The following is a 46,476-nucleotide window of genomic DNA, read 5'->3' on the forward strand; positions in this document are numbered from 1 at the left end:
GCGGTGCGCAGCATCTCCCAGCGGGTGGCCCCCAGGGCGAGGGCAGCCTCCTCGTTGGCGGTCGGCGTCTGCAGGAACACCTCGCGCGAGAGCGAGGTGATGATCGGCAGCACCATGATCGCCAGCACCAGGGCACCCAGCATGATGGACTTGCCGAACGGCCCGTCGCCGCCGAAGATCGGGAGCCAGCCGAAGTACTCGTTCAGCCAGACTGAGAAGTCCCGGACCGGGTTGCTGAAGACGTCCCGCCCCCAGAGCCCGAAGACCACGCTGGGCACGGCGGCGAGCAGGTCGATCAGGAAACCGAGCGCGGTGCCCAGCCGGCGCGGCGCGTAGTGCGAGAGATAGAGCGCGATCCCCAGCGCCACCGGCACCGCGATCAGCAGTGCGAGTGCCGAGCTGAGCACGGTGCCGAAGGCGAGCGTGCCGATACCGAACTTGGGCTGGGCCTCGTTCGGTGCCCAGCCCTCGTAGGACCAGAAGTTCGCGGTGTTGGCGCGCAGGGCCGGCACCGCCTTGGCGACCAGGAAGATCGCGATGGCGGCGATGACGACCAGGACGGTGGCGCCGGCGGCCAGGGTGAGACCGCGGAAGGCCCGCTCGGCGCCGAACTTCCGGTTGCGCGGCAGCGCGCCGCCGCCGCCCAGCGCGCCGCCGTCCGGGGTACGGGTGCTGACTGGTGCCTCGGCCACACGCGCCGAGGCACCGGCGGGCCACTCGTGACTCTGGGTCACGCGCGTCCCGCCGGTGCCGGCGTCGGCCGAGCGGTGAGGGGTTTCACCCATCTGCTCGCTCGATTCGGTTGCGGAGTGGTGTGTCGGGTCAGGAAAGGTTCGTGACCGCGGTCTCGACCTTGGTGCGGACCGTCTCCGGCAGCGGGGCGTAGCCCAGGTCGGTCAGCGAGTTCTGGCCCTCGGCACTGGCGGCGTAGCCCAGCAGACCCTTGACCAGCTTGAGCTTGTCGGCTGCGAGGCCCTTGCCGCAGACGATCTCGTACGTCGCCAGGACGATCGGGTAGGCCCCGGCCTCCTTGGTGTTGTAGTCGATCGACAGCTTGAGGTCGTCGCCCTGGCCCTCGATCTTCGCCCCGGCGATGGTCTTGCCGGCCGCCTCGGCGGTCAGGGCGGCGAACTCGCCCGCACCGTTACCGATCTTGGCGGTCTTCAGGCCGGCGTTCTCGGCGAACGACCACTCCATGTAGCCGATGGCGCCGTCGGCACCCTTCACCGAGCTGGCCACGCCGTCCGAGCCCTTGGCGCCGGTGCCGCCCGGGGCCTTCCAGGCCTTGGCGTTGCCCAGGGTCCAGTCCGCCTCGGAGGTCTTCGAGAGGAACTTGGTGAAGTTGTCGGTGGTGCCCGACTCGTCCGACCGGTGCACGGTCTGGATGGTGGTCGCCGGCAGCTTGGCGTCCGGGTTGTCGGCCTTGATCGCCGCGTCGTCCCACCTGGTCACCTTGCCGGCGAAGATCTTCGCCAGGGTGGCCGGCTTGAGCTGGAGGTTGTCCACGCCGCTGACGTTGTAGGCCACGGCCACCGGACCGATCACCATCGGCAGGTGGATGGCCTTGCCGCCGACGCACTTGGCGTCCGCCTGCGGCTGCTCCTCCGGCTTGAGCGCGGAGTCCGAGCCGGCGAAGTCGGCGGTGCCCGCGATGAACGCCTGGATGCCGGCGCCCGAGCCGGACGGCTCGTAGTTGATCGTGGTGCCCTCGCACTTCTGCTGGTACGCCTTGATCCACTCGGCCATGGCGTTCTTCTGCGCCGACGAACCCTGGGCGTTCACGGTGCCGGTGGCGCAGTCGACCGCGGCGGCCGAACCCGAAGCGCTGGCGCTGCTGGAGGGCTCGTTGTTGTCCGAGCCGCAAGCACTGAGACCGAGCGTCGCGGTAAGAGCGAGGCAGGCAATAGTGCCGTACCGCTGGAGCTTCACCTGAGGGGTTTCCCTTCGCGTCTGACCTGGCGCCCCGCTACCGGGGCCCGAGGACCGGCGTTCGACCGGCTGACACGAAAGTTAGAAGTGCCAGGTAGCCGGTTCGCCGGTCGCGAATGAACGCGAGGTGAACACGTACGGCCCCCGAGGTGACCGCTCGCTGAGGGTGGGTTGTCCGTTAAGTGAACTCGGGTACGCCTGTCAGAAGTATCAGCATATTTCCGGTCCGGCGTTATCCCGCCGACGCGTGGCCGTGATCGGCCGGTGACGTGCCGCCGGCCGCGCCGGATCGGTCAGCCGAGGTGGTAGTTGACGTGCGCCGCCCAGTGGGCGAAGCCGAGTCGCTGGTAGAGCGCAACCGCCCCGGTGTTCGAGTCGTCGACGTAGAGCATCACCCGGTCCAGCCCGCGCCTGTCCCGCAGGTACGCCAGCCCGGCGGTGGTCAGCGCCTTCCCGAGTCCGCCGCCGTGCGCGGACGGGTCCACCCCCAGCACGTACACCTCGCCGATCCGGGCGGCGCCGGGCCGCTCGTGCACCTTGGTCCAGTGGAAGCCGAGCAGCCGGCCGGTCGAGGACTCCTCGGCGAGCAGGAACCCGGCCGGGTCGAACCACGGCTCGGCGAGGCGGACCCGCAGGTCGTCGGCGCTCCACCGGCCTTGCTCGGGGTGCTCGGCGAAGGCCCGGGCGTTGAGGGTGAGCCAGGCCGCGTCGTCCGCGCCCGGTTGGAAGGCGCGCAGCACCACCCCGTCGGGCAGCCGCGGCTCGGCCAGCGGGGCGGCCAGCGGACGGCGCAGCTGCCAGAGCACCCGCGCCCGGTGGAAACCGAGGTCGACCGCGAGCGCGGCGGCCGAGGGGTGGTCGCCGTGTGCCCAGGCCCGCAGCGGCCCGGTGGCCGAGGCGAGCACTCCCCGGGCGAGCGCCCGCCCGGTGCCGCGCCGCCGGAAGCCGGGGTGCACCACCAGCTCGACCCCGATCCCGTCGACCGGGTCGGTGGTGTCCAGGTGCGCGTAGCCGGTGAGCGCGCCGTCGTCGGCCCGTGCGGTCAGGTGCACCGACGGGGCGTCGGGGTCGCGCAGCCGCAGCAGCACATGTTCGTCGAGCGGGTCCGCGCCGTCCACCTCGCCCGCGGAGCGGACCAGCGCCAGCACGTCGGTGATCTCGGCCGGGGTCAGTCGGTCGGTCCGGGTCACCTGGTCGCTGGTCGGCTCCGCGCTGCTCATCCCGTCACCGTATCCGCAGCCGTCGGCCCTCGAACGCCATCCCGGCCGCCTGTGACGGCTGTATCCGCCGCCGTCGGCCCTCGAACGCCATCCCGGGCCGCCTGTGACGGCTGCGGCTCAGGTGGGATCGCTCGGCAGTGCCTCCAGCTCGAATCGCGAGGTCAGGTCGGGCAGGATCCGGGCCAGCGCGTCCACGGTGCCCTGCCGGTCCCCGCCCGCGTCGTGCAGCAGCACCACCGAGCCCGGCTCGACCTGGGTGACCACCGCGGCGGCGACCCTGCCCGCACCGGGCGCCTGCCAGTCCGACGGGTCCACCGACCAGTGCACCGGGCTCATGCCGAGTTGCTGCGCCACCGACACCACCGGACGGGTCCAGGCGCCCCCGGGCTGGCGGTACCAGACGATCGGCGCGCCCGGCGCCGCCGCCCGGATCGCGTCGTTGGTGCGTACCAGGTCGGCGCGGATCGCCTCGGGAGAGCGTTTGCCCAGGGTGACGTCGTGGTTCCAGGAGTGGTTGCACAGGGTGTGCCCGTCGGCCACGATCGCCTCGATCAGGTCCGGGTGGGCCTGCGCGTTCTCGCCCACGACGCAGAACGTGGCCTTCACGTGGTGCTCGCGCAGTGCGGCCAGGACCTGTGGGGTGTACCGGGGGTCCGGCCCGTCGTCGAAGGTCAGGGCAACGCGCGAGGTGCCGGTGGTGGTATGGGCGCCGAACAGGTTGTCGGCCTCGGGCTCGGGCGACGACCCGCGCCGCGTGGACCCGTCCTGGCCGGCCTCGCTGGGGCCGGTACCGTCGTCGCTGTTCGGCTGCGGTCCCGGGCTCGTCTCCTCGCCGGAGGGCTGATCGGCGTAGCGGGGGTCGTCCACGCCCGTGGTGACGCCGGTGGCGTGGTGTCGCGGTTGGTCGGGGATGAGGCTGCGGCCCAGCGCGTACGCCGACCCGAGCAGTGCCGCCACCACCAGCGTCACGATTCCGGCGGCCCGCGGCGCCGAGTTGACCCGCGTCACGGCTTCCGCCCGGCTGGCCGGTCACGCCGGCCCGTCGCCCCCGTGGTCAGTGCGCGCACCGTCGCCCCCTTCTCCGACAAACCCGGCAGTCAGAATAGAACTGACGAGCTGCGCAAAAAGGGCGTACAAGGAACAGTCCCCGGACGGGGTGAGGTCAGACCGACAGCGGCGAGTGCTCCGCCTCGGGCAGCGACCGCGAGGGGGGTACGACGAACTTGTAGCCCACCTGCCGGACGGTGCCGATCATGGATTCGTACTCGGAGCCGAGCTTGGCCCGCAGCCGCCGCACGTGCACGTCCACCGTGCGGGTGCCGCCGAAGTAGTCGTACCCCCAGACCTCGCGGAGGAGCTGGTCACGGGTGAACACCCGGCCCGGGTGCTGGGCCAGGAACTTCAGCAGCTCGAACTCCTTGTAGGTGAGGTCGAGCGGGCGTCCCTTGAGCTTGGCCGCGTAGGTGTCCGGGTCGATGGTCAGCTCACCGGCCCGGATCGAGCCGCCGGCACCGGCGGTCGCGTTGCTCAGCCGACCGACCGCGAGCCGCAGCCGAGCCTCCACCTCGGCCGGACCGGCGGAGGCGAGGATGACGTCGTCGACGCCCCAGTCGGCGTTGAGGGCGATCAGGCCGGCCTCGGTGACCACCGCGACCAGCGGAACGCCGAGGCCGGTGGCGTGCAGCATCCGGCAGGTCGCGCGGGCCTCGCTCAGCTCGGAGCGGGCGTCCACCAGCACCGCGTCGGGGCTCGGCCCGGAGACCAGGGTGCGGACATCGCGCGGCGCGGTGCGGACCGAGTGCGGCAGCAGGTCGAGTGCCGGCAGCACAGCCGACGGTTCCCCTGCGCGTGCGGTCACCAGCAGCAGGATCTCCACGATCACCTCCGTCCCGGCGGCCGCCTGGCCGCGCGCGACCAGTCACACTCGCGGAGGAGTGCGCTGAGAACTTGCGTGGTCCCGGCGTCACTGACGGGCGGGTAGCGGGTCGAGCGTAACCGATCGCCTCCGCCGCACCGTCGGGCCGTTTCCTGTTTGTCTGCCTTGCCCCTGATCGTGGCCCGAGTTTTAACGTCGCGGAAACCGTGACCTCCGCGGGCGCCGGTCGGTCTGGCACGATCGGGGCGTGTTTCCCTCCACCTCGCCCGAGGCCGGCCGCGATCCGTGGCCCGGCGGGCCCCGTCCGGGTCCGGCCGATCCGACCCGTGGCCAACCGCCGGCACCGCGTACCGGCCCGGCCATCGACGACGTCGAACGCCGCGAGCGCGGCGGACCACGCCGGGCGCGCCGGTCCGGCGTGCCCGCCCGGCGCAGCGAGGACGACGTCGAGGTGGAGGAGGAGGAGGTCGTACCGCCGGTCGAGGTGCGCCGGCCCCTCTCGCTGACCGTGGCCGGCTTCGCCGCGCTGCTCGGCGTCGGTCTGGTGCTCGGCGCGCAGACCTCGGGCCCCGGGCACCGGCTGCCGTTCGCCCTCATCATCTTCGGCGTCCAACTGCTGTTCGTGCTGGCCTGGACGATGGCCATGCGGCCGCCCGCGCTGCTGCTGGTCGCTGGCGTCAGCGCCGCGGTCGCCGGGGCCGCCGACGTCGCCGCGGTGCAGACCGAGGTCGCCGGCCTGGCGCCGCTGGGCTACCTGGCCGCCGCCGCGTTCCTCGCCGCGGTGCTCGGCCAACTGGTCCGTCGGGTCGACCGGGTCCGGGTCACCGACTCGCTCGGCACCACGCTGCTGATCGTGGTCGGCGTGGTGGCCTTCGGCACCCTGATCGTGCTCAGCCGGATCCCGGCCGGCACCCAGGCGATCACGGTCTGCCTGACCGCCAGCGGGGTGGCGCTCACCGTCGCCCGACTGACCGACGCGGTGCTGGCGTGGCCGCGGCTCGCTCCCCAGGTGCCCCGGGGTGCCGCCGGTGTCGTAGCCGGCGCCATGGTCGGCACGCTGGTCAGCGCGGTCCTCGGCAGCTACCTGGTCGCACCGTTCACGCCGACCCGGGCCGCGATGATCGGCCTGGTCGCGGCGGTCACCGCCGTGCTCTCCGACCTCGCCGTCGGGTACGCGGAGGCGGGCCGGCTGATGGCGGGCGAGTTGCCCACCATGTGGGTCGCCCGGCACATGCAGGGTCCGCTCGGCGGTTTCGCCCTGGCCGCGCCGGCGGCGTACGCGATGTGCATGCTGTTCCTCTGAACCACGGTTGAGCCCGGGGCGGGTCGGGTACGAACGGTGCGCCGCCTGGCGGCACCGGTCATGGGCGGCGACCCGTCGCGGTGCGGCGGGCGGAGACAGGAGGCGGCGTGGCGCAGGACGGTTCGGCGTACGAGGCTCGGCCCCGACGGCGTGGGCGCAAGCTGCTCATCGGGCTCGTCGTCCTGCTCCTGCTGCTGATCGGGCTGCTGGTGATCGCCGATCGGGTGGCGGCCGGGGTGGCCGAGCGGGAGATCGGGAAACGGGTCAGCCAGGAAATCGCCAAGCAGAACGCGCAGTCGGCGGAGCCCCAGGTCGACGTCGGCGGCTTCCCGTTCCTCACCCAGGTGCTCGACGGCCGGTACGAGCGGATCTCCATCCAGCTCACCGACGTGCAGGCTCCGGTCGAGGGTGCCACGGTCAGCCTGCCGGTGCTGGACGTGGACGCCCGCGATGTGCGGGCCTCGCTGGACACGCTGCGCACCGGGCAGGGCGACGTGGTCGCCGACACCGTCAACGGCACCGGCACGATCAGCTACGACAGCCTCGCGGCGCTGCTGGACCGGCCCGGCCTGAAACTCGGCGAGCAGGGCGGCAAGCTCGCCGTCACGGCGCCGGTCGACATCCTCGGGCAGAAGTTGACCGTCAGCGGCACCGCCGACGTCACGGTCGGCAAGAACGGCGCGGTCGCCCTGCGCTTCAACAACCTGGACGCGGCCGGGCTGCCGAACCTGCCGCTGGCCCGCACCCTGCTGAACAACTACGCCAAGGGCATCTCCATCGACGTGCCCCTGCCCGACCTGCCGTTCCAGCTCGCCGTGCGGGAGGTCCGGCCGCTGCCCGAGGGGCTCGCGGTCACCGCCGACGCGAAGAACGTGCCGATCAACTCTGCCAGCTGAGTCCTCGCTCGACGGTGGACGCCGGACCGTCGATGGTTCGGGTGGGAGTCCCGGATGCTGGTCGGTCCAGTGGTGACCACCACTCGGACTGGTAGGCTCCGTGCTCATGGGGACGCTCCTCACCAAACGGCGCGCGGTCGACCTGTGCCGCGTGGCCACCTGCCTGTGTCGCCCCGTCATCTGACGGCGGGGCTGTCTTCGGCCGCCTGAGAGCGGCCACCGGCACGCAGGGTCCGCGTACCCTCCGGTGATCCCACCCAACGCCCGGCAGCGGCGCCGTCGCACGAACCCGTGATCCCGTCCTTTCCCAGGGTCCCGCGCGTGGTGCGACAGTCACACCTATCGATACTCTCGCGCGTTGGCTCACCATCCATCCTCACCAGGGAGTGATTCGATGAGTCGCGACACCGCACTCGTCTCGGCCGAGTGGGCCGAGAAGAACCTCGACGCCCCGGGCGTCGTCTTCGTCGAGGTCGACGAGGACACCTCCGCCTACGACACCGGCCACATCGCCGGCGCGATCAAGCTCGACTGGAAGACCGACCTGCAGGACCCGGTGCGCCGGGACTTCGTCAACAAGAGCCAGTTCGAGGCGCTGCTCTCCGAGCGCGGCATCAGCAACGACGACACCGTGATCCTCTACGGCGGCAACAACAACTGGTTCGCCGCGTACGCCTACTGGTACTTCAAGCTCTACGGCCACCGCGACGTGAAGCTGCTCGATGGCGGCCGCAAGAAGTGGGAGCTGGACGCCCGTCCGCTGGTCAAGGACGCGGTGACCCGCCCGGCGACGCGGTACGTCGCGCAGGAGCCGGACACCTCCATCCGCGCCTTCCGCGACGAGGTCGTCGACGCGATCGGCACCAGGAACCTGGTCGACGTGCGCAGCCCCGACGAGTTCGCCGGCCGGCTGCTCGCCCCCGCCCACCTGCCGCAGGAGCAGGCGCAGCGGGCCGGGCACATCCCCACGGCGATCAGCGTGCCGTGGTCCAAGGCGGCCAACGAGGACGGCACCTTCAAGTCCGACGACGAGCTGCGCCGGATCTACGCCGACGCCGGGCTCGACGACAGCAGGGAGACCATCGCCTACTGCCGGATCGGCGAGCGTTCCTCGCACACCTGGTTCGTGCTCCAGGAACTGCTGGGCCACCGCAACGTGAAGAACTACGACGGATCCTGGACCGAGTACGGCTCGCTGGTCGGCGTGCCGGTCGCACTCGGCGATGAGCCCGGGGAGGCCTGACCATGACCGCTCCCACCGCCGCGGGCTGCGCCGCGCCCGACCAGGCCGCGCCGCTGCCGGCCAGCCTGGACCTGGAGAAGGAAACCGTGATCACCGGCGTCGTGCACTCGGAGGCGGGCGAGGCGGTCCCGGGTGCCTACGTCCGGCTGCTCGACTCGACCGGTGAGTTCACCGCCGAGGTCGTCACCTCTCCCGCCGGCCAGTTCCGGTTCTTCGCCGCGCCGGGCACCTGGACCCTGCGGGCGCTCTCCCGGCACGGCAACGGCGACACCGCCGTCACCGCAGGCCGGGGCATCAACGAGGTCACCGTCACCGTCGCCTGACCCACCGCTCCGATCGACCGGGGCCGGTCACCCGAGAGGGTGACCGGCCCCGGTCGGCTTTGCCGCTCAGATCCCGCCGGCTCTGGTGCAGGACGAGACCGGGTCGAGCACGAAGTCGAGCGTGTTGACGAAGCCCGCCTCGATCCGGGTGCGCTGCACCTCCGGCACCCAGCCGTCCTTGGCCACGATCACCTCGTACCGGCCCTTCGGCAGCCACCAGGCGTACCTGCCCTGGGCGTTCGCGGTGAGGGTGTGGCCGGTGGTGGTGTCCACCAGGTTCACCCGGACCGTCGCCGGCACGCCGACGGTCAGCCCGCCGGGGCGCGGCGTCGGCTACCGGCTGGATCCGCCGACCCGTGCCGCCGGGCGGGCCGACCACGCGTGACACGATGGCCGGGTGAGCGGTGCTGTCCGGGCGGGGTGGGTCCCGTCGACCGGTCCCGACGCGCCGGCACCCAACCGGCGGTGGCTGCGCTGGCTGCTGGCCGCGACGGTGGCCTGGGCCGTGCTGCTGGCCGGGCTCACCTGGCTCTCGGTCCGCGACGACCCGCCCACCGTGCGCGAGCAGCGCTCCCTCGGCGAGGCCGGGCCGGTGGTCGACCGGGCGGTCGGTGAGCTGGCGGCGGCGGCCGGCGCCGGCAGTGTGCTGGAGCTGGTCCCGCCCCGGATCGACCGGGGCTGCCGGGTCACTCCCTTCGCCGACGGCGCGACGCTGCGGCGTGCGGTGACCGTGCTGGCGCCCACGGGCACCGAACAGGCCGTACTGGACCGGATCGCCGACCGGCTCCCGGCAGACTGGCGGGCGGGCGTCCGGAGGACCCCGGACGGTCCCCGGCTGAGCGCCGACGCCGGTGAGTTCGTGGCCGTCGAGGGCGGCCCGACCGGGGACGGCCGGGTGCGGTTGACCGCCGACACCGGCTGCCGGCCCGTGGGCTCCGGCTACACGCCGGCGCCGGTGGCGGCCGACGGTCCCGAGGTGGCCGCCCTGTCCGCCGCGGCACGGGCGCTCGGCCAGCCGGTGCCACCGACGCCGGAGCTGGTCCGCGCGCCCTGTCCGGGGGGCGCGGTGGCCCGGACCGCGTGGTCCGTCGCCGCCCCCGGCCCGGCCGCGCCGGCCGGCCCACTCGGGGCGCTGACCGACGGAACCCCGCTGCTGGACGCCCCCCCGGTGTACGCGTACCGCGCCGGCCCGGTCACCGTGCTGGCCGAGCTCACCCCGGACGCCGCCCGGCTGACCGCCACCGTCGCCTGCCCGAGCTGACCCGCGGCGGCACCGGACTCCGACGACCGCAGCTCAGCCGTCGCGCCGCTGCTGCTCCTCCTCGGGAGTACGGCTGCGGCCCAGCGCGTCGACTCGGCCCCACCGGCCGGGGATGTCCAGCAGCTCGATCCGGCCCATGCCCGGTGGCACGGCCGGATCGATGATCAGGTGCTCGCCCTGCGGCTCCAGACCGAGCATCACCCGCAGCAGCAGCAGCGGCGTGCCGGTGGACCAGGCCTGCGGGCTGCACGCGGTCGGATACTCCACCGGATAGTCGGTCAGGCCGCGCTCATAGCCGGCGAACGCCTCCGGCAGCCGCCCGTTGAAGTACCGGGACGCGGCCAGCATGGCGTCACAGATCTGTCCGGCCTCCTCCCGGAAGCCGTACCGCCACAGCCCCCAGGCGATGAGCGAGTTGTCGAACGGCCAGACGGTGCCCACGTGGTAGCCGATCGGGTTGTACCCGCCCTGGTCGTCGGCGAGGGTCCGTACCCCCCAGCCGGAGAAGAGCCGTGGACCGAGCAGGTGCTCCGCGATCCGGCCCGCCCGGGACTCGTCGACGATCCCGCTCCACAGCAGGTGCCCGATGTTCGACGACAGCGCGTCCACGTGCCGGCCGTCGGCGTCCAGGGCGAGCGCGTAGTACTCCCGGTCGGCGATCCAGAAGTCGCGGTTGAACCGCTGCTTGAGCTCGGCCGCCTCCCGCTCGAGCCGGTCGGCGTACGCCGGGTCGTTCCAGAACTCCCGCGCCATCCGGGCGGCCCGGATCTTGGCGTCGTACGCGTACCCCTGCAGTTCGCAGGTGGCCCGGGGAAAGCCGGGCATCCGGCCGTCGGCGTACGAGATGCCGTCCCAGGAGTCCTTCCAGCACTGGTTCGCCAGACCGGTGTCCGGGTTGCGGGTCTGGTACCAGAGGTAGCCGGTGCCGAGCAGGTCCCCGTACGTGTCGATCCACTCCAGAGCCGAGCGGACGGTGGGCTCCAGCCGCCGGACCAGTTCGACGTCACCGGTCCAGCGCTCGTACTCGTCGATCAGGATCACGAACAGCGGGGTGGAGTCCGCCGACCCGTAGTACGGCGAGTGTGGCTGCTCCTCGAAACCGGCGGTCTCGCCGTACCGCAGCTCGTGCAGGATCTTGCCAGGCTCCTCGTCTCGGAAGTCGTCCACCCGGTGGCCCTGCAACCCGGCCAGCATGAAGATCGTCGGCGGGATCAGCTCCGGCAGGAACGGCAGCACCTGCAACGAGGTGATGATGCTGTCCCGGCCGAAGAGGGTCATGAACCAGGGCAGCCCGGCAGCGAGCAGCCGGACGCCGAGCGCGATCGACTCGTAGCGCAGGGCGGCCAGGTCGTTGAGGCTGCGCCGGTACGCTCCGGCCAGCGGCTGGCAGTCGCAGCCGAGCTTCGGGGCCCGGTCGATGAGCTGCTGCTGCTCGGTGTGGATGGCCTCGGCGTTGCGGCTGCCGCCGTACGGCAGGGTGGCCCGGATGTCCTCGCCGCGCGCCCCGTAGACGACCGTGGCCACGTGCAGCCGGGTGGTCCACTCGCCGTGCCGGCCGATCCGGATCCGGAAGGTCATCCCGGCGACGTCGACCTGTGCCGGCATGCTGGTGCTCACCACGGTCTCCCGGTGGAACGCGTCCCGCCGGTACGTCAGCCGCAGCTCGTCGGTGGCGACGGTGGCCTTGGACCGGCCACGCTTCTGCCGGGCGTGCTTGATCTCGAACAGGTCGGCGAAGTCGGCGCCGATGTCGATCCGGAGGGTGAACTCGACCTCCTCCCCGCTGTGGTTCAGCACGGTCAGCTCCTCGTCGAAGCTGCCCCCGATGGCCCGGCTGCGGATCACCGAGGCCTTCGCGTCCAGGTAGTGCGTGGGCTCACCCGGGGCCAGGAAGAACCGGGTCCGGTAGGACTCTCCTTCGTCGATGGAGAGGGCGTGCAGCCGCTCGCCGTTGAGGGTGAGGATCCAGCTGGACAGAAAGCGGGTGTCGAAGGAGAACAGACCGGTGGGGAAGTCGAAGGACGGCTCGATGTCCCCCCGCCGGTCGCTGACCAGGAAGGTGTTGCCGTCCAGGATGCTGACCAGATCCTTCACGCCAGCCGCCTGACCTGCTCCCGGGCCACCTCGCGCGGGTCGCTGGTGCCGGGCGGGTCCGGGAAGAAGCGGCGGAAGGCCAGGAAGAGGATGACGTTCCCGCTGAACGTGCTCTCGTTGCGCAGCACCGCGGCGATCCCCTGAGCCCTGCCGGTGACCAGCCGGTCGAAGAGGTCCACGCTGCTGTACCAGATGGCGTCGGCCGGGCCGCGGGCCCGGCTGACCTGCACCTCCCCGGGCCGCATCCGGACCAGCCAGTGCTCGGTCCGGTCGCCGGTGCCGAGGTCGATCTGAAGGGTCCCGTCGGCCAGGCCGCGCAGGATCTCCGGAGCGCGTGCCGGCAGTGATTCGAAGAATCTCTCCGTCGCCTCGGTCACATGCGAATCGTAGGCATCTGTCCGAGATGCCGGGTCGGTATCCGCACTCCGCCCGTGCCGGCCGCGGCACCGGCGCCCGGGTCAGTAGACGAGTGCCTGCGCGCCCTCGGCGAGCGCCTCCTCGACGAAGACCGCTGCCCCGGCGATCCGTACGCCGGGCAGCACGTCGTCGGGGCCGATCTCCCGGCGGGCCGCGCACTGCGTGCAGGCGGTCACCCGGCCCGTGGCCAGGATGACGTGCAGCAGCTCGGCCAGCGGGGCCGAGTGCGGCAGCTCGAAGTCCTGGGCCCGGCCGGGCAGCGCGAACCAGGTCGACTCCCCGGTGAGCCAGAGCGAGACGTCCACCCCGGCGGCGACCGCCGTCGCGGCGACCGTGAACGCCTGCGCGCACCGCTCCGGCGCGTCCGCACCGGCGGTGACCTTGACGACGAGAGAGCGGGCCATGGGGCCCAGCATAGGATGGTCGGGATGGTTACCGAGATCGGGTTCGTCAGCCTGCTGGTCGCCGGCCTGGGCGCGCTCGCCGGTGGCCTGGTCTACGTAGCCGTACGCATTTCGAGAGGTAACTGGTGACCGTGAGGAGTGAGCCGGGTTTGCGAGCCCCGCAGTCGCGAACGAAGGTGGCGCGGTGAGCGACGAGAACCCCCTGCAGCCGCCGTGGCTGAACGCGCCGCCGGTCGACCCGTACCCCTTCGAGGAGAGTCACGACCTGCGGGTCGGGCCGAAGCTGCACCCGACGCTGGACGGCCTGCTGCCGTACATCGGGGTGTGGCGTGGCCGGGGCAAGGGTGGGTTCCCCACCGTCGAGGACTTCGACTACGCCCAGGAGATCCGGATCAGCCACGACGGCCGGCCGTTCCTGTCGTACGAGTCGCGGGCGTGGATCCTCGACGAGCAGAGCAAGCCGGTCCGCCCGGCCGGGCGTGAGGTCGGCTGGTGGCGGCCGGTGGTGGTGGACGGCCGGGCCACCGACGAGCTGGAGGCGCTGCTGACCACCCCGTCCGGGGTGATGGAGCTGCACATCGGCAAGCGCAAGGGCACCCAGATCGAGTTCGTCACCGACGCCGTGGTCCGCACCTCGACCGCCAAGGAGGTCACCGCCGGGCACCGGCTCTTCGGCATCGTCGAGGGCGCTCTGCTCTACGCGCAGGAGATGGCCGCGATGGGGCACGGGCTGAGCCCGCACCTCTCCGCCCGCCTCATCCGCGTCGCCGGCTGAGCGGAAGTCCGGCGTCGAGCCGGTCGGTCAGTCCAGCGGGAAGCCCAGCAACGACTGGATGGCCGGGGTGCGCGGGCAGCGGTTGCGGGGCACGGCGTCCAGGGTGTGCACCTCGATCAGGCCGCGCACGGACGAGGTGAACCAGACCGCGTCGGCGGCGTGCAGCTCGGCCGGGGTGACCAGTCGTTCGGCGGCGCCGAGGCCCAGCTCGCCGGCGTGCCCAAGCAGCCAGGCGGCGGTCGTGCCGGGCAGGATGCCGGTGCTGGCGGCCGGCACCGTGCAGAGCGTGTCGCCGGTGAGCCACACCACGTTGGCGGTGGGCCCCTCCAGCGCGTACCCGTCGGAGGAGACCCAGAGCACGTCGTCCACCCCCGCCCGGCCCGCCCAGCGACGGGCGGCGGTGTTCACCGCGTACGAGGTGGACTTGATGCCCGCGGGCAGCCAGTCCAGGCCGGTGCGGGCCGCGGCCGGGACCCCGAGCGGCAGGGTGGCCACGCTGATCCCGTTCCGGCGGGCCGCCCGGGACGACGCGGGGACCTCGGCCAGCGTGGCGTACACGGTCGGCGGGCCGCCGGCCTCCGGCCCCCGGGTGCAGACCAGCCGCAGCGCCCCCTCCACCGCAGCCGGCCAGCCGGCCCGGACGACGTCCAGCAGCTCGACCAGCGCGTCGGTGGGCGGCAGGGTCAGCTCCACGGCGGCGGCCGCCGCGGCCAGCCGGGCTAGGTGCTCGTCGCGCAGCCACGGCCGCCCGTCGCGCAGGTGCATGGTCTCGAAGAGCCCGTCGCCGCGCAGTACGCCCAGGTCGTCGCCGCGCAGCACCGGCTCCCCGGCGGGCACCGCGCCGCGCCCCAGCACGGCGATCCGTGCGGTCGGCGCGGTGGCGGGATTCCGGACGGACGGCATCACCATGACCGTCGAGCGTAGTGGCGGTCGGTCGCGGCGCGAGGACCGGCGCCGTGGCCGAACTATGATCGGACGGTGTCCGAATCCTCCCTCGCGGAAATGCTCCGGGCCCGTGGGCTGCGGCTGACGGCCCAGCGGCAGCTCGTCCTGCAGGCGGTGCTGGATCTGGGCCACGCCACCCCGGAGCAGGTGCACACCGCCGTTCGGGAGGTTGCCGCCGGCGTCAACATCACCACCATCTACCGCACGCTGGAGCTGCTGGAACGGCTCGGGCTGGTGACCCACACCCACCTGTCGCACGGCTCACCGACCTACCACGCGGCCGGCGAGCACCAGCACGTCCACCTGGTCTGCCGGGAGTGCGGCGCGATCGACGAGATCGATCCGGAGCTGCTCCGCCCGCTCGCCGACCAGTTGGCCGCGCAGCGCGGGTTCCGGGTGGACATCGGGCACGTGTCACTCTTCGGCGTCTGCGACCGCTGCGAGAACGGGGACCAGAAATGATCGACATCGCGGGTGCGGTGGCCGTCGAGAGCATCGACGAGGCCAGCCGCGACCAGCCGGAGCCGGCGCACGCCGCGGCCGGGGTACGGGGGGTGGCCGCGCACTACGGCGACCCGCTGCGTGAGCAGCGCACCCTGGACACCGAGGTCGGCCTGGTGGACCGGTCGCACCGGGGGATCGTGGCGGTGCCGGGGGAGGAGCGCGCCGACTGGCTGCACACCCTCACCTCGCAGCACCTGGCGACGCTGGCCGCCGGCGAGGGCACCGAGCTGCTGGTGCTCTCCCCGCACGGGCACGTCGAACAGCACGCGATGGTCGCCGAGGATGGCGAGACCACCTGGCTGGACACCGAGCCCGGCGCGACCGCCGGTCTGCTGGCGTACCTGGAGAAGATGCGGTTCTTCAGCAAGGTCGAGCCGCGCGACGCGACCCCGGACCACGCCCTGCTGTCGCTGGTCGGGCCGGCGGCGTTGGAGGCCCTGGGCACGCTCGGCGTGACCGGGCTGGCCGCGCCGGACCTGGTCGCGGTGCCGGGCCCGAAGTTCACCGCCGGCGCCGTGCCGCCCCGGCCCACCGTGCGCTACGACGTCCGCCTGCTGCCGTCCGGCGGCTGGGCCCGACGGGGGCCGCTCGGCGTGGACCTGCTGGTGCCCCGGCCGGCGATGGAGCAGGTGGTGGCGGAGCTGCGCGGCGCGGGCGTACCGGTCGCCGGGCTCTGGGCGTACGAGGCGATCCGGGTGGCCGCCCGGCGGGCCCGGGTCGGGGTGGACACCGACCACCGGACCATCCCGGCCGAGGTGGACCTGATCGGCCCGGCCGTGCACCTGGACAAGGGCTGCTACCGGGGCCAGGAGACGGTGGCCCGGGTGCACAACATGGGCCGGCCGCCCCGGCGGCTGGTGCTGCTGCACCTGGACGGGGTGACCACCGACCAGCCCCCGACCGCCGGTACGCCGGTGACCCTGGACGGTCGGCCGGTCGGCTTCGTCGGCACCGCCGTGCTGCACCACGAGCTGGGTCAGGTCGCCCTCGCGGTGATCAAGCGGAACGTCCCCGAGGACGCCCGGTTGACGATCGGCGAGACCGCGGCGGCGATCGACCCGTCCTGACCGGGGCGTCTAGGATCGCCGGCATGACGACAGGGACGTTGATCACGGTAGCCCCGACGGGTGCGGAGTCGGCCAAGGCGGAGGTGCCGGCCCTGCCGGTGACCCTCGACGAGCTGCTGCTCACGGCCAAGGAGTGCGAGGCACTGGGTGCCGCCGTGATCCACGTCCACATCCGCGACGACGAGGCGCGACCCACCCTCGACCCGGTCCGGCTGCGGGACACGGTGGCGGCGTTGCGGGAGAGCACCGACCTGATCGTGCAGCTCTCCTCCGGCGGCGCGGTGACCGACCCGGAGTCCGCCCGGCTCGCCGTGCTGGACGCCGGACCGGACATGGCCTCCTGCACCATGGGCACGCTCAACTTCGGCGACGACGTCTTCCTCAACCGCTGGGAGTTCATCGTCGACCTGCACACCCGGATGCAGGAGCGCGGGATCGTGCCGGAGTACGAGATCTTCGACCTCGGCCACCTCACCGCGCTCCAGCGGTTGCTCGGCAAATACGGCCTGCCGGCCGGCGGGCACGTGCACGTCGACTTCGTGATGGGGGTGCCGGGCGGAATGCCGGGCACCACGGAGACGCTGGTGGCGGCGCACCGCATGCTGCGCGACCTGCCGGAAGGCACCACCTTCTCGGCGACCGGCATCGGCCGCAGCACCATCGCGGTGCTGCTGGCCTCGCTCTCCGCCGGCGGCCACCTGCGGGTCGGCATGGAGGACACGGTCACGTACGCCAAGGGTCGGCCGGTGGAGTCCAACATGCAGCTGGTCGCCCGGGCGGTCGGCTTCGCCCAACTCGCCCAGCGTCCGCCGCTGACCACCGCCGAGGCCCGCGAGCTGCTCGGCCTGTAAGGACGGCCCCGTCCGGCACCCCTGTCACCCGGGCGGTGGACGACCTGGTCACCCCGCCGCCGGACCCCCGGGGGGCCTCGGTACCGTCCAGCACGTGGGAAAGACGTACGAGGGCGGCGCGCCGCTCGCCGAGGTGGTCCGGTCCGGGTTCGTGGAGGGCGTGCACCGCGGCTCGGTGGTGGTGCTGGACGCCGCCGGCGCCCCGGTGGCCACCGCCGGGGACGCCACCTCCCCGATCTTTCCCCGCTCGGCCAGCAAGCCGATGCAGGCGATCGGGATGCTGCGGGCCGGCCTGACGCTGACCGACCCTGCCGACCTGGCGCTGGTCTCGGCGAGCCACGCCGGCGAGGACTTCCACCTGGCCCGGGTCGGCGCCCTGCTGGATCGGGGCGGCCTGGATCCCTCGGCCCTGCACTGCCCGCCCGACCTGCCGGTGGGTGCGGCGGCGCGGGAGGCCGTGCTGCGCGCCGGGGGCGGACCGACCCGGGTGCAGATGAACTGCTCTGGCAAGCACAGCGGGATGCTGCTGACCTGCCAGGCCGCGGGGTGGCCGCTGGACGGTTACTGGCGGCCGGAGCACCCGTTGCAGCAGCGGCTGCGCGCCGCCATCGAGGAGTTCACCGGCGAGGAGGCGGCGGCGGTCGGCGTGGACGGCTGCGGCGCTCCGGTGCTCGCCGTGTCGCTGACCGGGCTGGCCGGGGCGTACCTGCGGCTGGTCGACGCCGAGCCCGGCTCGGAGCCGCGCGCGGTGGCCGACGCCATGCGCGCGCACCCGGAGATCGTCGGCGGCACCCGGGCCGAGGACACCCGGCTGATGCGGGGCATCCCGGGCCTGCTGGCCAAGGTCGGCGCCGAGGGAGTGATCGCGGCGGCGGTGCCCGGCGTCGGCGCGGTCGCCCTGAAGATCGACGACGGTGCCGAGCGCGCCCGGATGCCGGTGCTGGTCTCCGCGCTGCGCCGGCTCGGGGTCGACGCCCCGGTGCTGGCCGAGTACGCCGAGGTGCCGCTCTTCGGCGGCGGCGTCCCGGTCGGCGCGGTCCGCCCGCTCTGGTAGTCCCCGGCGGGGCTCCCGGGCAGGTGCCGACCGGCCCGGACGGGCGTGTCCGCATCAGCGCTATGACTCAGCGTCATAACTATGACTCTGAGTCATAGCGCTCGTTTTATCTCGTCGTTCGCGGCCACCCGGGAGCCGGGGTGGCGCGGGGTCAGGTCAGGAAGTCGAGCAGGGCGGCGTTGACCGGCTCCGGGCGCTCCAGCGGCAGCAGGTGCGCGGCGTTCGGCACGTCCGGTAGCCGGATGGCGCCGGGCACCTCGGCGGCGATCCGGTCGGCGAGGCGGCTGATGTCCGGCACATCGGCCGCTCCGGCGGTGACCAGCACGGGCAGCCGCAGCTCGCCGAGGCGGCCGATCGCCGGAGGCTCCAGCTCGGCAACCTCCACCGCGCCGAGCGCGAGTTCGGCGGCCAGCGCCCGCTGGTCCATCTCCTGGGCGAACGCGATCAGCTCCGGGTCGACGTCGGACGGCTGGCGGCCCGGCCCGACCACCCAGAACCGCACCTCGCCGGCCGCGCCGGCGGTGAAGTCGTCCGGGTCGACCTCGCCGACCAGGTCGTCCCAGAGGTCGTTGGCCTCCTCGGACCACTCGTTACCGGACACCGCCGTGTCGAACAGGGCGAGCGCGCTCACCCGGTCGGGGTGGGCGAGCGCGGTGTCGATGGCGACCGATCCGCCGAAGGAGCAGCCGACCAGGGCGGCCCGGGGCAGGTCCAGCGCGTCCAGCAGACCGACCACGTCGTCGTGGTGCGCGAACGGCGTCGGGGGCAGCTCGGAGTCGCCGTAGCCGCGCAGGTCCGGGACGATCACCCGGTGCCGGGTCGCGAGCGCCGCGACCTGGCCGCGCCACATCCGGCGGTCGGCGATTCCGGCGTGCAGCAGCACGACCGGCGAACCGCTGCCGGCCTCGTCGTACGCGAGGACTGCTCCGTTGACTGTGATCTTGTGCACGGACGGACGGTACGGATCGGACGAGCGGCGCGCAACCGGGATGGTGAGACATCGCTAACTCTGGCTAGCGTTTTGCTTGCAGGAGTTAGCGGGGGCGGTTAGCGTTCGGTCCATGGCCACACCCAAGGACCTTCCCGACGTCGGCGGGTTCATCCGCGACCTGCGGCGCAACGCCAAGATCTCGCTTCGGCAGCTCGCCGAGCAGGCGGGGGTCAGCAACCCGTACCTCAGCCAGATCGAGCGCGGCCTGCGCAAGCCGAGCGCCGAGGTGCTCCAGCAGCTCGCGAGTGCCCTGCGGGTCTCCACCCCGGCGATGTACCTGCGCGCCGGGTTGCTCGACGACAAGGAGGGTCAGGGGGTGCTGGCCGCCATCGCGGTCGACGCCGACCTGACGATGGCCCAGAAGCAGTCGCTCACCCAGATCTACGAGACGTTCCGCCGGGAGAACACGCGGCTCGCCGAGGCGCAGGCGGCGGCGGACGGCAACGCCCCCGCACCGGCCGCCGCTAGCGGCGGGACCGGCCCGACCGACGTGGCCGACGAGCCGGCGGACGTGGCGAACCTGGCCGCCACCGGCCCGACCACCGCCGGCGGCACGCCGACCGAAGCGGTTCTCGAGTCGGTGGCCGTCACCGAGGCGGGTTCCGCGCCCGCCCCGACGACCAGCACCGAAGGCACCAGCACCGAACGCACCAACACCCCCGAGAAGAAGGCCGCCGGTCCGGCGGTCCGGAAGGCCGCGGACGCGGCCGAAGAGGAGATGTCATGACCCAGCCGAAGACCAACCGCATCCCGGCCCCGATCTACGCCGCCGCCGGCGCCGGCGAGCTGGCCCTGCAGCAGCTGCGCAAGTTGCCGGCCACGGTCGGCCTGCTCGGCACCCGGGTCGTCGCCGACCTGGGCGGCCGCGCCGTGCTGACCGGCTTCGAGCTGCGGCAGAAGGCCACCGAGACGCTGCGCACCGCCAACGAGACGGCCGGCACCCTGCGCGAGCGGGCCCAGGCCGAGCTGGACCTGGTCAAGCTGCGCGAGTCGGCCGACCTGGCCCGGCTGCGCGAGGTCGCCGACCTGAACAAGCTGCGTGAGGTCACCGACCTGGACAAGCTGCGCGCCGCCGCGACCCGCAACGCCGCCGTCGTGGTCGCCGGTGCCCAGGCCGCCCAGGAGCGGGCGTTCGCCGCGTACGGCGCGCTCGTGGCCCGGGGCGAGCGGGTGGTCGGTGCCGGCGTGCTGGAGGCCGCCGAGACCGTCAATTCCGACATCGAGGCGACGCAGGCCGAGGTCCCCGCCACGGCCACCGCTCCGGCCGAGGCCACGCCGGCCGCGACCGCCCCGGCCGACGTGCCGACCCCGGCCGACGTGGCCGAGGTCATCGAGGCCAAGCCCGCCGTGGCCAAGAAGGCCACCCGGGCGCCGAAGGCCGCCAAGCCGGCCGCGACGCCGTCGGCGAAGCTGCCCCGCGCCACCAAGCGCACCCGCCCGGCCGCCGAGTAGTTCACGTCGTCGGCGACCCCGGGGCGTCCTTGTCGGACGTATCCGGGGTCGCCGACATAAGCTTGCCGTCATGGCCAACGCCGCGCCGATCTTCGCCTTCGCCGTCCGTGACGTGATCGAGCTGATCCTGCTCGTCTTCGCGCTGATCGTTCAGGGCGTCGCCCTGGTGCACGCCATCACCCAGCGCTCCGACGCCTTCCCCGCGATCGGCACCCTGCCCAAGGGCGGCTGGATCGCCATCCTCGCGGTCTGCCTGGTGCTGACGCTGCTCGGCTTCGGCCCGATCAGCCTCTTCGGACTGGTCGGCATCGCCGCCGGCCTGATCTACCTCCTGGACGTCCGGGTCGGCCTGCGCGATCTCAGCGACGGCAAGGGCTTCTGGTGAGAGGCTTCCGCTGGCCGCCCCCGCCGGACGGCGGTCCCCGCACCTGGGGGCCCGGTCCGGGCGGGCCGCGCACCGGCCGGCCGGCCCTGCCCGAGCCGGAGACCGAGCTGGTCACCACACCGCACGGCGTACGGCTGGAGCGGCTGGTCACCGGCGTAGGTGACCCGGTCACGGTGTTCGCCCACGGGCTGGGTAACGGCATCGCCACCACCCGCCCGTTCGGCAGCGGGGTCAACGGCCGCAAGGTCTTCTTCCAGTTTCGCGGCCACGGCCGCTCCGACGCGCCGGCCGGGCCGTGGAGCTACCTCGACCTCGCCCGTGACCTGCGGGCCATCGCCGACCTGAGCGGCGCCACCCGGGCGTTCGGGGCGAGCCTCGGCGCAGGTGCGCTCTCCCGGCTCCTGGTGGAGAGCCCGGATCGTTTCGACAAGCTGGTCTTCTTCCTGCCCGCGGTGCTCGACCAGCCGCGCGGCCCGGTCGCCCGGGAGCGCGTCGCCGACCTGCTGGCGGCCGTGGAGAGCGGGGACGCCTCGGCCGTCGCCGACGTCGTCTCGCTGGAGCTGCCGAGCGCCATCCGCAACACCCCGGCCGGCTGGGCGTACCTGCGGCAGCGCCTCGACCAGTTGCTGCGCGACGGCCTGGCCGACGGCCTGGCCGCCCTCCCGGAGCAGGCGCCGCTGCGGGACGCCACGGCCCTGGCGGTGGTGACCGCACCGGCGCTGGTGATCGGCTGCGCCGGCGACGACCTGCACCCGGTCGAGGTCGCCGAGCGACTCGCCGCCGCGCTGCCGAATTCCACCCTGCACGTGTACGACCGCCCCGGCGTGCTCTGGTCGGACCGCGCCGATCTGCGAGAGCGCATCTCCGGCTTCCTCAACGAGTAACGTGCCCTGTCATGGGCGTCACACATCACGGCCGCACCCACCGGCTCGACCTCGCCGACCCGACCCTGCGCGAGTGGACCTGCACGGTCCTGCACGTCGACCCGGAGCAGGGCATCGTGCTGGACCGCTCCGCGTTCTACCCGGGTGGCGGCGGCCAGCCGCCGGATCACGGCGTGCTGCTCTGGCAGGGCGTGCAGACCCGGATCGTCGGCACCCGCAAGGGCGACGACCCGTACCTGATCCCCGCCGAGGGTGACCCGCTGCCGCCGCCCGGCACCGAGGTCACCGGCGCGATCGAGGACGAGCGCCGCAACCGGCTGATGCGTACCCACTCCGGGCTGCACGTGCTCTGCGGGGTGGTGTTCCGCGACTTCGGTGCGCTCGTGACCGGCGGCAACATGGAACCGGGCGAGGCCCGGATGGACTTCAACCTGCCCGAGGTGCCGGCCGACTTCAAGAGCCGGATCGAGGAGCTGGTCAACGCCGAGGTGGCCGCCGACCGCTCGGTCGCCGTCCGGGTGCTGCCCCGGGCCGAGGCGCTGGCCCTGCCGGACATCATCCGCACCCAGTCCAATCTGATCCCGCCGGACGAGCAGGAGGTCCGGATCGTCGACATCGTGGGCCTGGACGTGCAGGCCGACGGCGGTACGCACGTCGCGTCCACCGCGCAGATCGGCAAGGTGCAGGTGGTCAAGGTGGAGAGCAAGGGCCGGGCCAACCGCCGGGTCCGCGTCCGCCTCGCGGACTGAGCGGCACCGTCGCCTCGCGGACTGATCGCCTGGGAATTCGGACGTCGCCTGTCAGGTATTGCTGACAGCCTTTCAGGCATGACACAACCGCTGACAGGAAAGATCGCGCTGGTGGCCGGGGCGACCCGGGGCGCGGGCCGGCAGATCGCGGTCCAGCTCGGCGCGGCGGGCGCCACCGTCTACGCCACCGGTCGCAGCAGCCGGGCCGGCCGCTCCGAGATGGACCGGCCGGAGACGATCGAGGAGACCGCCGAGCTGGTCAGCGCCGCCGGCGGCACCGGCATCGCGGTACGGGTCGACCACCTCGTACCCGAGCAGGTCCGTGACCTGGTGGCCCGGATCGACGCCGAGCAGGGGCGCCTCGACGTGCTGGTCAACGACATCTGGGGCGGCGATCCGCTGGTCACCTGGGAGAAGCCGGTCTGGGAGCAGCCACTGGAGGCGGGCTTCCGTACGCTGCGACTGGCGGTCGACACGCACATCATCACCAGCCACTTCGCCCTGCCGCTGCTGATCCGCCGCCCCGGCGGCCTGGTGGTGGAGATCGGCGACGGCACCAAGACGTACAACGACGCCAACTACCGGCTCTCCGTCTTCTACGACCTGGCGAAGACGTCGGTCAACCGGCTCGCCTTCAGCCAGGCGCACGAGCTGAAGCCGCATGGCGGCACCGCGGTCGCGCTCACCCCGGGCTGGATCCGCTCCGAGGCGATGCTGGAGCACTTCGGCGTGACCGAGGAGAACTGGCGCGACGGGGCGGCCACGGACCCGCACTTCCTCATCTCCGAGACGCCGGCCTTCGTCGGGCGCGCGGTGGCCGCCCTGGCCGCCGACGACGACAAGGCCCGCTGGAGCGGCCGGTCGGTCTCCGCCGGTGAGCTGTCCCAGGTGTATGGCTTCACCGATGTCGACGGCAGCCGGCCGGACGCGTTCCGCTACCTCAGCGAGGTGGTCGACGCCGGCAAGCCGGCCGACGTCACCGGGTACCGCTGACCCGAATGGTCAGGGGCGGGCCGGGCCGGCGTAGCGTGCGGCGGCCCGGCGGGCCGCGTCGGCCAGGCGTTCGCGCAGCTCCGGCGGGTCGAGCGCCTCCACCTCCGGGCCCAGGGCCAGCAACTGGGTGTACGCGACCACCACGGACTCGACGGGCAGGCGGGTCACCACCCAGCCCTGCTCGTCGGGTGGGCCGGCGGCGGCGAGCACGTCCTCGTACACGAAGGGGGCATCGACCAGGTGCCGGAGCTGGCGCAGGCCCGCCGGGCTGAGCCGGACGGTGACCTCCGCGCGCAGCATCGTCCGCAGGAACGACCCGGCCTGCTCCCGCCAGTGCCCGGCCAGGTCGAAGCCCTCGTCCCGCTCGAAGGCCTCTCCGGTCACCTCGACGCCGGTCACCCGGTCCACCCGGTACGTGCGGTGCCCGTCGCCGACGCGGCCGATCAGGTACCAGGTCCCGCTCTTGAGCACCAGGCCGTAGGGCTGCACCCGCCGGGTCACCTCGCGCTCGCCGCGCCGGTAGCGCAGCTCGACGACCCGGTCCCGCCAGGCCGCCCCCGCCAGCTCGGCCAGCCACGGCGGCGGCCCGGTCTCCCGGAACCACCCCGGCGCGTCCAGGTGGAAGCGTTGCCCGGCGCGGGCCGGCGCGTCGCGCAGGGCGGGCGGCAACGCGGCCAGCACCTTCAGCTCGGCGCCGGCGACCGCGTCGGCGAGCCCCATGTCGCCGGCCGGCCCGGGCAGCCCGGCGAGGAACAGCGCTTCGGCCTCGTCCCGGGTGAGCCCGGTCAGCCGGGTCCGGTAGCCGCCGAGCAGCCGGTAGCCACCGGCCCGGCCGCGATCGGCGTAGACCGGCACCCCGGCGGCGGAGAGCGCCAGCACGTCGCGGTAGACGGTCCGCTCGGAAACCTCGAGCTCACGGGCCAGCTCCGCCGCCGTCATCGTCTCCCGGGACTGGAGCAGCAACACCAGGGAGATCAACCGGGACGCGCGCACCTGCCCATCCTGCCCGTGCCCGTACGCGCGTCCCGGTGGTACCCGTCCGTCACTTGGTGGTAGCGGCCTTGTCGATGAGGTCGAAGACGACGTCGGGGTGCGAGACGGCGACGGAGTGCGACGCGGTGTCGACCTCGACGGTGTGGCGGGAGCCGGCTCGCTCGGCCATGAACCGCTGGCCGGCGACGGGGATGTTCTTGTCGGCTCCGGCGAGCACGAACCAGGACGGGATCGTCTTCCAGGCAGGGGCGCCGGAACCCTCGGCGAGAGCGGCGTCGCGGACCGGGCGCTGCGTGACCGCGGAAAGGGCGGCCTTGGCGGGCGACACGTCGGCGGCGAACTGGCCGTGGTAGGCGTCCTGCCGGATGTACAGGTCGTGGCTGCCGTCACCGAGCGGTACCGGCGGTGCCAACGACTCAGGCAGCGTGCTGCCGGGGACCTGGCTGGACAGGCCGAGCACGCTCTCCCCGGCGTCGGGGGCGAATGCCGCCACGTACACCAGGTCGGTGACGTTGGGGTTGCCCAGGGCGGCGTTGGTGATCACCGATCCGCCGTAGGAGTGTCCGACGAGGACGACCGGGCCCGACACCGTGGCCAGCAGCTGCTTCAGGTAGTCGGCGTCGGAGCTCAGGCCGCGCAGCGGGTTCGCCGGGGCGAGGACCGGGTAGCCGCTCTTCTGCAGCCGCGACACCACCCCGTGCCAGCTCGTCGAGTCGGCGAACGCCCCGTGCACGAGCACCACGGTGGGCTTGGGGCCGTCGGGGCGGGCTTCCCCGCCGGGCGTGGCGGCGCTGGAGGCGGTGCCGAGGCTGGCGAGGGTCACGAGGCTGGCGAGGGCGGACAGGCCCAGCAGCTTCCGGATACGCATGGGAACTCCTAGCGGATGGGAGAACGATCGGTCTTTCTGCCGGAGATACTACTGGTTCCCTCGGGTGCCGCAACGTGGCGTGGAGCACGCCGGCTTTCGGCGGCGCGGGCGGCAGAACGAACGGTCTCTTCTTATGCTGGGGGGATGACGTCGATCGCGGAGCAGAAGCTTCACCCGAGAGACCGGCTGCTGCGTACCGCCTCGCGCCTGTTCTATGCCTACGGCCTGCACACCGTCGGCGTGGACCGCCTGGTGAGCGAGGCCGGCGTGACGAGGGCGACCTTCTATCGCCACTTCCCGAGCAAGGACGACCTGATCGTCGCCTACCTGCGGAGCAGGAGCGAAGAGATCCGGAACGGAGTCGAGCAGGTCGTCGCGGACAGCCGGGGCCGCGAGGCTCTGCTGCGCATCGTGCACGTCCTCGGGGAGGACGTGTGCAGCACCGGCTTCCGGGGCTGCCCGTTCCTGAACGCCGCGGCGGAATTCCCGGATCCGGCGCACCCCGTGCGGGTGGCCGTCTCCGATCACCACGCGTGGTTCTTCCAGGTTCTGCGCGACCGGGCGGCCGAGGCCGGGCACGCCGACCCCGACCACACGGCGCGGGTGCTGGTGCTTCTGCGCGACGGTGCTCTGCAGGGCGGCGCACTGGGCGATCCGCAGCAGGCGCGCGCCACGTTGCGCAGGGCGGCGGAGGAGTTGCTCACCGCGGCCGATCGGTCATCGCGCTCCGCGTAGGCAGGTAGACAACAGAAGGGGCCGTGGCGTGTCCAGCGACCGTCTCATGCGCATCCACAGTGCCGAGTTCCAGGCCATGGCCGAGAGGGTCCTGCGGGTCACCGAGCTGACCTCCCGCCTGAACGTCCTGCCCTTCGAGGACGAAGCGGGCAAGGCCGAGCTGTTCGAGCAGATTCTCGGCAAGCCGCTGCCGCCGAGAGTCACGATCTATCCGCCCTTCTACACCGATCACGGCCTCAACCTCGACCTCGCGGAGCGCGTGTTCATCAACCAGAACTGCACGTTCCTCGATTACGCCGGCATCCGGCTCGGCGAGCGCGTGATGGTCGGCCCGAAGGTCACCTTCATCACCAGCGGCCACCCGGTCGATCCGGAGGAGCGGCGGCTGTACCTCACCGGCGCGCCCATCGACGTGGGGGAGAACGTGTGGATCGGCGCCGGCGCCACGATCCTGCCCGGCGTCAGCATCGGCCGTGATGCCGTGGTCGCCGCTGGCGCGGTCGTGGCCGATGACGTTCCGCCGGCAAGCCTGGTGACCGGCACCAAGGCAACCATCCACCGACGGTGGTGACGGCCTTTCCTGAGGAGTCTCCCGCTTGCGTGACCTATTTGGATAGGTAAGGCCCAGAATTATGCGGATGAGCGAGGGAGTCGAGTGGGCGCTCCACAGCTGCCTGAACCTGACCTGGGTCGAGCCGGGGCAGGCGGTGACGGCGGCCAAGCTGGCGGCCTTCTACGAGCTGCCCGCGGCGTACCTGAACAAGCAGCTACAGGCACTGGCCCGGGCCGGCATCCTGTCGTCGTCCTCGGGGCCGCGCGGCGGGTTCCAACTCGCCCGCAGCCCGGAGGCGATCACGCTGCTCGACGTGGTGATCGCCATCGAAGGGCCGGACGAGGCGTTCCGCTGCGACGAGATCCTGCGACAGGGGCCCGGGGGCAACGCCAACACCGACTACCGGCAGACATGTCTGATTTCGCAGGGCATGCGCCGGGCGGATCTTGCCTGGCGCCGTGAGCTAGCCGCGCAGACCCTGGCCGACATCAAGTCCACGGTGGAGCGGCAGTTTCCCGCCACGCCGCAGAACACCCGCAACCGGCTCGCCGGGCTGCGGGCCTGACACGACAGCGCCCCGCACCAGGCGGGCCGTCCGTCGACGTAATTCTGGATATTAGCTGTCCAGAAAGAGAGTTACGAAGGAGACCGGATGTCCACGATCCAACCCCAGCCACCCGTCCTCGTCCCGGCCGCCGACGCCGAGGTCCTGGCGGACGGACCCACCAGCCTCATCACCCTGCTCGCCGACGCGAATGCCACCCACGGGGCGCTGACCGTCAACCGCTCCCTGCTGCGCAAGGGATCCCCCGGCGCACCGCCGCACTTCCACACCCGCGCCACGGAAACCTTCTTTGTCATCGACGGGGTTCTCCAGGTGCTGGCCGGCGAGCAGATCCTCACCCTGCACCCGGGCGACCTCCTCGTCGTACCCCCGCACCTGCCGCATGCCTTCGCCCCGGCCTCCGGCGAGGAAGCCGACGTCCTCGTCACCTTCACGCCCGGCATCGCGCGATTCGACTACTACCGACTGCTGGAACGCGTCTACAAGGGCGACGCCGACCCCCGCGAGATCGGCGCCTCATCCGAGCAGTTCGACAACCACTACTTCGACAGTCCTACCTGGCGAGGCCGCGGAGCCTGAACCGGTTGACGTCCACGACCACTAGGCTCTGCGGGCGTGGACGCACCCCGTATCGCCGCGCCGGTGACCGGCGCCGTCGGCCGGTTCCTCGCCGGGGCCGGCCTCCTGCTGCGTGGCCTCGGTCTCTACGTCCGCAGCCCCGGGTTGATGCTGCTCGGCGTGGTGCCGGCGCTCATCTCCGGCGTGCTCTTCCTCGGTGCGTTCGCCGCGTTGGTGTGGTTCGCCGACGACCTGGCGGCGCTGGTCACCCCGTTCGCCGACGACTGGTCGGACACGCCGCGCGGCCTGGTCCGCGTGATCGCCGGGCTGGCCTTCCTCGGCCTCGGCGGCCTCCTCGCGGTGGTCAGCTTCACCGCCGTCACCCTGGTGATCGGTGACCCGTTCTACGAGAAGATCTCCGAGCGGGTGGAGGCACGGTACGGCGGCACGCCGGGGGCGGTGGAGGTTCCGTTCTGGTCGTCGCTGCGCCGCAGCCTCGCCGACTCGGTACGCCTGGTCGCGCTCACCGCGCTGGTCGGCATCCCGCTCTTCGTCGCCGGCTTCATCCCGGTGATCGGCCAGACGGTGGTGCCGGTGATTGGGGCGGCGGTGGGCGGCTGGTTCCTGGCCGTGGAGTTGGTCGGCGCCCCCTTCTACCGGCGGGGTATGCGGCTGCCGCAGCGCCGGTCGATCCTCAAGGCCGACCGGCCCGCCGCGCTGGGCTTCGGGGTGGCGGTCTTCCTCTGCTTCCTGGTCCCGCTCGGCGCGGTGCTGGTCATGCCGGCGGCGGTGGCAGGCGCCACCCTCCTGGCCCGCCGCTCACTCGGCCAGCCCATCGACGAACCGGCCCGCCGTCCGTCCGGCCACCTCGTCCAGGAGCGCTGACATGGAGATCACCCTGGTCGAGGGCGACATCACCACCCAGCGGGTCGACGCGATCGTGAACGCCGCGAACTCGTCCCTGCTCGGCGGCGGTGGGGTCGACGGCGCGATCCACCGGCGCGGCGGGCCGGCCATCCTCGCCGAATGCCGGGCGCTGCGCGCCTCGCGGTACGGCTCGGGCCTGCCGACCGGGCAGGCGGTGGCCACCACCGCCGGGGAACTGCCGGCCCGCTGGGTGATCCACACCGTGGGCCCGGTCTGGTCGTCCACCGAGGACCGCTCGGCGCTGCTGCGCGACTGCTACGCCAACAGCCTCGGGGTGGCCGACGAGCTGGGTGCGACCACGGTGGCGTACCCGCTGATCTCCGCCGGCATCTACGGCTGGCCGGTCGAGGACGCGGTCCGTCAGGCGCTGTCGGTGCTGCGGTCGGCCACACTGGCGAGCGTCACCGAGGCCCGCCTGGTGCTCTTCGGCGCGGACACCCACGCCACGGCCCGTCGGGTCTTCGACGCCGCCTGACGAGGCCAGCTCGGCGCCCGATCCTGGCAAGGAGACTCAGGGCCCCGGCAAGTTCGGGCCGCCGGTGAATCAGCGTGTGACAGGTGCCGCCGTGCCGGACAGGTAGGGGGCATGGACACGCAAGAAGGACCCGGATGAGCCGCGCCGACGATGTGGGTGCACGGCAGGAGCGCTTCCGCTCTCTGCACATCGAGACCTATGCCGACCTGCTGCGCTTCGTCGAGCGTAGGGTCCCGGTCGCCGAGGCTGAGGACATCGTCTCGTCGGTCTTCCTGACGGCCTGGCGGCGATTCGACGAGTTGCCGGACGATGCACGGCCGTGGCTGTTCGCGGTGGCACGCAAGACCATGGCCAACCAGTCGCGCGGCTGGTTGAGGCGCCGGGCCCTGGACGTCCGGCTGGTGTCGCTGGAGGCACGTGAGCCGTCCGACGACGCCGGGAGTGCCGCGGTGCGTATCGACCTGGCACGCGCCTGGCGCGTTCTGCGTCCCGCGGACCGCGAGGTGCTCGCCCTGGTCGCTTTCGACGGGTTGACGGCTGAGCAGGCGGCCGCCGTGCTGGGCTGCGGCCGGTCGACCTTTGCCATGCGGCTCGGCAGGGCCCGGCAACGGCTGCGGGCCGCTCTGGAACCGGCCGAATCTGTCGCCCCCTCATCTTTCCGCCCTCACGATTTCAAGGAGCAGCAGGCATGGACTCGAGCATGAAGGACCTGGAGCAGTTGGCCGTGCTCGACCCGGCGCGTGGGCGCGAGCCCAGCGCCCTGGAATGGACCCGTTCGGAGGCGTTCGTGGAGCGTGTGATGGCCGGTCAGGCCACGGAGACGGTGGCTCGCCGGCCGATGCGACGCCGGCTGGTGATGGGTCTCGCCGCGGTCGCCGCGGGTGCCGTCGCGGTCGTGGCCGTGCCCGCGCTGCTGCCGGGGACGGCGGAGAAGGCGGCAGCGGCGTGGACGCCCGTACCCGGTTCGCTCACCGGTGCGCAGGTGCTGCCGCAGGCCCGGATCTGCGCTGGAAACGACGTGGGGGGCAGCTCGTCGGCGGTCGACCCGGCGGACGTGCTCCTCGCCGAGCAGCGGGGGATGGCGACGCTGCTCATCATGAAGAAGAGCAGCGGCGTGATCGTCGAGTGCATGAGCGCGGGAGCCGACGACGACCAGCTCGCCTCGATGGGGCTGGCCGCCGGCCCGCTGCCGGCCCTGCCCGCCGGCACGGTGGACCTGCAGACGATGAGTTCCATGGGCAGTGGCGACGCGATGTGGTCGAACATCGTGGGCCTGGTCGGCCCGGGCGTCACCGGGGTGGACGTGCGTCTCGACAACGGGAAGGTCTTCCAGGCCAGCGTGAAGTCCGGCTGGTGGGCCGCCTGGTGGCCGGGTCCCGAGGGCGGCGAGGTCGACCACCTCACGGTGACCGTGCACACCGCCAAGGGAACGACCAGCTACCGCCCTTCCGAGCTGGCCTGACGTGAACCGGCTGCGGCGGCCCGCAGGCCGCCGCAGCCGGCCCTTCCCGCCCTGCTGATCAACCCAGCTCGGCCAGGCAGGACCACTGGGACGCGACCGGCCGGTAGCCGAGCCGGACGTTGACGGCGAGCATCGGCCCGTTCGCCTCGTCGTTCGACGTGTACGCGACGCGCACGCCGTCGGCGGCGGCCCGGTGCAGCGCCGCCGTCTTGACCAACCGCGCCAGCCCCCGATTCCGGTACGCGGGAACGGTGCCGGTGTAGTCCGACCAAATCCGGTCCCCGTCCCGCTTCACCAGACTGAACGCGGCGATCTCGCCGTCGACCTCGGCGGCGGTGCTGGCCGCCTTGTCCAGGCCCAGGTTCTCCCAGACGTCGTACCGCCAGCTGTCGTAGCCGACCGCGTCGACCGGCACGTCGCCGGGTTCGTCGACCGCCGAGGCGCTGTTCGCCGCGTACAGCAGTCGCGGGTCCAGCTCCGCGATCGGGCGCAGGCGTACGCCCGTCGGCGGGCCGAGCAGCGCGGGCGCCAGGTCCAGGTTGAGCGCCGAGTAGCGCAGCTCGCGGCTGGGTTCGAAGCCGTGCCGGCGGGCGAACGGCAGCGAGTCCGGCTGCGCCCAGGTCCGCATCCGGCGGATGCCCAGCGGAGTGAGGTGGTCTGTCGCGGCGGCCAGCAGAGCGCTGCCGATGCCGCGCCGCCGGTGCTCTGGGTGGACGTGCAGCAGGGCGATGTCGCCGACGTCCGCCGTCGAGGACCAGCCGACACGCTGCGCCGTCACCCAGCCGACCACCCGGGCGTCCACCTCGGCCACGAACGCCGTCCAGCCCTCCTCGGGGGGCGGTTCGGCGATCATCTTTCGGGTCGACCGGACCCCGCGCACCAGGTACGGGTAGACCGTCTTCCGCAGCGCCACCACGGCCGGGGCGTCATCGGGTCGCGCCACGCGGATCCGCATCAGGCCACCTTCCGGACGGCGGCGACCGCCTCCACCTCGACGAGTTGGTCGGTGTAGCCGAGCACGGCCACTCCGAGCAGGGTGCTGGGCGGGTCGTGGTCGCCGAAGAAGTCCCGGACCACCTCCCAGACGGTCACCAGGTCCGCCTGCCGGGACGACGCCACGTGGACGGTCGTCTTGACCACGTCGGTGAGGGTGGCGCCGGCCGCCGCGAGGGCGGTCTCCAGGTTCGTCATCACCTGCCGAGCCTGCGCGGCGTGGTCTCCGGGGGCGACGGTCCGGCCCTCGGTGTCCAGCGGGCAGGCTCCCGCGGTGAACACCAGCCGGGCGGGTGCCTCGACGGTGGCCGCGTACGCGTATTCGGCGACGTCGGCGAGGGCGGGCACGTGCAGCAGCGCGACGGGATCCGGCATGCCGGCGAGGCTAACGGCGATCGGATGCCCAGGCGACGGATTAATGCTGCGCGCGATCCTCCCTCGGAGTGCGAAAAAGGTCGGAAACGCCACAAAACCCTACCAAGCCGCCGACCAGCGCGCCGCCCACGACGGCCACTCCGACGAAGAGCGAGTTGCCGGTCACCGGTACGTCGGCGGGGGTCTGCTACCCATGGCGATCCTCGGCCTGGGCGCGGTGGCGCTCGGTGCCACGTTCATCGCCGTACGCCGTCGGCGGGACGCGGACGGCTGATCGCCGGCACCACAGCGGACACGGACCTCCGGGTCGTGTCCCGGGGGCCCTCCTCGCCGAGGAGGGCCCCCGGCTACGCCGAGTCGCGCAGGATCAGCTCGGTGGGGAGCATGATCGCCGGTTCGATGGACTCGCCGGCGGCCAGCCGGAGCAGCTGCCGGGTCATCCGCCGCCCGATCTCCACGATCGGCTGCCGGACGGTGGTCAGCGGCGGCTCGGTGTACGCCGCCGTCTCGATGTCGTCGAAGCCGATCACGGCTACGTCGTCCGGCACGCGACGGCCGGCCTCCCGCAGCGTCCGCAGGGCGGCGTGCGCCATCAGGTCGGAGGCGGCGAAGACCGCGTCCAGGTCGGGGTGTTCGGCGAGCAGCCGGCGCATCGCCTCGGCGCCGGACTCCCGGGTGAAGTCGCCGACCGCGACGAGCTCGGGCAGCCCGGCGTCCGCCACCGTGTCCCGGTAGCCGCTGAGCCGTTCGATCCCGGCGACCATGTCCTGCGGGCCGGCGATGGTGGCGATCCGCCGGCGACCGCTGTCGATCAGGTGTCGGACCGCCGCGGTCACCCCGCCCACGTGGTCGACGTCCACGTACGGCACCGCGCCGTCGAGCGGCCGACCGCTGCACACCACCGGGATGCCGAGCCGGGCCAGCGTGCCGGGCAGCGGATCGGCGCCGTGCAGGGAGGCGAACAGCACCCCGTCCACGTGCCGCCCGGTGGTGAACCGCTCGACCCGGTGGTGCCCGGCCGGCGAGCCGGCCAGCATCAGCACCAACTGCTTGTCGGCGGCCTCCAGCTCCTGGCTGACGCCGCGGATGATGCCGGGGAAGACCTGGTCGTCGGAGAAGACGCGGGTGGCAGCCTCCGGCATGACCAGGGCGATCGAGTCGGTGCGCTGGGTGACCAGGCTGCGGGCGGCGAGGTTGGGCACGTACCCCAGCTCGGCGACCGCCCGGTTGACCGCCTCCCGGATCGGTTCGGCGACCGTGGTGGAGCCGTTGACCACGCGGGAGACCGTGGCCCGGGACACTCCGGCCCGCGCGGCCACCGCTTCGAGCGTCGGCCGTTGCGCCGTCGTCATCGCGCCCTCCCCGCCTGTCACAGCCCGTTCCGGGAGATCACTTCCTGGTACCACCGGGCGCTGGCCTTCGGTGTGCGCCGCTGGGTCAGGTAGTCGACGTGCACGATCCCGAACCGTTTGCGGTAACCCTCCGCCCACTCGAAGTTGTCCAGGAACGACCATACGAGATAGCCGCGCAGATCCACGCCCCGGGAGATCGCCTCGTGCGCGGCGCGCAGGTGCCCGTCGAGGTAGGCGATCCGGTCGGCGTCGATCACCTGCCCCGGCCCGCCCGACCCGTCGGCGCCCGGCTTGTCCGGGAAGGCCCCGCCGTTCTCGGTGATCAGCAGCGGTACGCCCGGGTAGTCGGTGGCGATCCGCTCCAGCAGCCGGGTGAGCCCGTCCGGCTCGATCATCCAGCCCATGTCGGTGAGCGGCCCGGCCGGCGGCAGGAAGTGCACCGCGCCGTCGGTACCCGGGTACGCGCCGCCGCCACCGGCACCGTCGGGTCGCCCGGCGACGTAGCTGGGCTGGTAGTAGTTGATTCCCAGCAGGTCGATCGGCGCGGCGATCAGCTTCTCGTCGCCGTCGCGGATGAAGGTCGGCTCGACGATGCGGGCCACGTGCTCCCGCACGTCGTCGGGGTAGCCGCCGGCCAGCAGCGGGTCCAGGAAGATCCGGTTGTGCAGGCCGTCGATCAGGCGGACCGCGGCGGCGTCGGCCGCGCTCCGCGGGTCGGCCGGCCGGACGTCCGCCGGGTTGAGGGTGATCCCGACGGTCTGCGCGCCGGCCGCGCGCAGCGCCCGGGCCGCGAGGCCGTGCCCGAGCAGCAGATGGTGTACGGCGGTGAAGGCCGCCACCGGGTCCTGCTCGCCCGGGGCGTGCACACCGTTGCCGTAGCCGAGGTAGGCCGAGCACCACGGCTCGTTGAGCGTGGTCCAGACGTTCACCCGGTCGCCGAGCCGGGCGTGCACCGCGCTCGCGTACGTCGCGAAGTGCTCGGCCGTCTCCCGGTTGGTCCAGCCGCCCCGGTCCTGCAGGGTCTGCGGCAGGTCCCAGTGGTAGAGCGTGATGATCGGGTCGATGCCCCGGTCGAGCAGCGTGTCGGTCAGCCGGTCGTAGAAGTCCAACCCGCGCGGGTTGACCGGGCCGGTGCCGTCCGGCTGGATCCGCGGCCAGGCCACCGAGAACCGGTACGCCTTGAGCCCCAGCTCCGCCATCAGCGCCACGTCGTCGGCGTACCGGTGGTAGTGGTCGCAGGCCACGTCGCCGGTGTGGCCCTGGTACACCTTCCCCGGCGTACGGCTGAAGGTGTCCCAGATGGACGGGCCGCGACCGTCGTCGCGCGCCGCCCCCTCGATTTGGTACGCGGCGGTGGCCGCCCCCCAGAGGAAGTTGTCGGGGAACCGGAGATCACTCACGCCTTGACCGCACCTTCCATGATCCCGCCGATGATCTGTCGCCCGAACAGCACGAAGACCAGCAGCAGGGGCAGCGTCGCGAGGGCCGTCCCGGTGAACACCTGCGACATGTCCTGGTAGTACCCGTCCGACAACGCCCGCAACGAGAGCTGCACGGTCGGGTTTGCCGGGTCGTTGAGCACAGCGTACGGCCAGAGGAAGTCGTTCCAGGTGGTCATGAAGGTGAGCAGGCCGAGCACGGCGGCGGCCGGGCGCAGGGCGGGCAGCACGACGTGGAACCAGATCCGGGCGGTGCCGCAGCCGTCCATCCGGGCCGCCTCGATCAGCTCGTCGCTGACCGCCTGGCCGGCGTACTGCCGCATCATGAACACCCCGAACCCGGTGACCAGCGCGGGCACGATCACCGCCGGCAGCCGGTCGTTCCAGCGTAGCGGGATGGCCACCCTTGGTCTCGCGTGGTCCGGGCTCCGCCCGGCGGCGTCAGCCGGTCTGCAGGCCGTCCAGCAGGCGGCGGTCGCCCGCGACGCCCAACGTGTCGAAGCTGATCCGGCCCCAGAGCGCCAGCAGCAGATCGCTGGCGGTGCCGCTCACCTGTGCCCGGGCGTGGTGGTCGTCATGGTCGAAGATGGTCGCCGTGTCCAGCAGCGCGACTCCCTGGCCGCGCAGCCGGAGGAACCAGTCCTGCGCGGCGTCGGTCGCGGTGAGCTGCACCACGCCGTGCCAGTCGCCCGGCACCCGGCGGCGCCCGGCCGGCAACCACGTGTCCAGCACCTCGCTCACCCCGTCGGCCGCGAGCTTGGCCTCGACCGGCTCACCGGCGGCGATGGCGAGCTGCGCGTCCCAGCGGTGCACCGCCGTCTCGTGCGCCATCCGGCGCGGCCAGAAGCCGGCCCTCTTCGGCTGCGGCGCCCAGTTCCACGCCGGGGCCTCCGGGTCGAGCCCGTCGAAGAGGGTCATCAGCCGGTCGTACCCCTGCTGCCAGAACTGCAGCGGGCTCAGCCCGCGGGCCGCCTCGTCCCGGTCGGGACGCGGCGGTACCGTGGTCCGGCCGGAGCCGGCGAACGAATAGACCCAGTGGTAGACGCCGGCGAGGTGCAGAGTGAGATCGTTGACCGTCCAGCCCGGACAGGACAGCACCGGTGTCTCCGGCGGCGCCTCGGCCACCGCCGCCGCGAAGGCCGGACCCTCCGCCCGCAGTGCCCCGATCCAAAAGTCCTTGGTGCCCTGCAGTCTGCTCATCGCCATCCTCCCGGGGGTGCCGGGCCACCAGTGGGTGCCACGGCTGCCCCTCAGCCTAAGGTGAAAGACGTGTCAGACGCCTACGCCCAGCCCACAACCGAAGCCGATCGTGCCATCCCTGGTCCGCTGGCCAGCTACACCACGCTGCGGATGGGCGGGCCGGCCGGCCGGATAGTGACCGCGGGCAGCGCCGACGAGATCATCCGGGCGGTACGCGCCGCGGACGACCCGGTGCTCATTCTGGCCGGCGGCAGCAACGTGGTGATCGGTGACGCCGGCTTCGCCGGCACGGTCGTGCTGGTGCGCTCCCGGGGCCTGCGGGTGGTCACCGAGGACGCCGACTCGGTGACGGTACGCGTCGAGGCCGGCGAACCCTGGGACGACCTGGTCGCCACCACCGTGGCCAACGGCTGGGCCGGCCTGGAGTGCCTCTCCGGCGTTCCCGGCTCGACCGGGGCCACCCCGATCCAGAACGTCGGCGCGTACGGCCAGGAGGTCGCCGAGACTATCACCGAGGTCGAGGTGTACGACCGGGTCGACGGGAGCCGGCAGCGGATCGCCGCCGCCGACTGCGGCTTCGCCTACCGCAAGAGCATCTTCAAGTACCGGGACCGCTGGGTGGTGCTCTCCGTCGACTTCCGACTGACCCGCTCCCCGATCTCCGGGCCGGTGCGCTACGCCGAGCTGGCCAGGTCGCTCGGCGTCGAGGTGGGCGACCGGGTGCCGCTGGCCGAGGCCCGGGAGGCGGTGCTGCGGCTGCGCGCCGGCAAGGGCATGGTGCTCGACGCCGCCGACGCCGACACCCGGTCGGTCGGCTCCTTCTTCACCAACCCGGTGCTGACCCGGCCGGCGTACGAGTCGTTCCGGGAGCGCGCCGCCGCGCTGGGCGAGCCGCCGGCCTGGCCCGGGTCGGACGACACGGTCAAGGTGAGCGCCGCCTGGCTGATCGACAAGGCGGGCTTCGCCAAGGGCCACCCCGGCCCGGACGGAGTGGCCATCTCCGGCAAGCACACCCTGGCCCTGACCAACCGCACCGGCACCGCCAGCACCGCCGACCTGCTCACCCTCGCCCGCGAGATCCGCGACACGGTCCACGCCCGCTTCGGCGTCACCCTGCACCCCGAACCCGTCCTGATCTCCTGCACTCTCTGACCCCGGCCGCGCCCGCGCCGGGGGCGGGTCAGGTACGGGGGGCGACGGCGGTCCAGGGGAGCGTGACTTCGCCGAGGCGCCAGCGGTGCGGGCGATCCAGGACGGGCCAGCCGGTCTGCCTGAGCTGAGCCACGGACCGCAGCCAACGTTGGCGCGGACCGAAGGCGGCGTAGGGGGCGGCGGCGTGCCAGGCGCCGTCCAGCGCGCGGATCAGGTCGTGCACACCCTCGCCGGGGACGTTGCGGTGAATCAGCGCCTTGGGCAGCCGCTCGGCCAACTCGGCCGGGCTGCCCAGGGTGCCGAGCTTCGCGGCGAGCGTCAGCGTGCGGGGGCCGTCGGCGTCGATCAGCAGCCAGCCGCCGAGCCGGCCCAACTCGTCGCAGGTGCCCTCGACGAGCACCCCGCCCGGGGCGAGCGCGGCGGTCATCGTCCGCCAGGCGGCGGGGACGTCGGCCTCGTCGTACTGGCGCAGCACGTTGAACGCGCGGACCAGCACCGGCCGTAGCCCGGCCAACTCGAAGCCACCCCGGGCGAAGGTGAGGCCGGGCGGGTCGGCGGCCGGCGCGGCGGCGGCCACCCGAGCCGCGTCGATCTCCAGCCCGACGAGCCGTACGTCGGGTCGGACGCCGGCGGCCAGCCGGGCCCGCAGCTCCACCGCCGTCACCGGTGTGGCGCCGTACCCCAGGTCGACCACCAGCGGGTCGGTTGCCGCCCGCAGCCGGTCGGCGCAGGTGGCGACGATCCAGTTGTCCACCCGTCGGAGCCGGTTCGGGTTGGTGGTGCCCCGGGTCACCACGCCCAGCGGCCGGCGCCGCGCCGCTCCGGTCATCGCACCCCCGCGCTCCTCAGGGCTCGCAAACCCGGCTCACTCCTCGCGCTTCACTGGGCGACCCGGTGCACCTTGTGCTGGGCGGCCTGTGCCCGGGGGCGGACCACCAGCCGGTCCACGTTGACGTGCGGCGGGCGGGTGGCGCACCAGGCGATGCAGTCGGCCACGTCCTCGGCGACCAGCGGCCCGGGCACGCCGGCGTAGACCGCGGCGGCCCGCTCCGCGTCGCCGTCGAAGCGGACCAGCCCGAACTCGTCGGTCTTGACCATGCCGGGGTCGATCTCGATCACCCGCAGCGGCCGGCCGGACAGCTCCAGGCGGAGCGTGCCGGCCATGGCGGTCTGCGCGTGCTTGGCCGCGGTGTAGCCGCCCCCACCCTCGTACACGGCCAGGCCGGCGGTGGACGAGACGATGACGACGGTGCCGTCGCCGGAGGCCTCCAGCGCCGGAAGCAGTGCCTGGGTGACCCGCAGCGTGCCGAGCACGTTGACGTCGTACATCCACTGCCAGTCGGCGACCGGACCGGACTCCACCGGGTCCATCCCACGGGCACCGCCGGCGTTGTTGACCAGCAGGGTGACCGGCCCCGGCGCCTGCGCGGCGGCCTCGGCGAGCCCGGCCACCGACGCGTCGGAGGTGACGTCACAGGGCACGGCGGTGGCCTGCCCGCCGGCGGCGGTGATCTCGGCGACCAGGCCGGCGAGCCGGTCGGCCCGGCGGGCGGCGGCGAGTACGTGGAATCCCTCGGCGGCCAGCCGGCGGGCGGTGGCCGCGCCGATCCCGCTGGATGCTCCGGTGACGATGGCGACAGGGGTCATCGGGCCATTGTCGCCCCGGCCTCACGGCACCATTGCGCCGGGCGCGGGGGCCGCCCACGAACCGCCGGACCGCGAGCGGCGGACCGGCCGCGCGGATGAGGTCCGTCACCCTCGGGGGCCACCACGAAGCATTTCCGTAGTCCGATGGGGAAGATGACATCCGGCGTAGAGGTTGAGCGAGAAGCGCCGGTCGTGCGAGACGGCATTTACCGTGACAAGGGGAGCGGACGTGGCGGAACTGCACACCGGTGTCGGTCGTCAGCGGGGTACCCAGCCGTGGCCCCGGCCCCGTCGGATCGCCACCCTCTCGGTGCACACCTCCCCGCTGCACCAGCCGGGTACGGGCGACGCCGGCGGCATGAATGTCTACATCCTGGAGGTCGCCCGGCGGTTGGCCGAGGCCGACGTCGAGGTGGAGATCTTCACCCGGGCCACCTCGGGTGACCTGCCGCCGGTGGTGGAGATGGCGCCCGGCGTGCAGGTCCGGCACATCACCTCCGGCCCGCTGGAGGGGCTGACCAAGGAGGAGCTGCCCGGCCAGCTCTGCGCGTTCACGGCCGGGGTGCTGCGGGCCGAGGCGGCGCGCCCGCCTGGCCACTACGACCTGATCCACTCGCACTACTGGCTCTCCGGTCAGGTCGGCTGGCTGGCCAAGGAGCGCTGGGGCGTGCCGCTGGTGCACACCGCGCACACCCTCGCGAAGGTGAAGAACGCCCAGCTCGCCGCCGACGACCGGCCGGAGCCCAAGGCCCGGGTGATCGGCGAGGAGCAGGTGGTCGCCGAGGCCGACCGGCTGGTGGCCAACACCCGGGTCGAGGCCCGCGACCTGGTCGAGCGGTACGACGCCGACCCCGGCCGGGTCGCCGTCGTGCAGCCCGGTGTGGACCTCGCCCGGTTCCGACCCGCGCCGGGCGACCGCTCGGTGGCCTCCCGGGACGCCCGCCGTCGGCTGGGCCTGCCCGTCGACGGGTACGTGGTGGCCTTCGTCGGCCGGATCCAACCGCTCAAGGCTCCCGATGTGCTGATCCGCGCGGTCGCCGCGCTGCGCGAGCGCGATCCGGCTCTGGCCGACGAGGTGACCGTGGTGATCTGCGGTGGCCCGAGCGGCAGCGGGCTGGACCGACCGACCGCCCTGATCGAGCTGGCCGCGACGCTCGGGGTCACCGACCGGGTCCGCTTCCTGCCGCCGCGCACCGGGGACGACCTGCCGGCGCTGTACCGGGCCGCCGACCTGGTCGCGGTGCCGTCGCACAACGAGTCGTTCGGCCTGGTGGCGCTGGAGGCGCAGGCCTGCGGTACGCCAGTGCTGGCCGCCGCCGTCGGCGGCCTGGTCACCGCCGTACGCGACGAGGTGAGCGGGGTGCTGATCGACGGGCACGACCCCGCCGACTGGGCCCGGGCGCTGAGCCGTCTGCTGCCGGACCGGCGCCGCCGTGCGGCGTTGGCCCGGGGCGCCGAGCAGCACGCCCGCCACTTCTCCTGGGACCGTACGGTCTCCGGCCTGCTCACTGTCTACGGCGAGGCGATCGCGTCGCACCGCGCCCGGCTCGCCGCCGACCTGGCCGCCGACCCGGCGCTCTCCTGCTCCTGGTGACCTGACGCCCCGGCCGCCACCCGGTGTGCCGGCCGGGGCGGTCGTAGAGTGGGTCCGGTGAGCCCCAAGAGCGATCTTGCGACCCTGATCGAGTCGGTCTGTGACGAGCGCGAGCTGGCCTGGGAGTCGACCGGGCCGGGCTCGTACGCGGTGACCCTGCCCGGCACCCACAAGCTCAAGACGATCTGCAACCTGATCGTGGGCGAGCACGCGCTGAGGGTGGAGGCGTTCGTCATGCGCCAGCCCGACGAGCGGCGCGAGGAGCTGTGGGCCTGGCTGTTGCAGCGCAACGCCCGGATGTACGGGGTGTCCTTCTCCATCGACGCGGTCGGCGACGTGTACCTGACCGGGCGGGTGAACCCGTCCGGGGTGGATGCCGACGAGCTGGACCGGTTGCTCGGCGCGGTGCTCACCTACGCCGACGAGTCGTTCGACACGATGCTGGAGATCGGTTTCGGCAGCTCCATCCGCAGGGAGTGGGAGTGGCGGGTCAAGCGCGGGGAGTCGACCGCGAACCTCGCCGCCTTCGCCCACCTCTTCGAGCCCTCCGGCACAGGCCCCGACCCGGCCTGACCGGCCCTCGCGTGGTCCGCCCGCCGCCCGGTTGGCCCTCCGTCGGTGGTTCGGACCGGTCCTGACGGGTATGCCGCACCGCGCGGTGCGGCACTGGGACCCGCCGCGCGCCGAGGACGGAGTGTCGAGGAGCGGGAGCGTCCCATGGCTCAGCGGAACAGCTCAGGTCGCGGCGGGACTGCGACCAGGACCAAACGACAGGCCGGCAATCAGACGCCGAACACTCCCGGGATGTCGGAGTCCGAGATCTCGCGGATGCGGGTGGACGACATCCGTGGGCAACTGCGCAAGCGCGGGGTCTCCGGCATCTCGGCGTTGCGCAAGCCGGACCTGGTGAAGGAGCTGGCGCGGTCGATGCGCGGGGAGCGCGGCGGCGCGGGCCGGGGCAGCACCGGCCCGGCGGGCCGGGCGGCCGGCACCAAGGCGTCGGCGGGTCGCGCCGCCGCCACGAAGAAGTCGGCAGCCAAGGCGGCGCCGAGCCGTGCGAAGGCCGCCCCGGCGAACAAGAGCGCCCCGGCGAAGCGGGCCGCGGCAGCGAAGCAGGCGGACGCGAAGAAGGCCGCGGCGGCGAAGCAGGCGGACGCGAAGAAGGCCGCGGCGGCGAAGCAGGCGGCGGCGAAGAAGACGGCCGCGAAGAAGACGGCCGCGGCGAAGAAGACCGCCGCCCGGAAGACGACCGCGGCGAAGAAGGCGCCTCCCGCGAAGAAGACCACCGCGGCGAAGAAGGCGCCTCCCGCGAAGAAGACCACCGCGGCCAAGCAGACCACGGCGGCACGCAAGGCGCCCGCACGGAAGGCTCCGGCGAAGAAGGCTCCGGCCCGGCCGACGGCGGCGAGACGGGCGGCGCCCGCCGGTGGCGGCACGGCGGCCGGTGGTGCGGCGGCCGGTGGTGCCGTTCGGACCGGGCGGACCACGTCGCGGTCGGTACGCAGCTCGCAGGTGATCTCATCGCCAGCGGATCGGCCGGAGCGCCCGGGGCGGAGCCTGGTCACCACGAACCACGAGGTGATCCAGCGCTGGGCCGGGGAGCGCGGTGCCAAGCCCGCGACCATCGCCGGGACGGAGCGGGAGGGCCGCGCGGGCGTGCTCACCTTCAACATCCCCGGCTACCGGGAGAGCAGCCGGATCCGCGAGATCACCTGGGACGAGTGGTTCCACACCTTCGATCTGCGCCGGCTGAACCTGATCTACCAGGAGCAGCTGCGCGACGGGCGGCCGAGCAACTTCTTCCGCACCGAGTCACCCGAACGGGAGGACGCGTGAAGTGTTTGCGGGAATGCCCGGCGGGTATGCGGCGGTTGGCTAACAACGAGTCCGGAGCGTTCCGGGTTGCTGTGACCGGCGAGACAGCCGGCCAGGTTGAATCCGGAATCTGGGCGAACTAGCTTTATTACACCGCGCCATGCTTGGAAACGTTCGGGGGAGCGGCGGATCGATCAGATCCGTGCACCAGGCGAGGCGCGGGGGGACGGGTGGATCCACCGTTGGGGGACGGTGTCCACCTGTTTGGACCGGCGGCGCGAGCGGGCGACGCTTACGGGGGTGAGTGTTGCCCGCCGCCGCCGGCCCCACCTTGGAGTGCCCACCACGACCTTCGGGACGTGGTGGGCGCTTTGCGTCGTCAGTGCGGTTCGGTGAGCCCGGTCCTGATCGACGCGGTGTCGGTCCGTCCGGGAACGCTGGTTCCCACCCCGTCCGGCCGCGCCGGCTTCCGTTCGGCCGCCCGGCGCAGCGCTGCCACGTGCCGCTCCCGGCTCGGCCCGGTGAGCAGGTGGCCGAGGGCGGCCAGCAGGCCGAGCCCGCCCACGATCAGCCAGTGCCGGTCGCCCAGGTACTGCAGACTCACCCCGCCGAGCGTGGGCGCCACGAACGCCGCCGCGGGGAAGGTCAGGTAGAACACCGACTGGTAGCGGGCCCGCAGCTCCGGCGGCGCCAGGTCCGCGTTGATCTGGGCGTTCGGCGGGGCGGCGAGCATCGAACCCACCGTCCAGACCACCGCGGCACCCAGGTAGACGGCCAGCTCGTCGGCGAGGGCCAGCGCCCCGAAGCCGAGGGCCAGCAGCGCGGTGGAGACGGCCAGCACCACATCCTTGCGGTGCCGGTCGATGAGTCGGGGCACGAACAACTGACCGAGCACGATCAGCGCGCCGCCGAGCGCCACCACCACGCCGTACGCCGACGGGCGCAGGCCGTCCGCGCGCATCGCCAGCGGCATGATCGTGGAGGTCTGGAGGGTGAGCACGGCCAGCACGAAGGTCAGCCCGACGAAGGTCATGAAGGTCCGGTCGGTGAGCGCGGTGTGCAGCCCGGGTCGCCGCGGGCCGGCCGCCCGGCCCGCGGGTGGTACGGCGTCCACCCCCGCGGCGGCGCGGCGCAGGGTCTCCGGCACCTTCCAGCCGATCACCACGGCGGCGGTCAGGGTGGCGCCGGCGTCGACCAGGAACAGCGCGGTGAAACTCGCCTCGGCCAGTACGCCGGCGAGCAATGAGGCGACCGCCATGCCCAGGTTGAACGCCCAGAACTGCAGGTTGAACGCGCGCGAGCGGCGCTCTGCGGGCACCACGTCGACGATCGCCGCGACGAAGGCCGGACTGGGCATCGAGTGCACCACCCCGACCAGCGCGGAGAGCACCGCGATCAGCACCAGGTGCCGGCTGAAGGCCAGCGCGACCATCAGGCCGGCGGTGACCAGGTGCGCGGCGAGCAGGGTGGCCCGGCGGCCCCACCGGTCGGCCAGCACCCCACCGAGCAGCACCCCGACCGCCCCGCCGGCGCCGTACGCCCCGACGACCGTGCCGGCCAGCGCCTCGCTGGCCCCGCGGGCGTCGGTCAGGTACAGCGACAGGAAGAGCATCGCGAACGCGCCGGCCCGGTTGATCAGCAGCCCGGCCCAGAGGTACCAGAAGGTGGCGGGGAGCCCGCCTGCGGTGTCGTGCCACCAGCGCCGCAGGGCTCGCACCCGACCTCCCGACAGTTCAGTTTCCTAACCGTTCCGTCCCGACCGTAGGAACTCGAGCCGGCTCGCGCCAGTCGAATTCCTGATCATGGGCGGTGCTTGGCGGTGTACGGTACGCGATCGGTCAGCGCGCGGGCGCGGTGGCGGCGGCCTCGGCGGCCTGCGGTGCCGGCGGTTGGATGGTGGTCACCGGCACGGGCGCCTCGCCGGCGGGGCGCAGCGCGGCCGCCCGCCGCTCCCGAGCCGGGCCGGAGATCAGGTGGGCCAGCGCGGTCAGGCCGCCGATCGCGGCGCAACCGAGCCAGAGGGTGGCGTTGCCGGCGTGTTCGCGTACCAGGCCGCCGAGGATCGGGGCGCTGGCTCCCGCGACCTGCCAGGACAGCGAGAAGACGCCCTGGTAGCGACCGCGCAGCTCGGCGGGGGAGAGTTCGGCGATCAGGCTGGAGTTGGACGGCGAGTTGAGCATCTCGCCGACCGTCCAGATCAGCACGGTCAGCCCGTAGAACCAGACGGTGCTGGCGAAGGCGGTCAGCCCGAAGCCGACCCCCATCACCACGGAGGCCAGGGCGAGCACGTGCGAGCGGCTGCGGCCCCGGATCAGCCGGGGTACGAAGAGCTGACCGACCACGATCAGGACGCCGTTGAGCGCGATCACCGAGCCGTAGGTGGCCGGGCTCAGGCCGGCGTCGCCCATGGCGATCGGCAGCATCGAGATGTGCTGGAGGAAGACCAGCGCGGCGAAGAGGTTCAGCGCCACGAAGCCGAGGTAGACCCGGTCGGTGAGGATCGTGCGCAGGGCGCCGCGCGGCGCCGCCGCTCCCGCCGTTCGCCCGGCGCCGGCGTGCCGGGTCTCCCTGACTCGGGCGAAGATGATCAGCGCGGTGATCAGCGTGGTGGCCGCGTCGATCACGAAGAGCGCCAGATAGTCGACCTGCGCGGCGAGGCCGGCGAGCACCGCGGCGCAGGCGAAGCCGAGGTTGATCGCCCAGTAGTTCAGCGAGAAGGCCCGCAGCCGGTCCTTCTCCGGCACCACGTCGATCATCATCGCCCCGAACGCCGGTCGGGAGGCCTCGGCGAAGAGGCCGAGCAGCAGCGCGCCCAGCGCCACCGCCCACAGGCTCCGGGCCAGGCCGAGGCCGAGCATCATGGCCGCCCCGCCCAGGTGTGCGGTGAGCAGCGTGGGCCGCCGTCCCCACCGGTCGGCCAGGGTGCCGCCGATGGTCGTGCCGACCGCACCGCCGACACCCCAAAGCCCGATCACCAGGCCGGCCTGGGACGGCGAGAAGCCGCGTTCCTGCGTCAGGTAGATGGCGAGGAAGACCAGGACGAACGAGCCGAGCCGGTTGATCAGCGTGCCGGTCCACAGGTACCAGAAGGTGGTCGGCAGGCCGCCGGTGGTTTCCCGGAACCAGCTCCGCATCGTCCGCACGTGGTGCCCCCGCTTGCAGTAATGACCGGTGTGACTTGAGCGCCTTACAACCTAGTCGCGGACGGAACCGCAGGTCACCCGCTTTTCCACGTGGTGGTCGTCACGACGGGTGCCCGCGTGTCCCTCGGGCGGGTGCGGCAGGATGACCGGTATGACTGCGAGCGAGGGACCCACCGTGGGGACGCTGGTCCTGCTGCGGCACGGTGAGAGCGACTGGAACGCCAAGAACCTCTTCACCGGCTGGGTGGACGTCGACCTGACCGAGAAGGGCGAGAGCGAGGCGCGGCGCGGCGGCGAGCTGATGCGCGAGCACAGCCTGCTGCCCGACGTCGTGCACACCAGCGTGCTGCGCCGGGCGATCCGCACCGCCGAGCTGGCGCTCAACGCCGCCGACCGGCACTGGATCGCGGTGCGCCGGTCGTGGCGGCTCAACGAGCGCCACTACGGCGCCCTGCAGGGCAAGAACAAGAAGCAGACCCTCGACGAGTACGGCGAGGAGCAGTTCATGCTCTGGCGCCGCTCGTACGACACCCCGCCGCCGCCGATCGCCGACGACGACGAGTGGTCCCAGGTGGGCGACCCCCGGTACGCGCTGCTGCCGAGCGAGCTGATGCCGCGCACCGAGTGCCTCAAGGACGTCGTCGACCGGATGCTGCCGTACTGGTACGACTCGATCGTGCCGGACATCCTGGCCGGCCGGACGGTGCTGGTGGCCGCGCACGGCAACTCGCTGCGGGCGTTGGTCAAGCACCTCGACCAGATCTCCGACGAGGCGATCGCCAAGCTGAACATCCCGACCGGGATCCCGCTGCGCTACGACCTCGACCCGCACCTGCGCCCGCTCACCCTGGGCGGCACGTACCTCGACCCGACGGCCGCCAAGGCGGCCGCCGCCGCGGTCGCCAACCAGGGCCGCTGAAAGCGAAGGAAGGGCCCCTTGTTAACGCCAGGCGGGCGGATTCGAGGGGTCGTTGCAACGCGGTGGCTTAGCTGGTGACGGTTAGGAGCTTAGCG

General features: G+C 72.9%; 52 protein-coding genes and 2 pseudogenes (1 of these 54 only partly in view). 31 read left to right on the top strand and 23 right to left on the bottom strand.

Annotated features, from left to right (window positions below; genetic code table 11):
* From pstC to ACFOW4_RS02920, 5 genes are all read right to left on the bottom strand, one after another.
* On the bottom strand, window positions 1-785 hold the 5' portion of the coding sequence (gene pstC, locus ACFOW4_RS02900; RefSeq protein WP_377524150.1) for a phosphate ABC transporter permease subunit PstC. Its footprint begins 307 nt before the window's first position; only the first 785 of its 1,092 coding nucleotides appear in the window; the start codon lies at window positions 783-785; its stop codon lies beyond the left edge, outside the window.
* A gap of 37 nt (window positions 786-822) precedes the next feature.
* Window positions 823-1,929, bottom strand: a complete 1,107-nt coding sequence (pstS, locus tag ACFOW4_RS02905; RefSeq protein WP_377524152.1) for a phosphate ABC transporter substrate-binding protein PstS — start codon at window positions 1,927-1,929, stop codon at window positions 823-825.
* Between the two features lie 293 nt (window positions 1,930-2,222).
* Window positions 2,223-3,149, bottom strand: a complete 927-nt coding sequence (mshD, locus tag ACFOW4_RS02910; RefSeq protein ID WP_377524153.1) for a mycothiol synthase — start codon at window positions 3,147-3,149, stop codon at window positions 2,223-2,225.
* A 117-nt stretch (window positions 3,150-3,266) separates the two neighbouring features.
* Window positions 3,267-4,157 (bottom strand): polysaccharide deacetylase family protein, encoded by an 891-nt coding sequence (locus ACFOW4_RS02915; RefSeq protein WP_377524154.1) that lies wholly within the window; start codon window positions 4,155-4,157, stop codon window positions 3,267-3,269.
* A 154-nt stretch (window positions 4,158-4,311) separates the two neighbouring features.
* Window positions 4,312-5,031: a winged-helix domain-containing protein gene (locus ACFOW4_RS02920; protein WP_377524156.1), complete on the bottom strand. Its 720-nt coding sequence runs from the start codon at window positions 5,029-5,031 to the stop codon at window positions 4,312-4,314.
* Window positions 5,032-5,272: 241 nt separating this feature from the next.
* Here ACFOW4_RS02920 and ACFOW4_RS02925 point away from each other — a divergent pair, with 241 nt between their 5' ends.
* The 5 genes from ACFOW4_RS02925 to ACFOW4_RS02945 all read left to right on the top strand — a co-directional run bounded on the left by ACFOW4_RS02925 (window position 5,273) and on the right by ACFOW4_RS02945 (window position 8,790).
* Window positions 5,273-6,328 (top strand): hypothetical protein, encoded by a 1,056-nt coding sequence (locus tag ACFOW4_RS02925; RefSeq protein WP_377524157.1) that lies wholly within the window; start codon window positions 5,273-5,275, stop codon window positions 6,326-6,328.
* A 107-nt stretch (window positions 6,329-6,435) separates the two neighbouring features.
* A complete protein-coding gene (locus ACFOW4_RS02930) occupies window positions 6,436-7,224 on the top strand; it encodes a DUF2993 domain-containing protein (RefSeq protein WP_377524159.1) in 789 nt (262 codons plus the stop codon).
* A 106-nt stretch (window positions 7,225-7,330) separates the two neighbouring features.
* Window positions 7,331-7,408: an Ms5788A family Cys-rich leader peptide gene (locus ACFOW4_RS02935; RefSeq protein ID WP_311202345.1), complete on the top strand. Its 78-nt coding sequence runs from the start codon at window positions 7,331-7,333 to the stop codon at window positions 7,406-7,408.
* A 210-nt stretch (window positions 7,409-7,618) separates the two neighbouring features.
* Window positions 7,619-8,467 carry a sulfurtransferase gene (locus tag ACFOW4_RS02940; RefSeq protein ID WP_377524160.1) on the top strand — a complete coding sequence of 283 codons (849 nt, stop codon included), beginning with the start codon at window positions 7,619-7,621 and terminating at the stop codon, window positions 8,465-8,467.
* A 2-nt stretch (window positions 8,468-8,469) separates the two neighbouring features.
* The gene (locus tag ACFOW4_RS02945; protein WP_377524162.1) at window positions 8,470-8,790 is read left to right on the top strand and encodes a DUF1416 domain-containing protein; all 321 of its coding nucleotides are present in this window, start codon (window positions 8,470-8,472) and stop codon (window positions 8,788-8,790) included.
* A gap of 66 nt (window positions 8,791-8,856) precedes the next feature.
* Here the strand turns inward: ACFOW4_RS02945 and ACFOW4_RS02950 are convergent.
* Window positions 8,857-9,108, bottom strand: a pseudogene (locus tag ACFOW4_RS02950) (carboxypeptidase-like regulatory domain-containing protein); the annotation flags it as partial.
* Between the two features lie 79 nt (window positions 9,109-9,187).
* On the opposite strand from ACFOW4_RS02950, the gene ACFOW4_RS02955 reads away from it, so the two are divergent.
* Window positions 9,188-10,051, top strand: coding sequence for a hypothetical protein (locus ACFOW4_RS02955; RefSeq protein ID WP_377524163.1), 864 nt, complete (start codon window positions 9,188-9,190; stop codon window positions 10,049-10,051).
* A 33-nt stretch (window positions 10,052-10,084) separates the two neighbouring features.
* Here ACFOW4_RS02955 and ACFOW4_RS02960 read toward each other — a convergent pair whose 3' ends face one another.
* The 3 genes from ACFOW4_RS02960 to ACFOW4_RS02970 form a co-directional block, all read right to left on the bottom strand.
* A complete protein-coding gene (locus ACFOW4_RS02960) occupies window positions 10,085-12,145 on the bottom strand; it encodes a glycogen debranching N-terminal domain-containing protein (protein ID WP_377524165.1) in 2,061 nt (686 codons plus the stop codon).
* Entirely contained in the window at window positions 12,142-12,522 is a 381-nt protein-coding gene (locus ACFOW4_RS02965; protein ID WP_377524166.1) for an SCP2 sterol-binding domain-containing protein, read from the bottom strand. The genes ACFOW4_RS02960 and ACFOW4_RS02965 overlap by 4 nt, the downstream gene beginning before the upstream one ends.
* A gap of 81 nt (window positions 12,523-12,603) precedes the next feature.
* The gene (locus ACFOW4_RS02970; protein ID WP_377524168.1) at window positions 12,604-12,978 is read right to left on the bottom strand and encodes a DsrE family protein; all 375 of its coding nucleotides are present in this window, start codon (window positions 12,976-12,978) and stop codon (window positions 12,604-12,606) included.
* Between the two features lie 12 nt (window positions 12,979-12,990).
* On the opposite strand from ACFOW4_RS02970, the gene mtfM reads away from it, so the two are divergent.
* Entirely contained in the window at window positions 12,991-13,095 is a 105-nt protein-coding gene (gene mtfM, locus ACFOW4_RS02975; RefSeq protein ID WP_269456547.1) for a small membrane protein MtfM, read from the top strand.
* Between the two features lie 55 nt (window positions 13,096-13,150).
* Entirely contained in the window at window positions 13,151-13,741 is a 591-nt protein-coding gene (locus ACFOW4_RS02980; RefSeq protein WP_377524169.1) for an FABP family protein, read from the top strand.
* A 27-nt stretch (window positions 13,742-13,768) separates the two neighbouring features.
* Here ACFOW4_RS02980 and ACFOW4_RS02985 read toward each other — a convergent pair whose 3' ends face one another.
* Entirely contained in the window at window positions 13,769-14,650 is an 882-nt protein-coding gene (locus ACFOW4_RS02985; RefSeq protein ID WP_377524171.1) for an aminotransferase class IV, read from the bottom strand.
* 69 nt (window positions 14,651-14,719) lie between these two features.
* Here ACFOW4_RS02985 and ACFOW4_RS02990 point away from each other — a divergent pair, with 69 nt between their 5' ends.
* The 4 genes from ACFOW4_RS02990 (at window position 14,720) to ACFOW4_RS03005 (ending at window position 18,162) form a co-directional block, all read left to right on the top strand.
* Window positions 14,720-15,148, top strand: a complete 429-nt coding sequence (locus tag ACFOW4_RS02990) for a Fur family transcriptional regulator (protein WP_377524172.1) — start codon at window positions 14,720-14,722, stop codon at window positions 15,146-15,148.
* Complete coding sequence (locus tag ACFOW4_RS02995; RefSeq protein WP_377524174.1) at window positions 15,145-16,257, top strand: YgfZ/GcvT domain-containing protein; 1,113 nt, start codon at window positions 15,145-15,147, stop codon at window positions 16,255-16,257. The genes ACFOW4_RS02990 and ACFOW4_RS02995 overlap by 4 nt, the downstream gene beginning before the upstream one ends.
* 23 nt (window positions 16,258-16,280) lie before the next feature.
* Window positions 16,281-17,108 (top strand): 3-keto-5-aminohexanoate cleavage protein, encoded by an 828-nt coding sequence (locus ACFOW4_RS03000; RefSeq protein WP_377524175.1) that lies wholly within the window; start codon window positions 16,281-16,283, stop codon window positions 17,106-17,108.
* Window positions 17,109-17,202: 94 nt separating this feature from the next.
* Complete coding sequence (locus tag ACFOW4_RS03005) at window positions 17,203-18,162, top strand: asparaginase (RefSeq protein WP_377524177.1); 960 nt, start codon at window positions 17,203-17,205, stop codon at window positions 18,160-18,162.
* Window positions 18,163-18,313: 151 nt separating this feature from the next.
* On the opposite strand, the gene ACFOW4_RS03010 is transcribed toward ACFOW4_RS03005, so the two are convergent.
* Window positions 18,314-19,111 (bottom strand): alpha/beta fold hydrolase, encoded by a 798-nt coding sequence (locus tag ACFOW4_RS03010; RefSeq protein ID WP_377524178.1) that lies wholly within the window; start codon window positions 19,109-19,111, stop codon window positions 18,314-18,316.
* A gap of 112 nt (window positions 19,112-19,223) precedes the next feature.
* On the opposite strand from ACFOW4_RS03010, the gene ACFOW4_RS03015 reads away from it, so the two are divergent.
* From ACFOW4_RS03015 to ACFOW4_RS03040, 6 genes are all read left to right on the top strand, one after another.
* The gene (locus ACFOW4_RS03015) at window positions 19,224-19,880 is read left to right on the top strand and encodes a helix-turn-helix domain-containing protein (RefSeq protein ID WP_377524180.1); all 657 of its coding nucleotides are present in this window, start codon (window positions 19,224-19,226) and stop codon (window positions 19,878-19,880) included.
* Entirely contained in the window at window positions 19,877-20,605 is a 729-nt protein-coding gene (locus ACFOW4_RS03020) for a hypothetical protein (RefSeq protein WP_377524181.1), read from the top strand. Before ACFOW4_RS03015 ends, ACFOW4_RS03020 begins: the two co-directional genes overlap by 4 nt.
* Before the next feature lie 70 nt (window positions 20,606-20,675).
* Window positions 20,676-20,990, top strand: coding sequence for a DUF2516 family protein (locus tag ACFOW4_RS03025; protein WP_377524183.1), 315 nt, complete (start codon window positions 20,676-20,678; stop codon window positions 20,988-20,990).
* Window positions 20,987-21,874 carry an alpha/beta fold hydrolase gene (locus ACFOW4_RS03030; protein ID WP_377524185.1) on the top strand — a complete coding sequence of 296 codons (888 nt, stop codon included), beginning with the start codon at window positions 20,987-20,989 and terminating at the stop codon, window positions 21,872-21,874. The genes ACFOW4_RS03025 and ACFOW4_RS03030 overlap by 4 nt, the downstream gene beginning before the upstream one ends.
* Window positions 21,875-21,885: 11 nt before the next feature.
* The gene (locus ACFOW4_RS03035) at window positions 21,886-22,623 is read left to right on the top strand and encodes an alanyl-tRNA editing protein (RefSeq protein ID WP_377524188.1); all 738 of its coding nucleotides are present in this window, start codon (window positions 21,886-21,888) and stop codon (window positions 22,621-22,623) included.
* 78 nt (window positions 22,624-22,701) lie between these two features.
* Window positions 22,702-23,616, top strand: a complete 915-nt coding sequence (locus tag ACFOW4_RS03040) for an SDR family oxidoreductase (protein WP_377524189.1) — start codon at window positions 22,702-22,704, stop codon at window positions 23,614-23,616.
* Window positions 23,617-23,625: 9 nt separating this feature from the next.
* Here ACFOW4_RS03040 and ACFOW4_RS03045 read toward each other — a convergent pair whose 3' ends face one another.
* Window positions 23,626-24,609 (bottom strand): helix-turn-helix transcriptional regulator, encoded by a 984-nt coding sequence (locus tag ACFOW4_RS03045; protein ID WP_377524191.1) that lies wholly within the window; start codon window positions 24,607-24,609, stop codon window positions 23,626-23,628.
* A 49-nt stretch (window positions 24,610-24,658) separates the two neighbouring features.
* Window positions 24,659-25,477: an alpha/beta fold hydrolase gene (locus tag ACFOW4_RS03050; protein WP_377524193.1), complete on the bottom strand. Its 819-nt coding sequence runs from the start codon at window positions 25,475-25,477 to the stop codon at window positions 24,659-24,661.
* Window positions 25,478-25,621: 144 nt separating this feature from the next.
* On the opposite strand from ACFOW4_RS03050, the gene ACFOW4_RS03055 reads away from it, so the two are divergent.
* The 8 genes from ACFOW4_RS03055 (at window position 25,622) to ACFOW4_RS03090 (ending at window position 30,752) form a co-directional block, all read left to right on the top strand.
* A complete protein-coding gene (locus ACFOW4_RS03055) occupies window positions 25,622-26,212 on the top strand; it encodes a TetR/AcrR family transcriptional regulator (RefSeq protein ID WP_377524194.1) in 591 nt (196 codons plus the stop codon).
* A gap of 28 nt (window positions 26,213-26,240) precedes the next feature.
* A complete protein-coding gene (locus ACFOW4_RS03060; RefSeq protein ID WP_377524196.1) occupies window positions 26,241-26,783 on the top strand; it encodes a DapH/DapD/GlmU-related protein in 543 nt (180 codons plus the stop codon).
* 67 nt (window positions 26,784-26,850) lie between these two features.
* Complete coding sequence (locus tag ACFOW4_RS03065) at window positions 26,851-27,330, top strand: RrF2 family transcriptional regulator (protein WP_377524197.1); 480 nt, start codon at window positions 26,851-26,853, stop codon at window positions 27,328-27,330.
* An 87-nt stretch (window positions 27,331-27,417) separates the two neighbouring features.
* Window positions 27,418-27,909 carry a cupin domain-containing protein gene (locus ACFOW4_RS03070; RefSeq protein WP_377524199.1) on the top strand — a complete coding sequence of 164 codons (492 nt, stop codon included), beginning with the start codon at window positions 27,418-27,420 and terminating at the stop codon, window positions 27,907-27,909.
* Window positions 27,910-27,945: 36 nt separating this feature from the next.
* On the top strand, window positions 27,946-28,773 hold the full coding sequence (locus ACFOW4_RS03075) for an EI24 domain-containing protein (RefSeq protein WP_377524200.1): 828 nt from the start codon (window positions 27,946-27,948) through the stop codon (window positions 28,771-28,773).
* A gap of 1 nt (window position 28,774) precedes the next feature.
* Window positions 28,775-29,290, top strand: a complete 516-nt coding sequence (locus ACFOW4_RS03080; protein WP_377524202.1) for an O-acetyl-ADP-ribose deacetylase — start codon at window positions 28,775-28,777, stop codon at window positions 29,288-29,290.
* 134 nt (window positions 29,291-29,424) lie between these two features.
* Window positions 29,425-29,994, top strand: coding sequence for an RNA polymerase sigma factor (locus ACFOW4_RS03085; protein WP_377524203.1), 570 nt, complete (start codon window positions 29,425-29,427; stop codon window positions 29,992-29,994).
* Entirely contained in the window at window positions 29,979-30,752 is a 774-nt protein-coding gene (locus tag ACFOW4_RS03090; protein ID WP_377524205.1) for a hypothetical protein, read from the top strand. Before ACFOW4_RS03085 ends, ACFOW4_RS03090 begins: the two co-directional genes overlap by 16 nt.
* Before the next feature lie 58 nt (window positions 30,753-30,810).
* Here ACFOW4_RS03090 and ACFOW4_RS03095 read toward each other — a convergent pair whose 3' ends face one another.
* From ACFOW4_RS03095 to ACFOW4_RS03120, 6 genes and pseudogenes are all read right to left on the bottom strand, one after another.
* Entirely contained in the window at window positions 30,811-31,707 is an 897-nt protein-coding gene (locus ACFOW4_RS03095; protein WP_377524206.1) for a GNAT family N-acetyltransferase, read from the bottom strand.
* Window positions 31,707-32,120 (bottom strand): RidA family protein, encoded by a 414-nt coding sequence (locus ACFOW4_RS03100; RefSeq protein ID WP_377524208.1) that lies wholly within the window; start codon window positions 32,118-32,120, stop codon window positions 31,707-31,709. The genes ACFOW4_RS03095 and ACFOW4_RS03100 overlap by 1 nt, the downstream gene beginning before the upstream one ends.
* Before the next feature lie 347 nt (window positions 32,121-32,467).
* Window positions 32,468-33,472 carry a LacI family DNA-binding transcriptional regulator gene (locus ACFOW4_RS03105; protein ID WP_377524209.1) on the bottom strand — a complete coding sequence of 335 codons (1,005 nt, stop codon included), beginning with the start codon at window positions 33,470-33,472 and terminating at the stop codon, window positions 32,468-32,470.
* 17 nt (window positions 33,473-33,489) lie between these two features.
* Window positions 33,490-34,872: a GH1 family beta-glucosidase gene (locus ACFOW4_RS03110; protein WP_377524211.1), complete on the bottom strand. Its 1,383-nt coding sequence runs from the start codon at window positions 34,870-34,872 to the stop codon at window positions 33,490-33,492.
* Window positions 34,869-35,303 (bottom strand): annotated as a pseudogene (locus tag ACFOW4_RS03115) (carbohydrate ABC transporter permease); the annotation flags it as partial. The pseudogene ACFOW4_RS03115 and the gene ACFOW4_RS03110, both read right to left, overlap by 4 nt.
* A 49-nt stretch (window positions 35,304-35,352) precedes the next feature.
* On the bottom strand, window positions 35,353-36,111 hold the full coding sequence (locus ACFOW4_RS03120) for a maleylpyruvate isomerase family mycothiol-dependent enzyme (protein WP_377524212.1): 759 nt from the start codon (window positions 36,109-36,111) through the stop codon (window positions 35,353-35,355).
* A 69-nt stretch (window positions 36,112-36,180) separates the two neighbouring features.
* On the opposite strand from ACFOW4_RS03120, the gene ACFOW4_RS03125 reads away from it, so the two are divergent.
* On the top strand, window positions 36,181-37,263 hold the full coding sequence (locus ACFOW4_RS03125) for a UDP-N-acetylmuramate dehydrogenase (protein WP_377524214.1): 1,083 nt from the start codon (window positions 36,181-36,183) through the stop codon (window positions 37,261-37,263).
* Between the two features lie 28 nt (window positions 37,264-37,291).
* On the opposite strand, the gene ACFOW4_RS03130 is transcribed toward ACFOW4_RS03125, so the two are convergent.
* Together ACFOW4_RS03130 and ACFOW4_RS03135 are read right to left on the bottom strand one after the other, a co-directional pair.
* Entirely contained in the window at window positions 37,292-38,092 is an 801-nt protein-coding gene (locus ACFOW4_RS03130) for a class I SAM-dependent methyltransferase (RefSeq protein WP_377524215.1), read from the bottom strand.
* 50 nt (window positions 38,093-38,142) lie between these two features.
* Window positions 38,143-38,910, bottom strand: a complete 768-nt coding sequence (locus tag ACFOW4_RS03135) for an SDR family oxidoreductase (RefSeq protein ID WP_377524216.1) — start codon at window positions 38,908-38,910, stop codon at window positions 38,143-38,145.
* A gap of 229 nt (window positions 38,911-39,139) precedes the next feature.
* Here ACFOW4_RS03135 and mshA point away from each other — a divergent pair, with 229 nt between their 5' ends.
* The 3 genes from mshA to ACFOW4_RS03150 all read left to right on the top strand — a co-directional run bounded on the left by mshA (window position 39,140) and on the right by ACFOW4_RS03150 (window position 42,340).
* On the top strand, window positions 39,140-40,504 hold the full coding sequence (gene mshA, locus ACFOW4_RS03140) for a D-inositol-3-phosphate glycosyltransferase (RefSeq protein WP_377524218.1): 1,365 nt from the start codon (window positions 39,140-39,142) through the stop codon (window positions 40,502-40,504).
* Between the two features lie 57 nt (window positions 40,505-40,561).
* Window positions 40,562-41,077, top strand: a complete 516-nt coding sequence (locus ACFOW4_RS03145; protein ID WP_377524219.1) for a YbjN domain-containing protein — start codon at window positions 40,562-40,564, stop codon at window positions 41,075-41,077.
* A 354-nt stretch (window positions 41,078-41,431) separates the two neighbouring features.
* Window positions 41,432-42,340 carry a hypothetical protein gene (locus ACFOW4_RS03150; RefSeq protein ID WP_377524228.1) on the top strand — a complete coding sequence of 303 codons (909 nt, stop codon included), beginning with the start codon at window positions 41,432-41,434 and terminating at the stop codon, window positions 42,338-42,340.
* Between the two features lie 358 nt (window positions 42,341-42,698).
* Here ACFOW4_RS03150 and ACFOW4_RS03155 read toward each other — a convergent pair whose 3' ends face one another.
* Together ACFOW4_RS03155 and ACFOW4_RS03160 are read right to left on the bottom strand one after the other, a co-directional pair.
* Entirely contained in the window at window positions 42,699-44,036 is a 1,338-nt protein-coding gene (locus ACFOW4_RS03155; RefSeq protein ID WP_377524221.1) for an MFS transporter, read from the bottom strand.
* 121 nt (window positions 44,037-44,157) lie between these two features.
* Window positions 44,158-45,462, bottom strand: a complete 1,305-nt coding sequence (locus tag ACFOW4_RS03160; protein ID WP_377524222.1) for an MDR family MFS transporter — start codon at window positions 45,460-45,462, stop codon at window positions 44,158-44,160.
* A gap of 151 nt (window positions 45,463-45,613) precedes the next feature.
* Between ACFOW4_RS03160 and ACFOW4_RS03165 the strand changes: the two genes are divergently transcribed.
* Window positions 45,614-46,381: a phosphoglyceromutase gene (locus tag ACFOW4_RS03165; RefSeq protein ID WP_377524224.1), complete on the top strand. Its 768-nt coding sequence runs from the start codon at window positions 45,614-45,616 to the stop codon at window positions 46,379-46,381.
* Window positions 46,382-46,476 lie beyond the last annotated feature (95 nt).

The organism is Micromonospora sp. GCM10011542 (assembly GCF_042650685.1).
GTDB lineage: Bacteria > Actinomycetota > Actinomycetes > Mycobacteriales > Micromonosporaceae > Micromonospora.

Excerpts from the sequence above, each read along its gene's own strand:
- ACFOW4_RS03165 (WP_377524224.1), top strand. The coding sequence starts at position 45,614 with ATGACTGCGAGCGAGGGACCCACCGTGGGGACGCTGGTCCTGCTGCGG.
- ACFOW4_RS03050 (WP_377524193.1), bottom strand. The coding sequence starts at position 25,477 with ATGCGTATCCGGAAGCTGCTGGGCCTGTCCGCCCTCGCCAGCCTCGTG.
- ACFOW4_RS02970 (WP_377524168.1), bottom strand. The coding sequence starts at position 12,978 with ATGCTGGGCCCCATGGCCCGCTCTCTCGTCGTCAAGGTCACCGCCGGT.
- ACFOW4_RS02985 (WP_377524171.1), bottom strand. The coding sequence starts at position 14,650 with ATGGTGATGCCGTCCGTCCGGAATCCCGCCACCGCGCCGACCGCACGG.
- ACFOW4_RS03070 (WP_377524199.1), top strand. The coding sequence starts at position 27,418 with ATGTCCACGATCCAACCCCAGCCACCCGTCCTCGTCCCGGCCGCCGAC.
- ACFOW4_RS02995 (WP_377524174.1), top strand. The coding sequence starts at position 15,145 with ATGATCGACATCGCGGGTGCGGTGGCCGTCGAGAGCATCGACGAGGCC.
- ACFOW4_RS03085 (WP_377524203.1), top strand. The coding sequence starts at position 29,425 with ATGAGCCGCGCCGACGATGTGGGTGCACGGCAGGAGCGCTTCCGCTCT.
- ACFOW4_RS03020 (WP_377524181.1), top strand. The coding sequence starts at position 19,877 with ATGACCCAGCCGAAGACCAACCGCATCCCGGCCCCGATCTACGCCGCC.
- ACFOW4_RS03040 (WP_377524189.1), top strand. The coding sequence starts at position 22,702 with ATGACACAACCGCTGACAGGAAAGATCGCGCTGGTGGCCGGGGCGACC.
- ACFOW4_RS03095 (WP_377524206.1), bottom strand. The coding sequence starts at position 31,707 with ATGCGGATCCGCGTGGCGCGACCCGATGACGCCCCGGCCGTGGTGGCG.
- mshD (WP_377524153.1), bottom strand. The coding sequence starts at position 3,149 with ATGAGCAGCGCGGAGCCGACCAGCGACCAGGTGACCCGGACCGACCGA.
- ACFOW4_RS03120 (WP_377524212.1), bottom strand. The coding sequence starts at position 36,111 with ATGAGCAGACTGCAGGGCACCAAGGACTTTTGGATCGGGGCACTGCGG.
- ACFOW4_RS02945 (WP_377524162.1), top strand. The coding sequence starts at position 8,470 with ATGACCGCTCCCACCGCCGCGGGCTGCGCCGCGCCCGACCAGGCCGCG.
- ACFOW4_RS03090 (WP_377524205.1), top strand. The coding sequence starts at position 29,979 with ATGGACTCGAGCATGAAGGACCTGGAGCAGTTGGCCGTGCTCGACCCG.
- ACFOW4_RS03065 (WP_377524197.1), top strand. The coding sequence starts at position 26,851 with ATGAGCGAGGGAGTCGAGTGGGCGCTCCACAGCTGCCTGAACCTGACC.
- ACFOW4_RS03105 (WP_377524209.1), bottom strand. The coding sequence starts at position 33,472 with ATGACGACGGCGCAACGGCCGACGCTCGAAGCGGTGGCCGCGCGGGCC.
- ACFOW4_RS03130 (WP_377524215.1), bottom strand. The coding sequence starts at position 38,092 with ATGACCGGAGCGGCGCGGCGCCGGCCGCTGGGCGTGGTGACCCGGGGC.
- ACFOW4_RS03000 (WP_377524175.1), top strand. The coding sequence starts at position 16,281 with ATGACGACAGGGACGTTGATCACGGTAGCCCCGACGGGTGCGGAGTCG.
- ACFOW4_RS02935 (WP_311202345.1), top strand. The coding sequence starts at position 7,331 with ATGGGGACGCTCCTCACCAAACGGCGCGCGGTCGACCTGTGCCGCGTG.
- ACFOW4_RS03100 (WP_377524208.1), bottom strand. The coding sequence starts at position 32,120 with ATGCCGGATCCCGTCGCGCTGCTGCACGTGCCCGCCCTCGCCGACGTC.
- ACFOW4_RS03080 (WP_377524202.1), top strand. The coding sequence starts at position 28,775 with ATGGAGATCACCCTGGTCGAGGGCGACATCACCACCCAGCGGGTCGAC.
- ACFOW4_RS03055 (WP_377524194.1), top strand. The coding sequence starts at position 25,622 with ATGACGTCGATCGCGGAGCAGAAGCTTCACCCGAGAGACCGGCTGCTG.
- ACFOW4_RS02940 (WP_377524160.1), top strand. The coding sequence starts at position 7,619 with ATGAGTCGCGACACCGCACTCGTCTCGGCCGAGTGGGCCGAGAAGAAC.
- ACFOW4_RS03150 (WP_377524228.1), top strand. The coding sequence starts at position 41,432 with ATGCGCGGGGAGCGCGGCGGCGCGGGCCGGGGCAGCACCGGCCCGGCG.
- ACFOW4_RS03035 (WP_377524188.1), top strand. The coding sequence starts at position 21,886 with ATGGGCGTCACACATCACGGCCGCACCCACCGGCTCGACCTCGCCGAC.
- ACFOW4_RS03015 (WP_377524180.1), top strand. The coding sequence starts at position 19,224 with ATGGCCACACCCAAGGACCTTCCCGACGTCGGCGGGTTCATCCGCGAC.
- ACFOW4_RS03135 (WP_377524216.1), bottom strand. The coding sequence starts at position 38,910 with ATGACCCCTGTCGCCATCGTCACCGGAGCATCCAGCGGGATCGGCGCG.
- ACFOW4_RS03025 (WP_377524183.1), top strand. The coding sequence starts at position 20,676 with ATGGCCAACGCCGCGCCGATCTTCGCCTTCGCCGTCCGTGACGTGATC.
- mtfM (WP_269456547.1), top strand. The coding sequence starts at position 12,991 with ATGGTTACCGAGATCGGGTTCGTCAGCCTGCTGGTCGCCGGCCTGGGC.